The organism is Schaalia odontolytica (assembly GCF_002847525.1).
GTDB lineage: Bacteria > Actinomycetota > Actinomycetes > Actinomycetales > Actinomycetaceae > Pauljensenia > Pauljensenia odontolytica_B.
Genome location: NZ_PKKM01000004.1, coordinates 114,708 through 171,236 on the forward strand (window position 1 = coordinate 114,708; position 56,529 = coordinate 171,236).

The window sequence follows — 56,529 nt, forward strand, 5'->3', positions numbered from 1 at the left end:
CGACCGAGCCGTTCTTCAGGGAGGTCGCGGCGCCCTTGCTATCCACGAAAGAGGCGCCTACGAGGGCGAAGCGCACCTTCGAGTTGTGACGTGCAGCTTCGGAAACCGAGGCGGCCATGGTTGAGTCCGTGCCCACGATGAGCGTGCAGCCGGAGGTCACGAGCGAGGCCGGGGCCTCCTGCCCGCTGGCCGCCTCGAAGGCGACCGATGCGTCGTTTGCCGCACCCGCGAGAGCAACTGCGACAGGATCCGTGGCGGCGTCGCCATGGGCTCCGGAGATAGCGGCGCACACCTTCGCGGAGGCTGCGGGGGTGGCGGCGGGCGTGGTCGAGCAAGCTCCAAGGGCCAAGGAGGCCGCGGTCGCAGTGGTTGCGAGGGCGGCGATGGTCCGCTTGTTCACGTGTGATGCCTTTCGTCGGGGCTTCTTGCTGCCCATCACGCTACCAGCCTCACGCCTGTAGGCGGCGGGCGAGGCGGCGCACCTCACCCACAAGCGAACAGGGCTTGGCAAGGCCGAGGCCCCCACCTGGGAGGTACTTCAAAGCGCTCGGTGGCGGCACGTCAGAGCAGGTCGGAGCGTCCCTGCTCGGCGAGCTGGTCGACGACGGCCTTCACTGACTGCGCGCGGTCGCGGCGCGTCACAAGAATCGCGTCGGGGGTCAGAGCAACGGCCACGTCGGGCACGCCGACGAGCGCGACGAGGGGCCCCTCGCCATCCTGCGTGAGGGAACCGAAGACTGCCGCACCGTCTGATTCGACACGCAGCGCTTCGCCCAGGTTGCCCGCGTCCGCGACGATGCCGGTGAGGGCCTCAAAGTCGCCAAGGTCCGTCCATCCCAGGTCCGCGTCGGCGGGAACGACGGCCACTCCCCCGTCGGCTGCGACGGGCTCTGCAATCGCGTGGTCGATCGCGATCTTCGTCAGGTGCGGCCAGTTGTCCGCCAGCACCTCGTCGAACTCGTGGGTGCCCCACGCGCGCGCGATGGTCTCCAGGCGCGCGTGCATGTCGGGCAGCAGACGGGCCAGGTGGGCGGCGAGCACCCCCGCCGACACGATGAACATGCCTGCGTTCCACAGGTAGCCGGCCGCCACGTAGCGGGCGGCAGTGTCAGCGTCCGGCTTCTCTACGAACTCGGCGACCCGGCGTGCGCCGCGCTCAGCGTCTGCTTCCCCGGCCTCGTCAGCGAGGGCCGGACCGGGCGCGATGTACCCGTAGGCGGTCGAGGCCTCGGTGGGCGTCAAGCCGATCGTCACGACGTAGCCCTCGCGGGCGGCACCAATCGCGGTTTCGACGGTGGCGCGCAGCAGCTCGGGGCGGGCGATGAGATGGTCGGCGGCGAAGGAACCAACGATTGCGTCGTCCCCGAAGCGCTCGCGCACGACGTAGGCGGCCAGGCCGATCGCGGCCATCGAATCGCGGCCCGACGGCTCGATGAGGAGCGTGCGTTTATCCGACGAGGCGAACTCGGGCAGCTGGGCGAGCACGCCGTCGCGGTGCGCCTGGCCGGTCACGATGGTCACCGACGAGGCCGACTCCTCCAGGCGGTCCACCGTGCCCTGCAGGAGGGTGCGGCCCGTGCCCGCCAGGTCGAGGAGGAACTTAGGGCGGCGGCGGCGCGACAGCGGCCACAAGCGGGTGCCGGCGCCACCGGCAGGGATGATCACGTGGAGGTCACTCATGCCCCAAGTATCGCAGATACGACGAGGGGGCGAGGCCTCAGCCTCGCCCCCTCGTGGAAAGCGTGTACTACGCGAGTGTCACTCGGCGTCGCCCTCGGCGGCGGCCTCGGCCTCACCCTCGGCGGCTTCCTCAGCCTCTTCAGCGGCGGGTTCCAGAACGGACACAATGACCGTCTCGGGGTCGAGCTCGACCTCAACGCCGGCGGGCAGCTGCAGGTCGGAGACGTGCACGGCGGAGCCGGCCTCGAGGCCCTCGATGGAAACCTCGAGGCTCTCGGGGATGGAGGTGGCGGCGGCCTTCACCAGGATGGTGAACTCCTCGAGCGAGTGAACGGTGCCGGGGGCAGCCTCGCCGACAACGACGACGGGGACCTCAACGTCGACCTTCTCGCCGGCCTTGACGGCCAGGAAGTCGGCGTGCAGGATGTCGCGGCGCACGGGGTGAACCTGAACGTCCTTGACGAGGGCCAGCTGGGTCTTGCCCTCGATCTTCAGCTCAACGAGCGCGTTCTTGGTGCCGCGAACGATGAGGAAGAGGTCGTGGCCGGGAACGTCCAGGTGACGGGGCTCGGCGCCGTGGCCGTAGAGGACCGTGGGGACCTTGCCGGCGCGGCGGGCGCGGCGTGCAGCACCCTTACCGAACTCGGAACGCTCTTCGGCAAGCAGGACGGGGTTGTCGCTCATGTGTCTTTCCTTCGTTTCTCAGGTCCGGCGTCGGTGTCGGCAGAGTGAAGGAAACGCGCAGCATTTCGTTTCAGGCCCTGTCGATAACGGCGGATACGGATCCGCCCTCGCCGGAGCAACCCCAATAGGTTACCTCACGGCGAGGGCGGATGTGAAGCGGGAGCCGCTCAGTTAAAGAGCGATGTGACCGAACCGTCTTCGAAGACCTCGCGGATCGCGCGGGCCAGGAGCGGCGCGATGGAGAGGATGGTGAGCTGCTCGAAGCGCTTCTCAGCGGGGATCGGCAGCGTGTCGGTGACGACAACCTCGGCGGCGCCGGACTCGGAGAGACGCTTCGCGGCGGGGTCGGAGAGGATGCCGTGCGTGGCAACGACGATGACCTTCTTAGCACCGGCATTGTTGAGGACGTTGATCGCCTCGGTGATCGTGCCGGCGGTGTCGATCATGTCGTCCACCAGGACGCATTCCTTGCCGGCGACCTCGCCGACGACGCGGTTCGCGACGGCGACGTTCGGGCGGGTGGTGTCGCGGGTCTTGTGGACGAAGGCCAAGGGCGCGCCGCCCAGCTTCTTGGACCACTTTTCGGCGACGCGGATGCGGCCCGCGTCGGGAGAGACGATCGCGGTGTTGGTCAGGTCGACGCGGCCGCGCACGTAGTCCACGAGGACCGGCATGGCGAAGAGGTGGTCGACCGGGCCGTCGAAGAAGCCCTGCTCCTGCGAGGCGTGCAGGTCGACGCTCATGATGCGGTCGGCACCGGCGGCGCGGTACAGGTCAGCCATGAGGCGAGCGGAGATAGGCTCGCGGCCCTGGTGCTTCTTGTCCTGACGCGAGTAGGGGTAGAAGGGAGCGACCACGGTGATGCGCTTGGCGGAGGCGCGCTTGGCAGCATCAATCATGATGAGCTGCTCCATGATCCACTTGTTGATGTCGCCCTCGATGGACTGCAGGACGAACACGTCAGCGCCGCGAACGGACTCGTTGAAGCGCACGTAAATCTCGCCGGAGGCGAAGTCGTAGGCCGTCACCGGCGAGACCCCACATCCGATTTCCTCGCCCACGGCGTGAGCCAGGTCCATGTGAGCTCGTCCAGAAACGAGGACGAGGTTCTTCTCTCCGGTGGTCACCAGTCCGCTCATGCGGTTGTCTCTCCTTGTGTTGGATCAGGCGCGAGGCGCCGCGATCAGTGTGCCGATGGTGCTGTATGGCGTAACCATCGTATCGGCTGCGACGCAGCCCTGACCGATCCATGCGGTGGGAACCACACTGCGGTCCCCGATTTCCGCATCAATCAGCGTGGCGCTAGGACCGATTTCACAGCCGGTCCCAACGGCGCTTGTCCCCCGCAGGCAGGTGCCGGGGTAGATGGTGGTGTCGGCGCCGATGCTCACGTCGACGTCGATCCAGGTGGAGGCCGGGTCGACGATCGTCACGCCGGCGCGCATGTGGGCCTCGCAGATCCGGCGGTTCATCTCGGCGCCGAGTTCGGCCAGCTGGACGCGGTCGTTCGCGCCCGCGCTCTGCCAGTGGTCGGTGAGCTCGAGGGCGCCCGCGGTACGCCCGGCGGGGGCAGCAGCCGCGAGGACGTCGGTCAGGTAGACCTCGCCCTGATCATTGTCGGTACCCAGGGAGGCCAGGGAGGTGCGCAGGAAGTCCGCGTCAAAGGCGTAGATGCCCGCGTTGATCTCGTTGATCGCGGCCTGCTCGGGCGTGGCGTCGCGCTGCTCGACGATCGCCGTGACCGTGCCGGAGGCGTCGCGGATGATGCGGCCGTAGCCGGTCGGATCTTCGACGCGCGAGGTCAGGACGGTGACCGCGTGGCCCGCGCCCTCGTGGGTGGCAACCAGCTCGGCCAGAGTGTCCGTGGACAGGAGGGGAACGTCGCCGTAGGTGACGACGATGGTGCCGGAGACCGGCTCGACGGCCTGATCGAGAGCCTCGAGGCCACACTGGACGGCGCGGCCGGTGCCGGGGATTTCGTCCTGATCGGCGATGATGGCGCTGGGCAGCACGCGCTCGATTTCGGCGGCCACAACATCGCGCTGGTGGCGCACGACGGCGACCAGATGCTGGGGGTCGAGGCCATGGGCGGCGCGCAGGGCGTGTCCGATCATGGACAGGCCAGACAGGGGGTGAACAACCTTGGGGAGGGCGGATTTCATGCGCGTTCCCTGGCCTGCGGCCAGGACGATGACGGCGGCGGGGCGAGACATGTTCCTCCTCGGGGTCTGCGGTCCCATCGGGACCGGTCGCTCCGCCCCTAGGATTCGAACCTAGACTAAAGGCACCAAAAACCTCTGTGCTGCCGTTACACCAAGGCGGAATGCGTCCACTGTGATGATACCTGCACCCCTCGCACGCTTTCAAACGCGACCCCGCGCCCACTGCTTGGTCGAAGCATAGGCCACCCCATGCCTCGTGTGATACTGGGGGCATGGCTGAGAAGAGGACACGAATGAGCGGCTTCGCGCGCCGCGAGCAGCTGGTGGCCGTGGGACGTTCCCTGTTCGCAGAGAAGGGCTTCGGCGCGACCAGCGTCGAGGAGATCGCCGCCCGGGCGAAGGTCTCCAAGCCCGTGGTCTACGAGCACTTCGGGGGCAAGGAAGGCCTGTACGCGGTCGTCGTCGACCGCGAGGTGCAGGCGCTCATCTCTTCCCTGCAATCCTCCCTGGAGTCCTCGGAACGCCCGCGCCTGATCCTGGAGAACGCGACCCTGGGCCTGCTCGACTACATCGAGCGCAACACGGACGGCTTCCGCGTGCTCGTGCGCGACGCCCCCTCGGACCGCACGGCGGGTTCTTTCTCCTCGGTCATGGGCGACGTGGCAACCAGCGTCGAACACATCATCGCCGAGCAGTTCAAGCGCTCGGACTTTGACACCACCTGGTCTCCCCTGTACGCGCAGATGCTCGTCGGCCTCATCGCACAGGTCGGCCAGTGGTGGCTGGACGACCGCCGCATGAAGAAGGACGAGGTCGCCGCCCACGTCGTCAACCTCATCTGGAACGGCCAGCGCGGCCTGCGCCCCCACCCCACGCTGCGGGTACGCTCGGGAGAGGGACGCTGAGTTCATCTTTGGCAGATACGACGAGGCCGTGGCGGGTATTCCCAGCCACGGCCTCGTTTATGAGTGAGACTCAGCGCGCCTCGTAGGAGAGGCAGTCCGCGGTGCCCGCGCCGACCGAGATGGAGGCGGCGGTGCACTCGAGGGCGTTGTTGTGGGCGCAGTCGGCCTTCTGGCAGGCGCCGACGAAGGTCTCGACCTTGCCAAGGCCGCCCTTGACGGTCAGCGGGATGAAGGTCGTGCAGGAGGTCGAGTAGCCGACGGTGATAGCGGCGGCTCCGCAGCTCTTCTCCTTGTTGTAGGAGCAGTCGGTGACGGAGCAGTCGAGGATGCGGGGCATATCTGCCATTGGAGTGTCCTTTTCAACGTGGCCCCGTGGGGCCTCAATGTAGCCGGTCGCGACCGGGATGGCCGCGCTGTTGACTCCAGTGATACGCCTTTTCGCAACATATCCAAAACGTGGCGAGTTTTCGTTGAAATTCCAAGGGTGCACGCGCGCTGTTCGAGGGTTAATTTCGCATTCACACCATCACTAATTACGCAAATAAATGCGGTATTTGTTTTGCGTAATTGGGGTAGGTGAGCCTGCGCTGCGCGGGTGTGGCAAACCTACCCTGATCGGCTCTCACGCGCGGAATCGCCCGCGCCACCGTGGGGCAGCGCGGGCGATTGCGGACCGGAGCAGTCAGTCAGGAAACGATCATTTCGCGGACCAGAAACGGACCACGATCGTCGTGCCGTCATCTGCCGGCTGCGAGCGCTCCAGATCAGCGACGTAGTCGTAGGAGCCGGAGAAGTCAGTCGACGTCGGCAGGTACTGGGGCAGGTCAGCGAGCGTCACGTTGTAGACCCGCTTGCCACCCTCGACGGAGTACTCCATGTCGGGCGTGATCGCCACGCCGTCCGCCTTGGAAACCCAGTAGCGGTTGATCGTGCCGTGAGCGCCACGCTCGTCGCGCTGGTACCAGTAGAGGCTGTAGTTCTCAGTCTCGGGGACGGTGCGCACGACCTGATCCCCCACCAGCACGTGGTTGACGATCTGGGCCTGCTCGGTGGCCACGGCCTCGTCGTCACGCTTGTTGTCGCGCAGCGTGATGCCCTGCTTCCTCAGAGCCTCAGAATCGAGATCGAAGTTCGCGCTGATCTCTTCGGCGTAGGGGCGCACGATGAGGTTATCCGTCACGGAGACGTTGAGAACCTGCCCCACTTCCAGGTTTTCCTCAAAGTCGATCGCGCCCCGCTTCTTGCCATAGAAGTCATCGGTCGTACCCGTGCGGACGAGCTTGTTATGGGTGATCGTCATGCCCGCGTGGTTGTACGTGAAATTACGGCCTTCGAAGACGGTGCTAATACGAATGCCTGCGCCGGAGAAGTTATTGACAATGAGGTTGTCCTTGACGACGTGCCCCTCACCGCCGAACAGTCCGATACCGCCTGCTCGCCATCCCAGCTCGATGGTGTTGCCGATGAACGAGTTGAACTTCGAAGCATCAGCATCGCTCTGGGAGCGCAGATCATTGCTCGCCCAGGACGCGAGGCTATCGTCGCCGTTGCCACGCACGGAGGAGTTTCGGACCGTGGAGTTCTTGGTGCCCTGCACGAAGTTGACGCCGTCGGCGAAGTTGTTACGAATGCGGGAGTTCTCGATCACCATGCCGTCGGTGTAGGTCATATGCTCATGATCACGGTAGGCACCCATCCAGAAGCCACACTCAAAGTGCTCGACCCACACGTTGGCGACGCGAGTGTTCACACCGGCCGCGCCGGCAAAGCCCTTGTACTGAGCTCCTTCACCGAAGCGAGACTTCAGGTTCGAGGACATGTAGAAGTCGGTCAGCGTCTCATTGCTCGCACCTGGATTAAAGACGATGCCCCCGCCCTCTCTCTGATCGGAGGTGAAGAAGATGTTGGTGTACCACAGGCCCGCACCCTGGAACGTCAGGCCAGGGTAATCGATGCCGATCTTGCGGGAGAATTCCCATGTTCCTGCGGGAATGTAGACCACCTTGGAGGAGGTGTTCGCCGCCGCATCCATCGCCGAGATAAGGGCGTCATCGTCGGCTACGCCATCGCCGGGTTTCGCATTGTTGTAGTCGGCGATGCTCACGGCGCCTTCGGGGCGCTCGATGGCCGGTGCGGCCTGCTCGAGCTCGATGAAGTCGATGCCGTACTCGGTATCGTTCTGATCAACCTTGACGATGCGCACATGGTCGCCCTTTTGGATCTGACCGTTGAGCAGCGTGTGCACCTCATCAAAGCGAAAACGCTTGTGTGCGGTACCAGGGGCCAGGGTCGGCTCGTCGTAGACACTCTCCTTGTAGACGTACTGCCAGGCAGTCTCGGAGGACAGGGTGAGGGTCGCAGCAAGATCGTTATTAATGTAGACCTGCACCTGACCCGACTTGTGATCGGGCAGGGTGAAGCGCAGGTCGAGGGCGTTGGCTGCGGACGTCGCAGTGAAATCCAGGGAGGAATCCTGGTCCTTCAGGGCCACGTAGGACTGGCCCGAGGCCTCGATGGCCGTCGACTCGATGTCGTCGGAGCGCTCGAGCGTCGTCCCGTCAGAGCGGCTCGCCTCCTCGGCCTCGTATCGCGCGTAGGGGACGGTCGCGCCGTACTGTTCGTCGGCTGCGACCGCACTGGGGACCAGTGCAGGCACCAGCGCGATGACGCCGAGCAGGCCCGCTCCGGCGATAAATGGTCCGCGTTTCATGTAACCCTCAAGCCTCTTTTCATGCCCTGAAGCGCGCTCGAAGCGCCGCTTCACTCCTAGGTCCCACTTGTTGGAAGGAACCCGGGCACATAGTAGCGGAATCTGACCACTATCAAAGAGTTGCTCGGAAATTTTCCCAGTCAAGAACCGCGGAATACTGCGGATTAGACCGACAGTCAATATTTGCACTGTAATTATAAATATGAGATTCCGATAGCGTGGCAGAGATTGAGGACGAGTCGACGAGGCCTCGGCTGCTGCTGTGCTTGTGGCGATTACTACCAGCGCGAGGCGTCAACTGAGGAAGTCCACAACCACCACAGAAACCCCATCAGCTTTCAAACCGAAGAGCGGACTTCCGCCACTCCGCCCAATACCGGTTAGCACCCCTACGCTCCTCATGGGTTACCCAACGACGAAGCACGCCACCATCTTCACTAGCATAGGCTTCGAGTAGCTGCGGCGGGGTCAGGTCATGGACCCACGAGAGCCGACTAGCGTAGCCATCAACATCCTGAAAGATCACGCCTTCATGGCGGCCATAGCTCCGCGCGAAAGGCCAGCCCTTCCCCCTCGATGGAAGCTCAATTGCCGCGTAGCGCAAGGCATATCTCACCAGAGGCGCCTTACGCAGCACCAGCACCTTAAAGGCAAGCTCAATACTCGTGGTCGAAAAGAAGCAACAAAAGTCCCCCCGCTCAAATCCTCCGAAATGGTATACCCCATCTAGAACTTGAAGCTTGTATGCTGGCAACCCTTGCCATTTGCTGTAAAAAAGACACTGCTCCCTTGCCGCATCAACCACAACCTCATCATCGACAAGCAGCTCACAGAACGCTTTGAGCTCATCAAGAAAAGCTTCAGCACCACTGCCGTCTCTGAAGAAACCACTACTAAAATCTACTCCCACTCGCCCAACACTATCACCCTCATTTCGCCCCTAAACTACCAGCTGCCTTACTATCAGCCGAGCCAACACCGACGACGTCAGGAAAGCCACTGACGCAGAAACGAGCCCCCTGATGGATCCATTTATCCAGTAAGGAGTTCATCGAATTCGATTTGCATCACCTGCGAGAGTTGATTGAGTTCCGGACGCACCGGGAAGATTGTATGCATCTCCATCGGGATATATGCGCCATCCAGGGTTAGGCGACCGGTGATAGGGGTCAACTGCTCGAAGCCCAACTGGGGCGACACATTCTCCAGCCCCGCAGGAACATCGATTCGCGGCCACCCGCGGCGCCACCGCGCTTTTTCACCAATGCGATGATCGCCCATTTCAACATGATCTCGCCATAGTCACTGAACTCATCATCGAATATACGGACGCCCAAGCCACTGACGAAGCAGAGGCCCGCCGTCGGGAAGCATGTACGCGTGCAACAGTTCAGACGGAGACACATCGTAGAGCCAGGCGAGGGACACGCAGTAACGCTCGCTCATAGAGTAGAACTCCAAATGCTCACCATTCGGTCCATCAAGGGCAGCGTATCGCCACGTCGGCCTCTCTTCAAGCACCCAACCGACAGGCAACTCATCGCCCCTGATCGGCACACCCAACGTCTGCAGGCCCAGAGAGTGGCGCAGGATTGAAGCCGTGTAGTTGACCATCACCTTTTGAGTGAGCTCCATCGACGCCGAATTGAAAAAACCCTGCGTTCTCACCTGACCGCGTTCCTCTTCATCGAAGCAGTATTGCCCGTCCTCCAACCACAGGAGCATTCCCGATCCGAACCCCGCATCGATCGACAGGCCGGTGCCACCTCGTTTGAAGCCGTTGTACACCTTCAGTCCAGTGTGCCGGTTCATGACCGCCACATACTCGTCCAGGAAGGCCATCGGGTCATTTTTCTTCCCCGAGCCCATCCTGCCAAAAAAGCAACTGAAAGCATTCAGCATTGCATTCTCCCTCTCCCCAGGAGCCCGCCAGCTAACAACGATGGCCCCTGAAGCAACCGTCCTCACCGCAGATACGGGCGCCCGAGCCAGCGACGAAGCAACGGCCCGCCGTCGGGAATCATGTACGCATTGAGCAGCTCGGAGGGAGTCACATCGTAGAGCCAGGCGAGGGACACGCAGTAACGCTCGCTCATAGAGTAGAACTCCAAATGCTCACCATTCGGTCCGTCAAGGGCAACGTATCGCCACGTCGGCCTCTCTTCAAGCACCCAACCGACAGGCAACTCATCGCCCCTGATCGGCACACCCAACGTCTGCAGGCCCAGAGAGTGGCGCAGGATTGAAGCCGTGTAGTTGACCATCACCTTTTGAGTGAGCTCCATCGACGCCGAATTGAAAAAACCCTGCGTTCTCACCTGACCGCGTTCCTCTTCATCGAAACAGTAGTGACCATCCTCCAACCACAACACAGCACTCTCACTAAACGCATTGTCAATCGAAAGGCCCGTACGCCCCCATTTGAAACCATTACGCACCTTAACCCGAGCGTGCCGGTTCATGACCGCCGCATACTCGTCCAGGAAGGCCATCGGGTCATCCCCTTCCCCGGATGCACCTCTCTTAAAGAATCGTCCCAATGCGTGCAGCACTGTCTTCCTCCCGATTGCCAGTCACATTCGATAGCTGACGAGCACAGCGAGTACCGCCCACACGACTCGTTTGAGTAAACGGCACAGCTACTCACGCCTTCACTCACTCGAGCAAATCCGCCGCCTCGAGCCAGGCCTCCTCCAGCTCGTCCATCTCGGCCAGGACGTCCTGGTGGGCCGCTGAGACCTTCGTCAGCTCGGACACCGCCGAAGGATCCGTCGCCACCTGGATCGACAGTTTCTCCAGCTTCGCCTCCAGGTTCGAGGCCTCCGCCCGCAGGCGCTCCAGCTTGCGTTCGATGCGGGCCACTTCCTTCTTGGCCGCGCGCCGCGCCGCAGCGTCACTCACGCCACCGCGAGCGCTCCCCTGCCCCGCACTGTCCTCGCCCGAGGAGGCGTCCGCGGAGGGAGCGGCAGAGCGGGAGGCGGAGCCGGCCTCGTCGGCGCGAGAGGACGAACCAAACGCCCCGAGGTCGCCGGAGGCGCGCATCTGCAGGTACTGTTCGACGCCGCCGGGCAGGGCGCGGACCTGGCCGTCGCCGAGGAGGGCGACCTGGTGGTCGGTGACCCGCTCGAGGAGGTAGCGGTCGTGGGAGACGACGACGAGGGTGCCCGGGAACGTGTCGAGTAGGTCCTCCATGGACGCCAGGGTGTCGGTGTCGAGGTCGTTCGTGGGCTCGTCGAGGAGCAGCACGTTCGGCTGGCTCATGAGCAGGCGCATGAGCTGGAGGCGGCGGCGCTCGCCGCCCGAGATCTCGCTGATGCGCGTGTAGGCGCGGGCGCGCGTGAAGCCCATGCGCTCCGTCATCTGCGAGGCGCTGACCTCCTTGCCGTCCACGACGACGGTCTGGGCGACGTCGGCGACGGCCTCGACGACGCGCATGTCGGCCAGTGCGTCGAGCTCATGCGTGTCCTGAGAGAGGGTCGCAACCTGGACGGTCTTTCCGCGCTTGACGCGCCCCGAGGTGGGCTCGAGGTCGCCGCGCAGCAGGTTCAGAATCGTCGTCTTGCCGGCGCCATTGACGCCGACGATGCCGACGCGCTCGGCGGGGGCCAGGCGCCACGTGACGCCCTTGAGGATGTCCAGGCGCGAGCCGTCGGGGCGCGTGAAGGACACGGAGACGTCCTCGAGGTCGATGACGTCCTTGCCCAGGCGCGCGGTCGCCATCTTCACCAGCTCGACGGTGTCGCGCGGCGGCGGCACGTCGGCGATGAGGGCCTCGGCGGCGGCGATGTGGAACTTCGGCTTGGAGGTGCGGGCGGGTGCCCCGCGGCGCAGCCAGGCGAGCTCCTTGGTGAGCAGGTTGGCGCGCTTGGCGGCGGCCACGTCCGCCTGGCGCATGCGCTCGGCGCGGGCGAGCGTGTAGGCGGCGTAGGAGCCGTCGTAGATTTCGACGTGCCCGGCGATCTGCGGACGGTCGCCGCCCGGGTCGACGCCGGGGACGACCTCCCAGATGTGCTCACACACAGCGTCGAGGAACCAGCGGTCGTGGGTGACGGCCAAGAGCGCGCCGGACGCGCCGGGGCGGGCGAAGCGGGCGTTCAGGTGCGCGGCCAGCCAGGCCACGCCCTCGACGTCGAGGTGGTTGGTGGGCTCGTCCAGGCACACGATGTCCGCGGTGGCCGCGAGGACGCGGGCGAGCGCGACGCGGCGGCGCTGTCCGCCCGACAGGGTACCGACGAGGGCGGCGGGATTGATGTCGGCGAGGAGTCCGGCGTGGATGTCGCGCACGGCCGGGTCGGAGGCCCACTCGTACTCCTCCATGCCGGGGTGAACGGCCTGGATCACGGTGTCCTCGGGGTCGAGAGTGTCCGCCTGGGTGAGGACGGCGACGCGCACACCGTCGCGTCGGGTCACCACTCCCCCGTCGGGTTCCTGCGTGCCAGCGACGATGCGCAGGAGCGTGGACTTTCCGGCGCCGTTGGGGCCGAGGATGCCGACGCGGCTGCCGTCGTCGAGGCCGACCGTGACCCCTTCGAGGAGCTTGCGCGACCCCGCGAGGGCGCCGACGTTTTGGGTTCCGAGCAGGTGCGCCATCAGATGGCCTCCGTCGATTCGATGCGGGCGCCACGTGCGGGCCCGTGGGTGGGGATCGCGCGAGCGACCGTGGGAGCGTCGCTCAAGGTTGCCGCCAGGGTCTGGGCGTGCTCGGCGTCGCGCGCGAGGGCCGCGACGGTCGGGCCGGACCCAGACAGCGTAACGGCCAGAGCTCCCGCGTCCTTCGCGGCACCGATAGTCTCGGCCAGCTCGGCGCGCAGGCGCAGGGCGGGTGCCTGCAGGTCATTGACGAGGCAGTGGCGCAGTTCCTCGTGTCCCCCGCAGAGGGCGGCGACCTCCTCGGGCGTGGGTTCGGCCAGGGCGGGCGCACCCGCCGCGTCGACACGGTCGAACTCGCGGAACACCTCGGGGGTGGACAGACCCTCGCGGGACAGGAACATGACCCAGTGGTGGCGCCCCTCCTCGTCCCCCTCGCGCAGGACGCTCATGTGGTCCCCGCGCCCGGTTCCCAGCGCAATGCCGCCGGCCAGGCAGGCGGGGACGTCTGCGCCCAGCGAGCGGCCGATCGCCTGCAGCTGCTCGTCGCCCAGGCCCAGCTCCCACAGCTCGTTGCAGGCCACCAGGGCGGCGGCCGCGTCGGCGGACCCGCCCGCCATGCCGCCGGCGACGGGGACGCGCTTGTCGACGCGGATACTCAGGCCCGCGGCGGTGGACGCCCAGGGGCCCGCGGCAGCGAGGCGCTGGAGGACGCGCGCGGCGCGCACGGCCAGGTGGGTGGCCGGGTCCACGTCCGCCATGGCGCGGGTCGTGGCCTCGTCGACGCTGCCGTCGGGCAGGTACGCGATTGTCTCGACGCGCACGCCGGGCGTCTTCGAGGTGCGCACGGTGACGGTTTCACGCAGGTTCAGGGCCTCGAAAACCGTGACGAGGGGGTGGTAGCCGTCGGACGTGGGCGCTCCGACGCGCAGGGTCAGGTTGACTTTTCCGGGCGCACTGGCGCGCACTTCACGCATGGCGTTCCTTCTTCCTGCCGATTGTGTGACCGGCGGCCGTCAGCGGGCTGCGGTCGACGCCGCGAGGGTGCCGTTTGCGCGGGCCTCGATGACGGCACGGCCCAGCTCGACGAACTCGTCGATCGAGAGGGTCTCGCCGCGGCGCGTCGGGTCGATGCCGGCGGCGGACAGGAGGGCCTCGGAGGCCTCGGGGCCGCCCGCCCAGTTCTTGAGGGCCGCACGCAGGGTCTTGCGACGCTGCCCGAAGGCCACGTCGGTGACCTCGAAAGTGGCGCGGCGCAGCTCGTCGTCCCCGCGCGGGGTCTCCAGGCGCGTCAGGCGCACGAGGGCACTATCCACGCCGGGCACGGGCCAAAACACCGAGCGGCCGATCGTCCCCGCGCGCTCCACCGAGCCGTACCAGGAGGCCTTCACGGAAGGCACGCCGTAGGTGCGCGATCCGGGGCCAGCGGCCAGGCGGTCCGCGACCTCGGCCTGGACCATGACGACGACACCCTGGATGGAGGGGAAGGCCTCAAGCATGTTGAGCAGAACCGGCACGGCCACGTTGTACGGCAGGTTCGCGACGAGTTTGGTGGGGGCGGGCCAGTCCACGCCGAAGTCATCGACACCGCTGATTTCCGTCGCATCCATGGTCACGACGTGGAAACGGTCGGCGGCCTCGCTCATGCGGGCGTGCACGGTCTGCGGCAGCGCTGCGGCCAGGGGCGGGTCAATCTCGACGGCCCGCACGCGCGCACCGACTTCCAGGAGCGCGAGCGTCAGGGAGCCGAGACCCGGGCCGACCTCAACGACCTCGTCGCCCTCTTCGACGCCTCCGGCTGCGACGATCTTGCGCACCGTGCCCGCGTCATGCACGAAGTTCTGGCCCAGCACCTTGGTGGGGCGGATGCCGAGCGCCTCGGAGATCGCCTTGACTTCGAGGGGGCCGAGCAGGCCCGTCTCGGAGGGCACGGCTCCCTCGGGCAGGGTCGGGTCGAGGCGGCTGCGCGTGTCGCGCTGGTTTCGGGGGCTGGAGGATCGGCTCACGCTGGCAAGTCTAGTGCACGGGGCCGACGAGGCCGGGGCAAGCGGCGCTGTGAGGCTCAGCCATCTGTGAGGCTCGAAGCGTCACTGAGCGGGTGGAGGCGGCAGAACGACGCGCACCTCGTACTTGCTGGCCTGCTCGCCGAGAACAGCGTTGACTTGCTTCTTCACGATGTCTTCCACACGCCCCTGCGCCTTGTCGAGCAGGCCCTTGGAGATGGCCTCGTCTGCGGCAGCGGTCTCCCGTTCCGCCAGGAAGGTGGTGACTTCTCCGACCTCGATCTGGTTGACAACGGAGAAAGACTGGTCGTAGGTCTCGACCGAGGCGGGGTCGATGGAGGCGGAGAGAACTTCGACGGCAGGCACGGTCACCGTCACAACGTGGGCCGCCTCGTCAACCTCAACCTGAATCTGGCTCACATCGGCCACCCCGGCCTTCACCTCACCCGAATAGGTGATGAGGTAATGGGCACCCGTCCCCGGCACTTCCATGCCGAACACCTTGGTTCCCTCCTCAGAGTATTTCCCCACCTGGGTGAAGTTGTAGGACTCAGTGGCGAGTTCACCAATGTCAGCGAAAGAGTTTTTCACAAGAGTCGTGTCAACGGTGACGACAGGTTCCGCACCCTGATCCTGCGTGGACCCAAAGCCGAGTACGGGGGCAGCCTTCATGCCACCGGCGAATCCTGCTCCTGCAATCGCCAACGATGCAACCACTCGAGCAACGCCGGAAAAACCCATGATGACCTCACTGACACAAACACGATGAATATTAGGTAACCTTCACGGGAATTGTAGGGTAAGTGTCAAGGTGACACAACAGCGGCGCCACGCAGATAGGTCACGCACATCCGGATAGGTTGCACGCTTCCGGATAGGTTAGCCACATCCGGATAGGTTAATAAGCTATCCGGATGTTCATTACCTATCCAGATGCTCGTTACCTATCCGGATGTTCATTACCTATCCACATCTTCACAACCTATCCACATACCAACGGCGCGCCAGACTGTCGCCTTCCCCAAGAATCTCGCACGTAATTTAACTTGTTCAGTTTTTAGCCACGGCCCAAAACCGCATGTTTTCAACGATACGATTTCAAATCCTGAAAGACACGGCAGGAAATTACGTGCGACATTGTGGCGGGAGCACGCATGTGACCACAGGAAAAGGCCGGGCCCGACAACCTTCGTTGTCAGACCCGGCCCTCACAAGCTCTCAGACTTAGTACCAGCCCACGGCGTTGGAGTGCGCCCATGCGGAGCAGGGCGTGCCGTAGCGGCCCTTGATGTAGCCGATACCCCAGTTGATCTGGGTGATCGGGTTGGTGCGCCAGTCAGCGCCGGCCGAGGCCATCTTGGAGCCCGGCAGCGACTGTGGGATGCCGTAGGCGCCCGACGAGGCGTTCTCAGCGTAGGGGTTCCACTGCGACTCGCGGTTCCACAGGAGGACCAGGCACTGGTACTCGCTGTCGCCCCAGCCCTGGGCTGCGACGAGGGGCTTGGCCAGCGAACGCGGGTCCTCACCGGAGTAGTTCGTGGGGACGGCACCGGCGGCGGCAGCGGCAGCAGCGGCGGCGGCAGCCGTGGCGGTATCCGCGTTCTTCGAGTCGGCGGCGATCGCGGCGATCTCTTCCTTCGTGGAGATCGTGCCAAGCTTCGCACGGTAGCGCACGGAGGTCGTGCCGTCCGCCTCGGTCTTCTCCTCGAGAGTGGCCTTGGGATCAATACCGGCGGCAACGAGGGCGGCCGGGGTGGCCTCCTTCGTTCCCTCGCTGCGCACCTGTGTCACGGGCTGCGAGGTCGAGTGCTCGGTGATCGGCACGGAGGTCAGGACCTCGTCGCCGTTCTTTTCCTGCCACACAGTCCACGTGGTCACGCCGTTGATGCCGACCGTGGTCACCTGGGACTCGCCCACGAACAGGTCGGAGCTGGTCGCCGTCGTCTCACTGAAGGGGATTTCGACGGTGGTCGTGGCCTCGCCGCGGGTCACGCGGCTGACGTTGATGGTCAGCTCGCCATTGGGGCCGGTCGAGACGGTCACGCGGTCCAGGGGGTGAACGGACACGCCGGCCGCTTCGAGGATGGCGCGCGCGTCCTGACCGGGGCGCGCGGCGACCTCGCGGGTCGAGCCGTCCACCGTGACTGCGACGTTACGAGCGCGCGACACGAGCGGGGTCAACTCGTCACGGGACGAGGAGCGGTCCGCCGCAAGGGAGACAGCCGAGCCCAGCGGAGCGGCGTCGGCGAGGATGCTATCCGCCGAGGAGGCGGTGGTCCACAGGGTGCGAGTCTGGCCGTCGACCTTCACCGTGTAGGCCTTGGAGGTGCGCACGACAATCGTGTCACCGTCACGCACGGCCTCAGCCGGGCCGGGCTGCACGAGGTCGTAGCTGCCGATGCTCACACCGGCAGCCTTGAGGGCGTCACCGACGGTGTTACCCCACGAGGTCACGGGACGAGACACTCCGTTGACCTCGAGCATGACAGAGGTGTGCGAGGAGGCGACGCCGACACCGGCGATGCCGAGGACACCCGCCGAGGTCAGGGCTGCAACACCCAGAACGACGCGCGGAGATGGGGCAAAGGAGCGCAGACGGCCACCGAGGACGTGCAGGGCGCTGGCGGCGGACGCACTCAGGGAGGTGCTCAGATGATGGCTCACAATTCTCCAGTTACTCGCTATCGGTACTGCTGGTCAGCTTAGCGTGGGCGCTCGCTGGCACGCCAGAGTCCTGGCATGCCAGCGGGCAATGTCACGTCAGACGAGGCCGAGCTTGTAGGCGCAGCCCCACTGGCCCCAACCGGAACGCTGCTGAAGCATGCGCGCACGCATGGTCTGCTCCTCGACGGAGGCGTCGGAAGGCAGGCCGGAGCCGCCGACGGAACGCCAGGTCGGCAGCGAGAACTGGTACATGCCGTAGTAGCCGTTGCCCGTGTTGATCGACGGGTTACCCCCGGACTCACACTGGGCAATGGCCGCCCAGATCGCAGCGTCGTCGCCGGAGACCGCGGCAGGCGCGGAAGCGGACGAACCGGACGAGGAGGAGCCGGAGGAAGCAGCACCGGAGGACGACGAGGCCGAGGTATCCTCAGCCTTCTTGGCCTTCGTACCCTTGGAAACGATGCGCTTGGTGGGCTCGGTGCGGGTCGTGGACAGGACGGCGGAGACGGTGACGTTACCGTCGATGGTCTCCTGGTAGGCCTCGGTCACCTCGGAGCCGGCCACGCCTTCCTGCACGGTCTTCTCGGTACCCTCTTCGGCCTCGGCGTCCTCACGCTCTTCGGTCTCGTAGGGAATCTCGGTCGTGGTGGACACGGTGCCGCGCACGACGCGAGCCACGCGCAGGGTGGTCTCGCCGTCCTTGTTTTCCAGGGTGACGCGGTCGATCGGACCGGCGCTCACGCCAGCCTTTTCGAGTATCGCGGTCGTGCCCTCGGAGGACGAGGCGACGACGTCGGTCGTGGTGCCGTCGGCGATGACGTGGATGGTGTCGCCGGTCTCGGCGACGGGCATTTCGGCGCGGGTGTAGGAGCGGTCGGCCGCCATGGACGCGGCGGACGCCGGCAGGGCCGCGAGCACGCCGGAGATAGACGGAGCGGTGGACCACGCGGTGGTCTGGTTTCCGTCGACCGTCACATCGTATTCGGTGGCGGTGCGCACGACGACGGTGTCGCCGCTCGCAACGCGCTGGTCGGAGGCGGGGGCGACGAGGTCGTGAGCGCCGACGGAGACGCCGGCCGTGCTCAGGGCATCGCCCGCGGTTGTGAAGAAGCCGGACACGTCGTGGGTGACGCCGTCAACCTCGACGGTCACGTGACGATAGGAAGTCCCGACGGCAGCGGCAGCGGTTCCGGCCACCAGAAGGGCCGTCGCGGCTGCGACGGAAATGACGGTTGTACGGGAGGGCTGAACGCTCACGTGTCTCCAGAGTTCGTAGGTTCCGTTTCGAGGGCCTCGTCGACGTGTGTCCCGCGGCGCGCGGAGAGTTCAGACGAGTAGCCCGAATCGGACTGACACACCCACCGTAACCAATTTGTTACCGTTGCGCGACCACTTTGACGCAATTCACCAGTCAGAGAACGCCGTCACAACACCACGCAGACACCAACGCTCCCCCTATCGGGAGGAACGAAAACCTCACCAGGTACCGTAGACCGCCTCGGTGTTCGCCCGCAGTTGGTCGCACGCCGCCGCCTCGCTAACGCCCCACTGGTCGGCGATGAAACGCACCGTGTGAGCCATGACGTAGGAGGCGTTGGGGCAGCCGCGCCACGGGACAGGCGTCAGGTAGGGGGCGTCGGTCTCCACGAGGACAAGCTCGCGCGGCAGGAGCGCAAGAGCTGCGCGCAGGTCGGAGTTCGCGGGGTAGGTGATGGGGCCGGCGAAGGATGCGTACCATCCGCGCTCGGCGAGGTGCTGCGCCATCACCGCGTCCCCCGAGTAGCAGTGGAAGACGATGCGCTGGTCCGCGCTCGCGCGCTCGTCGAGAATCGCCAGGGTGTCCTCGTGGGCGTCGCGGTCGTGGATCTGCAGGGGGAGGTCGGCGCGCTGCGCCATGTCGATGTGCACGCGGAAGGATTCCTTCTGCGCCTCGCGGCCCGGGTCGGCGGTGCGGAAATAATCCAGGCCGCTCTCCCCCACCGCGACGACCATCGGATCGCCCAGGCGAGCCTCGACGGCGGCCAGGGCCTCGTCGAGAGGCACGTGGTAGTCGTGCACCTTCGGGACCAGACCGTCGGGCGAGGGGTCCGCGCAGCCGGCGTGCAGGGCCGCGTCGTTGGGGTGGATCGCGATCGCGACGCGCACGCCCTCGTGAGCGCGCGCCAGCTCGATCATCGGATCGAAGTCGGGCAGCTCGCAGGCGCTCGAGATCATCCGAGTGACGCCCACCTCGCGGGCACGCTCCAGCTGTTCCTCGATGCTGAGCGCCACGCCCTCGCGCCGGGGGATCTCGCCGACGTGGGTGGGCAGGTGGGTGTGGTTGTCCACCACGGGCGCCGCCAGGGGCGCGGGCGCGTCGGGCCAGGGACGAGGCTTACGCGGGCTCATGCGAGGGTCGCGACCTTTCGGGAGAGATAAGGAACGAGGCGGGTGCTCATCAGCGGGCGAGCACGACGCCGCGGGCGACCTCGTCGACGACCTCGTCGCCGAGGAGGTAGCGCACGATCTCGAGACCGAGCTCCAGGGAGGTGCCGGCGCCGCGGCTGGTGATGATCTGCTCGTCGACGACGACCGGGTTCTCGTGGACGACCGCACCGCCCTCGGCGATGGCCTTGACGAAGGCGGGGTTCGCGGTCGCGTGGCGGCCGTCGAGCACGCCCAGTTCGGACAGGATCGAGGGGGCCGCGCAAATCGCGGCGATGGGCTGGGCGGCGTCGGAGCGGCGCAGCACCTCGGCCTGGATCGCGGGCGTGGCCTTCAGGTTCAGGGTGCCGGGCATGCCGCCGGGCAGGAAGAGGACGGTGTAGGTGGACAGGTCCACGTCCTCGAGCATGAGGTCGGCGACGACGCGGATGCCGTGCGAGCTGGTCACGTGGCGCGCGTCGGTCACGGAGATCAGGTCCGAGCGCACACCGGCGCGGTACAGGACGTCAGCGACGGCCAGGGCCTCGACCTCTTCGAAGCCGTCGGCCAGCATGATGGCGACGGTGGCGTCGGTGGCAAGCTTCTCGGGAGTGGGCATGATTCCTCTTTCCTCGCGGCTACTCAAACGAGCGTTACGTCCAGGTTAGCGCAGCCGCGCGTGCCCCGTGACGCGCCACGACCTCGCCCCGTCAGGGACGAGGCCGCGTGCATCACTCGGAGCGCAGGGCTTCGACCGGATCCTGACGCGAGGCGCGCGAGGCCGGGATAACGCCCGCGATGACGGTTAGGCCGACGGACACTGCGATGAGTGTGAGGGCCGTCAGAGGCGAAAGCTGGGCAATATTCTCGACATTGAACGATGAATAGGCGATGCTATTCGCAATCGCGCACAGCCCGTAGGTGACGCCCACGCCCATCAGGCCAGCCAAGAGGCCCTCAATGACTGTCTCCGCGTTGAACACGCGCGAGACGTCGCCCTTCGAGGCGCCAATCGAGCGCAGGATACCGATCTCCTTGCGGCGCTCAAGGACCGAGATGTAGGTGATGATCGCGATCATGATCGAGGAGACCACGAGAGAGATCGACACGAAGGCGATGAGCAGCCAGGAGATGATGTCGACGATCTTGGTCACCGAGCTCATGAGCGCGCCCATGACGTCGGAGTAGGTGATGACCTTCTCGGGCGCGCCCGCCGCCTTGTTGTCGGCGTTGTAAGCATCCAGGGCGGCCTTCACCTTGTCCTTGTCCGCGAAGGACTTGGGGTAGATCGAGATGTTCGACGGGGAGGCGATATCCGCCCATCCCAGGTTCCTCAGATTCGTCTCGAGAGTCGGCACGTTCGTGGAGAACATGGTCGCCATCAGCGCGGCGAGGGACTTCTCGTCCACGTTGGACTGGAAGGCCTCGGCGAAGGCCTGCGGGTCCATGGAGAAGGCGCTCGACATGTTGGTGGCGAACTGCTCCATGGTGGAACCGATCTGCTCACCGATCGCGGTCGACAGCTGCGTCATCATCGAGGTCATCGCGTTCGTCATGGCTTCCTGCATGACCTGGCCGATGACAGCGCTCACGCCCTGCGTGAGGGTGGAGCCCAGCTGGGCGGCGATCTGCGTGGAGATCGCGTTCATGACCTGAGTGGAGATGTCGGTGCCGATCTGGGCGAGGGCCGGGTCGTCCCCGAGGGCCTTCGTCAGGTTCGCGGCGAGCTTGTCGGAGTCGACGACCTGGTCGGAGGAGACGGCAGCTCGCAGCTGCTCGAGTACCTCGGGCTGAGAGAAGTACGCCGAGGCCAGGGTCGCGAAGTCCGTCGTGCCGCCTGCCTCGATCTGCTCGCGGGCGTAGTCCTGGAAGCCCTGGGCGATCTGGGAAGCTTGTGCGCTCAGGTAGTCGGCCGCGCCGTCCTTGACGGCTCCGTCGGCCAGAGCCGAGCGGATGATCGTCTGGAAGTCGACGTTGGCCAGCTGCGGCAGGTCCTTGCTCAGCTCTCCAAAGTCGAGGCCGGACAGGTCGAAGGCCATGCCGGACTGGGCGCCGGACTGCGCGGCGAGGGCTGACAGGTCAATATTCGACAGGTCCATGCCCGACATATCGAGGTTGGAGAAATCCAGGCCGGACAGGTCCATGCCGGAAAAGTCCAGGCCCGACAGGTCCATCTGCATCTTGTCGGGGTCGATCTGGAACGCGGCGGAGAGCTTGGACTCGTCCACCGTGAACAGGGAGGACATATCGAAGCCGCCGGACTGGCTCTTCTGGTTGTCCGCCAGTTCCTTGAAGGTCTTGCCGGTGAAGACATCGACGTCGGGCTTGGCGCGCTGGGCCTTGACGATCGGGCTGGCCGCCGCCTCCTCGATGATCTGGTAGGTCAGAGCGGGCGTGTAGGCGATGCCCTGACGCAGGGCGCCGCCCTTGTCGGAGTTGGGCTTGACGATGCCGGAGATCGTCAGCTGCTGGCCGCCGTCCACGAGCTTCTTCATGTAGTCCGCGTCGGAGGAGCGGTCGGTCCAGACCTTGTAGGTGTCGTCCCACGTGTACTTGTCGAAGGCGTTGACGCGACGGAAGGTCGTGCCCAGGATCGCGGAGTAGTCGTAGGTCGCGGCACTGGCCCCGGACTGCGCGCCCGACTGTGCCCCGGACTGGCTCTTACCCCCCAGGGCACCCTGGTAGTACTGGCGCATCAGGTCATCGAACTCCTTGTGGTCCTTGAGACCCAGGGTGTATTCGAAGAGGTTGGGGATGTTGCCGTCCTCATCCAGGACCAGGACGACCTGGTTCGCACCGCTCGGCCAGGAGCCGGCAACCACGTCGTACGCGGAGGTGTACAGCGAGGAGGTCGCGGGCATCTGGTAGAAGGCATTCGTCTCCATCATCGACCCGAAGGCCCCGGAACCGAAACCGGCTTCCATCTGCTTCATCGACTGGTCGGGGCTGACCTGCACGGTCGCCTTGGACGTGTCGGACTGGTAGATCTGCGGGACGATGTCGTAGTCGTACTCGATCGCGTTGACCATCGTGTTGATGTCGCCGCCGTTGTTGTCCAGGTAGGTCTTGAGGGAGGCCAGGTCGTTGGTCTTCGCGTCGCGGATCGTGTCGGCGAAGGTGCGCAGCTTAGAGACGCCGACCTTGCCGTCGGGCGCGGGCTGGGAGTCCTTCGAGTCCGAGGCCGACACGGACAGCGCGGCCGTCATGTCGATGCCCGTTTTCTGGATCGTCAGCGGATACGCGCCCAGCGTTTCCTCTTCGGTTTTGGCGATATAGGCATTGGTTCCGTTGGCCAGCGCGAGGATCGCGGCGATACCGATGATGCCGATGGACCCCGCGAAGGAGGTCATGAGGGTGCGGCCCTTCTTCGTCATCAGGTTGTTGGCCGACAGGGACAGGGCCGTTAGGAAGCCCATCGAGGTGCGGCGCGCGGGCTTAGCCTCGCGGCGGTCTTCGGCGGTCGGCACGAAAGGATCGGAGTCGGCGACGATGCAGCCGTCAGCCAGCTCAACGATGCGGGTCGCGTACTGGTGGGCCAGCTCGGGGTTGTGCGTCACCATGATGACGAGGCGGTCGCGGGCCACGTCGCGCAGCAGGTCCATGACCTGCACGCTCGTCTTGGAGTCGAGGGCGCCGGTGGGCTCGTCGGCCAGCAGGATTTCGGGGTCGTTGATGAGGGCGCGCGCGATGGCGACGCGCTGCATCTGGCCACCCGACATCTGCGACGGCTTCTTGTGGACGTGTTCCTTCAGGCCGACGCGCTCGAGGGCGTCGAGGGCGCGCTTGCGGCGCTCGGAGCGCGAGACGCCCGACAGGGTCAGAGCCAGCTCGACGTTCGCCAGGACGCTCTGGTGCGGGATCAGGTTGTAGGCCTGGAAGACGAAGCCGATGCGGTTGTTGCGGTAGGCGTCCCAGTCGCGGGCCTTGTAGTCCTTCGTCGAAATGCCGTCGATGACCAGGTCGCCGCTCTGGAAGCGGTCGAGGCCGCCGATGACGTTGAGCATCGTCGTCTTGCCGGAGCCGGACTGGCCCAGCACTGCCACGAACTCGTTATCACGAAACGCCACGGAGACCTTATTCAGCGCCACCTGCACGAGGTTGGCGGTCTGATAGGCCTTGACGATCTCCTTGAGCTCTAGCACGCTTTATCCTCACATCTGCTGTTGATTCCGCATACAAGTCTAGGCGAGCGATCACCACACAAGACCGCACCTGTTCACTGACTGACCCCTGATCGTCCCCTGACAAGCCCCTGAAGTCGTATCTGCCACGTCACATCGCGGTCCCCAAAACCCAGCCCGGGCCTCGTTCATCGAACGGCCTGCAGGGGCGCGCGAGACCGAGCGGCTAGACTGATCCCATGACCGACCTCACCCAGATTCCCGTGCCCAACGAAGGGCCAATCACTGACAAAGTCAAGGAAATCTACGAGCGCTCCTTCCCGCCCGAGGAGCAGATCCCGATGCCCGAGCTGCGACGCAGCGCCGAGCGCGACGATGTCGATTTCCTCGCGTGGATCGATCCATCCCTGCCCGCGGGCGAGGACGGGGCCGGCAACGTGGTCGCCCTGACCTTCTCCTTCGTCTTCCCCGACCTGTTCTACCTGGGTTTCCTCGCGGTGGACGGGCGCACGCGCAGTGCGGGCTACGGCTCACGCATCCTCACCCACTTCCGCGAGCGCTACGGCGACGTGCCACAGCTGCTCGAGATCGAGCCGGTCGTGCGCGAGGCCGGGAACTACCAGCAGCGCGTGCGACGCCTGAAGTTCTACGAGCGCAACGGTTTCACGGTGACGAACATGCTCACGCACGAGGCCGACCAGACCTACCGGGTCCTGGCGCGCGACGGGATCGTGAGCCCGCAGCGCCTGGAGGAGGCGCTCAATTCGGTCACGAACGACCCGGCGTACGCGTCGAGGGTGACGACGGACTGATGCGCTGACCTCGCTCGGCTGATGCCAGAGCGGCGATCAGTTGTCGACGCCGCGGCTGGAGACCAGCAGGATTTCCTCGTTGTCGAGTCGGGCGAGCGCGCCTTCCAGGGCCGCCGAGGAGAAGATGCCCTCGTCGCGGGCCTGCAGGAGGGCGTCGCGCTGGGCGTGAATGGCCTCCAGTGCGAGTTCACGGATCTGGTCTCGCGTGAAGGAGCGCTCAACCTCCTCCTCGCTCATGTCGACGGTGCCGTGACCGTCGTCGTCCGTCTCGCTCGCGGAAGCAGCGTCCGGGGGCGTGGTGTCTTGGAGAATGTCGGTGAGGACGCGGTCGGCTGTGCGGGCGATGCGAGCACCCACGGCCTCGTCGTCGGCGGCGACCGCGTGCCCGATGCGTGAGAGGGTGCGCGAGACGCCGGCAGACAGCAGGGTCTGGCCGTCGACCTCGTGGATCGCCTGGGCGAGCGCCGTGTCGACCAGCGCGGAGCCCATCACCTTCAGGAGCTTGGCGCGCTCTTCTTCAGAGATATCGCCCGTGGCCATCTTGGGCTTGACGATGCGAATGAGTCCGGGCAGGGTCAGGCCCTGGATGACGAGGACGCCAGCAGCGATGAACAGGGCGATAGTGAGCAGCAGCGCGCGCATCGGCGCATGCGTCGAGATGGTTTGCGCAGCGGCCAGGGTGATCGCGCCGCGCATGCCCGCCCAGACGATGACACTGCCCTCGCGCGGGCCCAGCGGTTCGCTCTCGAAGTAGTCCAGGTCGGATCCGCGCATCGCGTTGCGGCGCGCGCGCCGCTTGAGGCGGCGGCGATAGAGGTTGAGTGCCTCATCCCAGTGTTCGGGGCTCAGGTCGCGGGCCTCGAGCATGTCGGCGTCGACCTCGCTTGCCTCGTGCATGCGCTTCTCAAAGCGCTCGATGCGCGCTGCCTCGGCCTCGTAGCGCCGCTGACGGCGCTTGTGCCGATGGTCCAGCCAGGTGAACATCAACGCGATGAAGACGGCTCGAATGACCATGATGAGCGCGCCGAGGATGACGGCGAGGAAGGCGGCGAAGGCCAGGCCGCCGGAGAACGCGGCGGTCTCCTCGACGATCCCGAAAGCCTGGAGGCCCATCGTCAGGAAGATCCCGCTCTCCAGGACGAGCGTCATGGTCTGCCAGTTCTGCTGGGAGAATCGCCTGTTCATCGCGGAGATCGTGGCGGCGCGGCGACGCGAGACGACCAGGCCGGCGACGACGGCCGCGACGAGGCCAGAGCCTCCCAGGTGCTCGGCTGGGATCGACGCGATGAAGGGCATCGCGAAGGAGAAGACCGTGTCGGCCGAGGGCTCCTTGATGAGGGCACGCAGACGCACGCCGACCTCGCCGACGACCCAGCCAATACCCGCGGCGATACCGAGGGCGATGGCGACCTTGCCGATGAGCAGGCCCGGATTCAGGGCGTGTTCGTCGGCGGCCAGGCCGGCGCTCATCGCGGCGGAGAGCAGGACCAGCGAGGTCGCGTCGTTAAAGAGCCCCTCGCCTTCGAGGACCGTGATGATGCGGTGGGAGACACCCGAGCGTTTCGCGATCGAGATGGCGACCGCGTCGGTCGGCGACAGGACCGCGCCCAGCGCGACACCCCAGGGCAGGGAGATCGCGGGGACCAGCCAGTTGATGACGAAGCCGACCGCGAAGGCGGAGAGGAACACGAGGGGAATCGCGAGCATCGCGACGGCGTGCATCTCGCGGCGGAAGTCCATGGTCGGCATACGCACGGCCGCCGAGAACAGCAGGGGCGGCAGCACCATCTCGAGGATGATGTGCGGCTCGATCTCGATGGCCCCCACCTGCGGCAGGAACCCGATCGCCAGGCCGACGACCAGCAGGATCAGGGGGGCTGCCACGCGCACCTTGGGCGCGACGAATTGGCATGCCACGATGATGAGCATTCCGGCCACGGCGATAAGAAGGGGTTCCACAGATCAATTGTATTGCGAGCAACCCCCCACAGCGTCGTTGCCATCTCACCGCATCAACTACGCGCGCCGCGAACTCGCGCGGCGTACCACGCCCCGCCCGCATGGCCTCGACACCATCCCCGAATGTCAAACAGACCCACACGATCAGAGCACGTTGTACAATCGACGCATCGTTTCAAGGAGGTTCTCATGACCGCTTACAACCACTCGTCGGGGTACACCTACGGCACCGATGCCGTCCCCACATCCCCGCTCACACTCGAGGATCTACGCCAGATCGAGGCCGCCGCACACGTCCAGCCCGGTGACGCAGAGCTGCTCTCACGAGCAGAACCCATCCTGGCGCCACACGCTATGGAAATGGTCGACACGTGGCGCGGAATTCTGGCTCAAAAGACGTATCTGGCAGCACATTCCGCGCACCCGGACGGGCAGCCAAACCCCGAGTACGCGCAGGCCTCGAAGCCGCGCTTCGCCCAGTGGATCATCGACATGTGCACGCGCGAGCGGGACCAGGCGTGGTTGGACTACCAGTACCTGATCGGCGCACGGCACATGTCAGCAGCGAAGAACGCGGCGGATGGGGCGGACTCGACGCCATTCGTGCCCCTGCGCTACGTGCTCGCCTTCATCGCGCCGACTGTGGAGGTCGGGCACCGTCTCCTCGCGGAGGGCTTCGAGGGCGACGAACTGAGCGCCGTCCGCGACGCCTGGACTCGCGCTGTCACTGTCGCCGTGACAGTGTGGGCGTATGCCTACCGAGATCACCCCGAGCAGTTCTGATCCGGCGCTCGCCACCTACGACTCCCCCATCGGCTGCCTCACGCTGGCCGCGCGGGGTGGTGCGCTCGTCGGCTTGTGGGTGGCCGGGCAGCGTTTCTTCGGCTCCCCCTACGGCATCAACGAGGCCGTGGCGCGCTCCGCGCTCGACCTGACCTCGCCCGTTTCCCGGGACAGCATCCTCGCCGAGGCCGGGTGGGACGACGCCGACGCGCGGACTCTCGGCATGGCGGCGGCCTGGCTCGACGGATACTTCGCGGGCGAGGCCCCCTCCCCCGCGCCCATCCCCCTCGCGCCTGCGGGCACGGACTTCCAAAAGCACGTGTGGGAGGCAATGGCCACTATCTCCTACGGCGCGACGCGTACATACGGGCATCTCGCGGCCACGCTGCGAGGCGCGGGCATCCCCGCGTCAGCCCAGGCGATCGGTGGAGCGGTGGGGCGTAATCCCCTGCTTCTGATCCGCCCCTGCCACAGGGTCGTGGCGGCTACCAGCCCCGGCGGCTACGCGGCGGGAGGGGACGCGAAAGCCTGGCTGCTTGCGCACGAGGAGGCCACGGCCTCGTCGGCCAACTAACTCAGCCGTTCGCCCGGTCGGCCTCGATCGCCTGCTCGACCAAGGCCTCGTCGACGGGCAGAGCCTCGCGCGCGTACGCGGCGGCGTCATCCTGTGTGTCGGCGATCTGCTCGGCGATCGAGTCGGCCTCGCGGCGCAGCTCGGCACCGTCGACGACCGAAGCCTGGGCGAGGGTGCGGGCCTGGGCGCGGTGCTCGTCCGTGTACTCCAGGTCGTCGGCGTGCTTGCGCACGAGGACGCGGATGAGCTTGCGACGCAGGTTCTCCTCGCGCAGGACGGAGGAGCGCTCGCGCAGCCAGCCGACCGCGAGGACGACGAGGAGGGCGACACCCAGCCACCCGATGATCGGGTACATGCCGCCGATCAGCTTCTTGAAGCCCATGAGGGAGGCCGCGTAGCCCACGGCGACGACGCCGACGAGGACGATGCGCATGCGTCGGGTCTCCCCGCCCGAGAAGCGGCGCGCCGTCGAGTAGAACAGTGAAAAGACAGTGTTGTAGATGAGCGCGAAAATGATGAGCGTGTAGACGAAGGCGAAGGCCGGGTGGATCGAGCGCGCAATCTCGAGGGCGGGAACGTTCACGTCCCAGACGCGATCCATGTTCAGATACAGGCACAGGGCGTCCGCGCCGATGACGAGGGCGATGATGGTGCCGCCGATGCGCCCGGCGCGGCGGGCCTCGCCGATGCGCAGCACCGAACCGCCGAGCATGAAGGCCATCGCGATGCCGTTGACGACGCACAGCGCGAAGTAGTTAATCGTGGAGAGCCACAGGTTGGGCAGCGCCGGGGTGACCTGGGTGGCGGCGGTGTTGAGCTCGGCGACGCCCGGGTGCGGGGTGGCCAGCGAGTAGATGGTGAGGATCGTGATGGCGACGATGATCATGGGCGTAAACACGCCGATGACCTTCATGATCCGCTCAAAGTCAAGGAAGGCCGTCAGAACAACAAGCACCGCGCACAGGGCACTGCCCGCCCACGCGGGTAGGCCGAACTGCTGCTCGAGATTCGCGCCAGCGCCCGCGAGCATCACGAATCCCATCGCGAAACCCGAGAAGACGAGCACGACGTCGATGACGCGGCGCAGCGCCGGGTGGGTGATGCGTTCGAAGACCTCGTCGTGGTGGCCGGAACGGTAGTAGGAGCCCAGCTGGAGCGCGACGACGCCGAAGACGACGTTGAGGACGCCCAGGACCGCGATGCCGATCAGGCCCTTCGCGCCAAAGGAGAGGAAGTACTGGAGCAGATCCTGGCCACTCGCCAGGCCCGCGCCGATAATGACTCCCACGTAGGCGAAGGCGACAGAGAGGTACTTCTTGGACATAGGGTCCTTCCGATTGCGAACGTTTCACGAGGCTGTGGCCTCGTTCCACGGTAGACGCTCGCCTGGGCGTCAGGTATGTCCGTAGGAAATTGTTCACGCTCACGATGAGCAACAAAGGCACAGATGTGTACACAATGTACTAAAATGACACTATGAACACACTCGCTACGACGCTGTCTACTCGAGAGCTCCGCGCAAACCTCTCCGACGTCCTCGGGCGAGCCTCCTACGGCGGCGAGCGTATCGGAGTGACAAAGAACGGCCGCCTCACTGCGATCGTGATCGGCGTCGAGGATCTGTTGGCCCTGGAAGAGCTCGAGGACGCGCGCGATCTCGCGGCCTTCCGGGAGGCAAAGCGCGACGATGACGGACAGCGGGTCAGCCTGGACGACCTGCGCGCTGAGCTCAACGACTAGCGATGCCCTCGTCGTAACGGTCGTGCGTGTCGCACACCGCCGAGAGGTGTACCGCTCGTAGCGTTACTTTCCTTCGAGGAGCTGGATCGGCGGGCGCGGCGCCTGCATCGAGTTGATCGGAGCCTCAGGATCCGCGTAACCGAGGGCAAAACCGGTGATGAACCGGTAGCCCTCGGGGATCTCAAACTCGGCCTCAACGGGCTCGCGCCAGGTGGCGAGGATGCCGACCGGGCAGGAGTCAATGCCGCGCGACTTGGCAGACAGGAGCAGGGTCTGGAGCATGAGGCCGGCGTCCATGGCGCTCCACGGGAGCATGTCCTCGTGGACGAAGACGAAGCCCATGACGGGAGCGTCGAAGGCCGTGACGTTGCGGCGGTTCACGCGATTGCGTCCCTCGATGTCGGCGCGCTCGACGCCGTGGATGCCGTAGAGGAGCTTCGCGACCTCGATCTGGGCGGGGCGAACCTCGTCCGGGTAGCGCTTACGCACGGGGAAGTCGCCGTCGGGAACGGGAATCTCGACATCCGGGTCCTCAGCCTTGCGTGCGTGGGCGGCAATCTCCTCATCGAAGAGACGGCCGTAGTGTTCGCGCAGGCGCTGGGCGCGCTCACCCGTGGCCAGGGCGACGCGGAAAGCGCGCGTGTTGGACCAGGACGGAGCGGTCGTCGCGTCGGCAAGAATCGCGTCGAGGACCTCGGCGGGGATCTCCCGGTCTGTAAAGGCGCGCGTGGAGCGGCGCGAGGCGGTCAGGGCCGAAAAGTCGTTCGTCTCAACGTTGAGTGTCATGCGCCCAGGCTAACCCGGCCCGACGCTCCCGATCCACCCGGCCCGCCCACTGGACGGCTCCGGCCGAACTACCGGGCCAGGGCCTGCTCGAAGGCTACAACGTCCTCCTCGGGGGTCGCCCACGAGGTTCCGATGCGCGCGAGGTAGCGGCCGTCAGGGAGGGTCTCCCAGATGCTGTAGCACACCTTGTCGGACAGGCGCTCATGCCCGGCCTGATCGAGGGCCACGAAGGTCAGGTTGGTCGGTGAGTCCATGGTGACGACGTAGCCTGCGCGCTTGAGCGCCTCGCGGATGCGTGCGGTCGCCTTGACGGCGGGCTCTCCGATCGTCAGGTAGAGGCCGTCCTCGAAGAGCGCCTCGAACTGCACGCCCAGGAGGCGCCCCTTCGCCAGGAGCGCGCCGTGCTGCTTCATCTGGGTGACGAACTGGCGGATCGATCCGCGCTCGGGGATCACCACGGCCTCGCCGAAGAGGGAGCCACACTTGGTGCCGCCGATGTAGAAGACATCGGTCAAGCGCGCGAGGTCGGCCAGCGTCACGTCGTTCGCGGGCGAGGCCAGCGCGTATGCGAGGCGCGCGCCGTCGACGAAGAGCTTGAGGTCGCGCTGGCGGCATACGGCGGAGAGTTCCTCGAGCTCCTGCAGGGAGTAGAGGGTGCCGTACTCGGTGGGCTGCGAAATATAGACGAGGGCGGGGGCGATCATGTGGTCACGCGCGCCGTCGCCCTCCCACGCCGAGCAGATGCGTTCGACGTCGGCGGCATTGATCTTGCCTTCGACGGCGGGGGTGTCGAGGATCTTGTGGCCGCCGCGCTCGACGATGCCGGCCTCGTGCATGTTGATGTGGCCGGTGTTGGGGGCGATGACGCCCTGCCAGGGCAGGAGGATCGCGTCGATGACGGTCGCGTTCGTCTGCGTGCCGCCGACCAGGAAGTACACGTCGGCGTCGGAGGCCTGGCAGGCCTCGCGAATCAGGTCGCGGGCACGCTCGCAGTGCTCATCGGTGCCGTAGCCGCTCGTCTGTTCCATGTTGGTGGCGACGAGGGCGTCGAGCACCCGGGCGTGCGCGCCTTCCTGGTAGTCACTGGAGAAGTTCGGCAGCGTGGCAGAAAAAGTCATTGGGCCATTATTCCACGCGCTTGGCCAGATAATTCCCGTTTCCTCACGAAGATCTTTTCTCGCTGAATCCGAAGGACTATCCTGACTTTCGCCGGGCGATGCTGCCAGGCTTCCCGATACGAAAGTGAGGGCATCGCATGATGCCAACCACGCACGGAGAACAGGCGAGCACAATCAACCGCGACTCGCAGGCCTATTGGAACAAGCGGGCCGCGACGTTCACGAGAGACACGACCGTCGAGTACGAGCGCTGGCTCCTGGATCTACTCGCGCTCAAGGCGGGCGAGGAGATCCTCGACATGGGGTGCGCGACGGGCACGCTCGCCGTCCCCCTCGCCCGAGCCGGGCACCGCGTCCACGGCTGCGACTTCGCCGAGGCCATGCTCGCGATCCTCGACGAGCGCACGGCAGCCGAGAACCTACCGATCACCTCCCACCTGCTCGCGTGGGAGGACGACTGGGATGAGTTGGGCCTGGGTGAGAACAGCGTGGATGTCGCCTTCGCGTCACGCTCCCTCATGAGTGGGAACGTTTTCTCCGCAGTACACAAGCTCGACGCGGCTGCCCGCTCGCGGGCGGCGGTCGTCGTGCCCGACAGCCTGCTCCCGTCCCGCGACCCGCGCCTGCTCACCTACCTGGGACGCTCGGCGAGGCACCCGCGCGTCGTCCGCGAGGTAACCCGCGCGCTCACATCCCTGGGACGCGTCCCGGTTTTCGCGACCACACGAACCTTCCGCCCGATGAGGTTTTCTTCCTTCGACGAGGCCCGCTCGGACCTTCGTCGTCTGGCCGGCCCCGAGCCGTTCACCGCGCGCGAGCAGCGGCTTTTCGACGCCTACGCAGAGCAGCACTTCGTGCGTGAGGACGCCGCTACCAGCTCGGAAAAGGCAAGGGAACGATGGCTCCTGGACTACCCTCTGCCCGTCACCTGGGTATTTATCGGCTGGAGCACCGACGGGCGCGCGTGGGCGTAGGCGGCCCCGGCCTCGTTCTCCTTAGTCCGCGTCGGGGCGACGCCTGCGCGCCTTGACTTCGCCGCGCCTCTTCTTATCGGCGAGGCGGCGCAGCTTCGACGCGCGCGTTGGCTTCGTGGCCCGCCTAGGAACGGGAGGGACGAGGGCCGAACGCAGAACTTCGGCGAGGCGCTCGCGCGCGGCGGCGCGGTTGCGGCGCTGGGAGCGATGCTCGGCGGCGGTGACCGCGAGGACCGTTCCGCTCAGGCGGTCCCCGAGAACAGACAGGGCACGCTCGCGCTGCTTGTCATTCAGAGCGGTCGTCATCGCCAGATCCAGGCTGAGCTGGACGCGCGAGTCCGCCGTGTTGACGCCCTGGCCGCCGGGACCCGAGGCGTGGGAGAAGCGTTCGACCAACTCCCCCGCGGGCACGACGAGGCCGCGCGGGCAGCCGGGCCCAGCGGGAATGCGCAGATCGTCCATGCATTCCAGTGTGCACCACGCGCCGCGCCCCGGCCTCGTCAGGCGAGCAGAGAGGCGACCCGCGCTTTCAGGTCCGGCAGCACGTCGGTGGCGAACCAGGGGTTCTTCTTCATCCACATCTGATTGCGCGGCGAGGGGTGAACCAGCGGAAAGTAGGCGGGCAGGTAGCGCTTGTAGTCGCGCACGACCTCGGTCAGCGAGGCCGACGAGGGCAGGTTGAGGTAGCGCCTGGTGGCGTACGCACCGACGAGGATCGTCATCTCCAGCTTCGGCATGAGCTCGAGCAGGCGCGGGTGCCACGTGTCGGCGAAGTCCTTGCGCGGAGGCAGGTCGCCGCTCTTTCCCGTGCCCGGGAAGTAGAAGTCCATGGGGACGATCGCGAGCTTCCCGGACTCATAGAAGGTGTCCCTATCGACGCCCATCCAGTCGCGCAGGCGGTCGCCGCTGCGGTCGTTCCACACGATGCCGGTCTCTTCGGCGACGCGCCCGGGCGCCTGGCCAACGATCATGATGCGGCAGTCAGGTCCTGCAAAGAACAACGGGTCAATCCCACGCTTCGTGAACGAGGCGTTGGCTGGGTCTGCGGCGATCTCCTCAGCAATTGCGCGGACGGCCGGGTCGATGATCTCAGGTGTCATAAACCCAGGGTATGCCCACCCCGCGAGCGCGCAACCCCCGGCGACTGGCAGGTCACACGCCACACAGACGCTATAGTTCCCCCCAAATTCCGCATGCAATTCCCCAACCGGCCATTTCAACACTCTCCCAGAAACCGCGGAATTTCAACGATCACAATTCAAATCCTGAAAGATCTGCGGGGGAATTGCATGCGGAATTGGAGGGAGAACGCAGTACAGAACCGGCCATGCCGACGAGTAGCAGCAGAGACACCACTTAGTAGCAGCAGACACACCACTTAGTAGCAGCAGACACACCGATTAGTAGCGGCGGCCCGACCGGGCATACAGTGGAAGACATGAGGACAATCAGGTCGAGGCGAGGGCAGTGACAACACGATTCGTGCGCCGCTCCAACAAGATGGGCGTTATCACCGCGTCGGTTGCGATCACGCTCTCCCTGTTTGGCCTCGCAGGCCTGACGTCGAGCGCCCTCAATCGAACGGGTCACGGCCAGAAGGATCCCGCCCCCGTCTCCTACGAGGAGGACGGCACGTCCTCCGTACTCGCTGCCTCCACACTGGAGGGGACGATCCAAGAGATCAGCTACAAGCAGGCCTATGAGGGCACTACCTACGAGAAGGAGGCCCTCGTCTACGTTCCACCGACCTACACGCCGGGGGTTCCCGCAAACATTGTCTACCTGACGCACGGGTGGTGGGGCTCCGCCGACGGCCTGGCCGAGGGCGCGGCCCCCATCGTCGATCAGCTGACCTCCGAGGGGGCCATCGCTCCCACGCTCGTCGTGTTCGCGACCTACTATCCGGATCGGTCGTTCGCGACCGACGATTACGAGGACGACTACGCACTCAATCGCTTCTTCGCGACAACCGAGATCGACACGCTGATCGCAGCGGTCGAGTCCCGCTACACGACGTACGCACGAGGAGACACGTCGGACGAGTCGTTGCGTGCCTCGCGCAGGCACCGCGCGTTTGGCGGTTTCTCGATGGGCGCGACGACCACGTGGGACGTGTTTGCCCTGCGCCCGCAGTACTTCTACGGCTACATGCCGATGGCGGGCGAATCCTGGATCGGGCGCGACGAGGACGCCGACTCCGCGCAGATCGCGCAGCTGGTGACCGCCGGGGCCGAGCGAGCGCACTACGGGCCACGCGACTTCCTCATTCTCGCGTCGGTCGGTTCGGAGGACCCTGCCCTGTGGGATATGACCCCGCAGATTGACGAGCTCCGCGAAGACTATCCCGACCTTATGACCGAGGACAGCCTGCAGCTGTGGATCGACGAGGGAGAAAGCCACTCCATGGCCTCGGTCGGCAACCAAGTCGCCCACGACCTGCCGCTGCTGTTTCCGCCCGCGTAGGGGATTCTCCCCGTTCACCGACAGAGTCAGCCCCGACCTCGTTCCTTATCTGAGGGACGAGGCCGGGGCTGGCTGACAGATAAGCGCGGCCCTTATGCGCGGGGCTGGCGCTCCGCCCACTCGCCGAGGCTCACGCGCGGACCCGTGAAGAACGGGGTGTCCTCGCGCACGTAGAGGCGCGCCTCGGTGTAGCGCTGGGCGTGCATGACGCCCTCGAGGCGGTCCAGGCTGTCGGCTTCGAACGCGAGCACCCACTCGTAGTCGGAGAAGCCGAAGGCGGACAGGGTCGAGCCCTTGACGTCCGGGTACTGTGCGAAGCCGTTGCGGCCATGTTCGGCCATGATGCGGGAACGCTCTTCGGGGGCCTTGAGGTACCAGTCGTAGGAGCGCACGAAGGGGTAGACCATCGCCCAGTCGCGGGGCGCGACGCCGCCGAAGCAGGCGGGAATGTGGCGCTTGTTGAACTCGGCGGGGGTGTGCAAGCCCATGCAGGACCACACCGGATCCAGGAACTTGCCCAGCGCCGACGCGCGCAGGCGGTGATAGGCATCCTGCAGGACCTGCGGGTCGTCGTCGAGCCACCACACCATCAGGTCGGCCTCAGCGCGGAAGCCGGACACGTCGTAGAAGCCGCGGATTTCCGCACCCGCGCCCTTCACGTAGTCCAGGGACTCGGCGACGATGCGGCCGCGCTCGCCGTCGTCGGCGGGCAGGGACTCACCGAGTGCGAACACGGAGTAGAGGGCGTAGTGCTGCTTGTTGTTGACCTCGTCAAAGTCGATGTCCGTCGCGTCGCGCGGGTCGGTGACACGGGCGTGAGCGGCGTGCGAGTGAGGCGTCGCCTCGGTACCCGCGTGGCGGGCGTGGTGGCGCGCGGCGTGCTCACCGACGCGGTCCGGCACTCCCGCGGGATGTCCCGGGTTTTCCGGGTTCTGCTCGGGCGGCACGACGGCGTGGGGATGCGGGGTAGACATGGAGTCCTCCTGGGTTGTGGCTGGTTGACCGGCGGCTCGGGCGGGCGCGCCGGAAGAATGAGGGGCGGTGCCAGGGTGAGTGCTGGCACCAGCGGACGAGGCATGGCCTGGGCGCGCCGGGGAGAGGCAGCAGTCGCTCGGGCAGACGGTGTGGAAGGGGCCGGTGCCCGTCACGGTGACGGGCGAGGGATTCTCACCTCGCGCCTGGGCAGCGCGCTCTTCGAGCACGTCGACCAGGGAGGACACGAAGGCCGGATCCGTCGCGACGGTGTCTGCACGCTCGTAGGGGATCCCCAGGCGCGCGGCGGTCTCCTTCGCCTCGGTATCGAGGTCGTAGACGACCTCCATGTGGTCGCAGATGAAGCCGATGGGGACGACGACGGCACCGGTCAGCGGGTTCGCGTCGACCGCGATCTCCTCGAGGAAATCGTTGATATCGGGTTCTAGCCAGCGGGCCTGCGGGGGCCCCGACCGCGAGCAATAGACGAGGTCATAGCCCAGATCCGCTCGTCCCAGGACGCGCTGCAGCTCCGGCAGGATCGCCTCAATGAGGGCGTGATGCTGGGCGACGTAGCTGATTTCGGTTGTGGGGGTTCCCGCGGGCGACGACACCGTCCTCCTCCGCTGCTCGACGCGTGCGCCTGAGGCCGCCGCGGCCTCGTCAGTTGAGGGACGGAAGGGGAAGGGCGAGGACCCTGCTTCCATGCTCACGGGGATGGAGTGGGTGACGAAGATCAGGCGAATCCCGGAGGTATCGACACCGCGCGCCGCGAGGGCCTCCCACGCGCGCCGGACGGACGCGATCTGCGCTCTCGCCATGCCGGGGGTCGAGTAGTAGGGGCGGACCTTGTCCAGGATGATGTCGGCGTCGGGGTTGTCGACGCTGTCCTCAGCGCCCAGTTCGATCGTCCCCCACTTTTCGCGCAGGGCCTCCGCGGCCTCGGCGAGGTCTTCGCGGTACTGGCGACACCCCGAGTACGAGGCGTAGGCGGAGGTGGGCAGGACGAGGATGCGCCGGGCGCCCGCCTGGGCGAGCTCGTCGAGGCCTTCGGCGACGAATGGGTGCCAGTTGCGGTTTCCCCACCCGACGGGAATGTCATGCCCACGCCTGGCGAGCTCCGCGGACAGGTCGGCGATCAGGCGCTGGTTGCAGGCGTTAATGGGCGAGACGCCGCCGAAGCGCTTGTAGTGGGCGGCGACCTGAAGCAGGCGCTCGTCGGGGATTCCGCGACCGCGCGTCGCGTTGCGCATGAACGGCAGGACGTCGTCCGGGCCGTCCGGGCCACCGTAGGACAGCAGCATGATTGCGTCGTAGGTATCCATACCTGGCACTTCAGTCCTCCTTCAGGCCTAGCGTGGACAGTCTAGGGCCGCCACCTTCCCCAGCGCAGCGACAGATTGTCAGAAAAACACGGTAAATCAGCAGCTTTCCTACGATTTCAACGCTCAGTTTGAGCGGGGCCTGGAGGCGATCCTGCGCGGCTGGAGCTGAGGCTAACCGACCAGTTTTTCTACCTCGCGCACGATGCGCTTGGTGCCGCCCAGAGAGGACAGCTCCTCGCGCACCCCTCGGATCCCCGAGGTCAGGGCCGGTTCATCGACGAGGCGGCGGGCTGCACGGGCGATGAGCGTCGGCTTGGGCGCATGCACGGTCAGGCCGCAGCGCGCGCTTTCCATGGCCTCGGCGTTGAATTGCCGCTCGAAGACGCGCCCCGGGACGATCACCTGGGGGACGGCGTAGGACAGGGCATCCATCATCGAGTTTTGCCCGCCATGGTGCACGAAGACGCGGGCGCGCGGCAGGAAATCGACGAAGTTGAATCGGGGCGCACAGCGCACGGTGTGACCACCTGAGACCTGGCTGGCCTCGGGCGTTCCCGCGAGGAAGACGTCGCATCCGAGGGCCTCGGCGAGCTCTCGTCCGGCGCGCACGGCGACGCCCGCGGGGACGCTGCCCGCGCCGAGGTAGACGACCACGCAATCGCGAGGCATCGCTGTCAGGGCGGGCGGCTCGTCCAGGAACCCGCAGTAGACGGCCCGCTCCCCCGCGCGCGGTTCCAGGGTCGGGCAGCTCGGGATGAAGCGGCGCCGCATCCCCTCGAGGATGGTCAGGGACGAGGCCGGGGCGGGCATGCCCATCTCGCGCAGCAGGCGTCGAATTCCTGCGGATTTACGAGGGTTGGAGGCGTAGGCGGCGGTCGTCGGCTGCGAGGCGCTGCCGACGCATGGGATGCCCTCGGCACGGGCAGCGATGACGGCGGCGAGGCTGAATTCGGAGTAGACGACGTCGGGGCGCGCGGCTCGCATGTGGGCGCGGAGGATATCGACGGCCGCGCGCGTGTAGCGCTCGTCGAGGGCTCCGGTGAGCCAGAGGACCTCCTCGAAGCTGTGCACGGGCTTGCGGCCCATGAGGCCGAGGCGCGAGGCCAGGGGGAAGGTATGGCGCGCAATGGCCTCGGGCAAACCGAGGGGCGAGGGCACCGGAATCTCGAGCGTCGGAGCGATGGGATCGGCGCAGTTGCCGTCATCTCCCCACGCGAGCATCACCTCGTGGCCGGCGTCCTGGAAGGCGCGGGCGACGCGTTGCGCGCGCGACCACGGCCCGCCCATCCGCGAGCGGGCAACCATGGGAACGACGAGAACCTTCACGTGTCAAGGGTACGCGGATCAAAGGCTCCTCAAAACACGGACGGGTAAACTGAGCATGGTCGACGCCGAAACCCACGCGAGGAGGCATTCATGGACAAGCGAGATCGCATCCGAGGGGCAATGATCGGCTGCGCCGCAGGAGACGCGCTGGGATACCCGGTGAAAGTGCTGTCAGAGGCCACGATCGTCGAACGCTACGGGCTGCGCGGGATCACCGACTACGACCTGGACGAGAACGGAACCGCGCGCATCACTGCAGACACACAACTCATGCTGCTCAGCGCAAATGGGATCCTCTTCGCTCACACACGAGGCGCGCTCCGCGGGATCATGGCCCCTGTGTACCAGTATTTCGATGCTTTCTACATGAACTGGTACCGGTTGCAGACAACCGAACGCGCATCCCGAAGTCGGGTGGGATGGATTAACGCCTACCCTGCCCTGTCCGCGAAGCGCGCCCCTTCTCCCACCGTCATGGAAGTTGCCGCAACCAAGAAGTTCGGATCGATGGACGAGCCCGTCAACGATTCCAAAGGATCCGCATGCCTGCTGCGGGCAGTCCCCATCGGCCTCTCTTACTCCCGCGACCCCAACCGCATTGTCGAGCTGGGGGCAAACACGGCGACACTCACGCACGGCAACGAAGTCGCCTGGATAGCATCAGGGGCGTTTGCGCTCCTCGTCTCTCACATCGTCCACGAGGAGCTGTCCATCGCCGAGGCCGTCAACAAAACACTGAAGGCTCTGGACAAGTCCTTCCCCGATTCCAGCACGGTCGTGTACGAGTTGTCGCGGACCATCCGCTCGGCAGTGTCGCTCGCTTCCTCAGCCTCGAGCGACCTGGATGCCATCCACGCCCTCGGCAAGGGGTGGGTCGCCGACGAAGCCCTGGCAATTGGTATCCTCTGCGCGCTACGCCACGAGAACGACATCGCGGGAGCGATGACATTCGCCGCCAACCACGGCGGAGACTCCAACAACACGGCGGCAATCGCGGGAACGCTGGTCGGAGCACGAATCGGATTTAACGCGATCCCAGACAGGTTCGTTGACAGGCTCGAGCTCGTCGACGTCATCCTCGAGCTGGCCGACGACGTCACCACGGACTGCCCAATGTACGATTGGGGCCCGCGCAATCCCGTGTGGGAACACAAGTACATCTACAGTGACTACGCCTATTGGCGCAGGCGCACCCCGGAGGCCAAAGAGGCCAAGGAAAACGTGGAAAACGAGGACAAGCAGACTGACTAGGCTTGTCCCCCACATGCCACAACGTTTTGAGAAGGGCTCCCATGCATCCACCTGATGAGGCTTTTTCCGAGCGGGAAGAGGAACTGCTGGATCTGGCCACCCTGCGCGCTGCGATGGCCGCAGACGACGGCACGCGCTACATGCACGCCCAGGTCTGCGAGGAACTAGGGTCCTAGACTCCTGAATCGACAGGGATCACCGCCAGATTTATACCGCCACTGGCGGTAATCGCGTGGCACCCAAGGAGAGCTGACCAATAAACGGCAGGAGGCCTCGTCAATCGACGAGGCCTGGGCTGGGATCAAGCGAGCGCTCAGTTGGTCCCATGGAACGCCCAGGCGCGGCCGCGCACACCGCGCGCGATGTAGCTAGCACCCGCGAGGCTCAGGGCGAGACCGAGGCCCGTGTAGAAGAAAGCGATGAACCAGTCGGGGAATACGCCCGCGGCGCGCATTCCGATGCCGAACGTCATCATGATTGCCATCATCATGTAGCTCTTGCGATCGAAGAAACGCACCACGTGATGACGCTCCCCCTCCAGGTCGACGATGCGTCGGACGTTCTTCTGGACGAGCTTGCTGAACATGGGGTGGAACGCGCAGAAGATGGCGATGGCGCCGCCCGCGAGCACCAGGAAAATAATCGCTGCGACTCCGCGCATGTCGATGGCCGCGCGCACGCCGAGGATCGCAACATTCAGGCCGGCGAGCAGCCAGACGATGCCAGCGACGGCAATCAGGGACTGCTTCTTGATGCGGAATCGACTCATTTCTTAGCGTCCTTTTCTTCTACGGTGTCGTCATACAAGGCAGCGTCGAGGAGGGCGAACAGCGTCTCACATTCGCTACCCTCCATGAGGGAGGCGAAGACGGCGCGCAGCACGTAGCGACACAGGGCCTCGGCACTCATGGGGCCGACGAGCCGGGAGCGGTCTACGGCCTCGTCCGTGTCGAGGACACGCGCGAGCCCGCGCTCCATGTGGGCGAGCATGGGAGCGCGTACGGCTTCGAGGGCCTCCTGTTCGGTGCTGGGTAGGCGGCGCATCTCGGCGAACCAGTCGACGCTCATGTCGGAGCGCGCTGCGCATAGGGCCTCGCGGAATCGCCGCACGTAGGAGGTGAAGCGCTCGCCGGGGCGCACGACGCACAGCTCGTCGGAGAGGTTCTCCTCAAAGAAGCGGGTGAGCACGGCGGCCGTCAGGTCCGCCTTGGTCGGGAAGTAGCCGTAGACCGAGCCGACCGCGATGCCGCACGCGGCGGCGACCTTGCGCACGGAGAGCGCGGAGATGCCGTCGCGCGAGGCGATGGCGTAGGCCTGGCTGACCACTTTCTCCGGGTCGATCACTTGTTTGGGCACGATGTCCTGCCGTCTTACTACCTGCAACAATCTATAATGAACAGTGTTCAGTATAGGCTCGCACACCCCTGCGGCACCAGAGGAAACTAGGGATCACACCACTACCACCAGCAAGTCATCTCACGCTGACGAGGCCTACCTTGCTTGGCGGGGTAGGCCTCGTTCCGCGACAGTAATGTTATACTCGCCACAAGTCAACGAAGTCTGATGGAGAAAACCCATGTCTCGAGTCGCATCCCTCGTCACCTCGTTCTGCTTTGTCGTTACGGCCTATGCGGGCGGGCCTTTCACCATGGTGTTCCCCTCTCCCTTCCCGACGCTCCGAATCGACGTCTGGTTCCCCACGATGCTTGTGTTCGCCGTGGCGACTGTCGTCTTCACCAATATCTCTCGCAACAGGCGCAATCCCCGCGAACTGGCTTTCTGGGGCCTCGCCATCAAGCTCTGCTTCCTCCCCTTCTTCCTGACCACGTCCTTGATAATCCTTTACCTCGGACCGTATGTGCTTGCCCCAGGCGGCCCCGCCCCTCACGTGCTCTTCCTCCCTCCCCTACTCCTGGGGAGCTACATCATCATGATCGTCACCTCGTCCCACGGGTTTGCGGCGATCGTCCGTGCACGCGACGAACAACTGATCTCCCACGAAACGGCGAAACAGTACAAGCGAGGGCACGCCCTCCCCATCGCCGACCTGGTTTCCTCGATCAGGCTCTACCTGCTCCTACGTCGACTGGACAGCGCCGCTCCGACCAACGCTTAGGACGCCTAACCCGCCATCACCGCCAAGGCCAGCATCCCCTCATCTCGCACACCATCCAAGCCGCCGAAGCGAGCAATGGCAGCCGAATGGATGGCACACACATCGTCCCGAGAAAACGCGAAAGCGTTCACTTCACGAGCTCTTCAAACACGTCCGCGTAGGCATCCATGAAGTCAACAGCGACATCGACAGCACTTTCAGACTGCTGCGCCGGTTGAATGACCACCCACGGCCTGTTGTTCTTGAGGATCGTGACAGGCCTCCCCGTCCTATTCACCTCTGCCGTCACACGCGAAAAGTTGTTCTTCGCCTCAGCGAGACCCATAGTCAGTGTCGACATACCACTCCTTTCAACCGTAGCCATAATTATGGCCAAAATCTAGCCCCAGTCATTGACGAACTAGGGGCACCCTTGAGCAGTCAACGTCTCTCACTCACAATGTACCCAGACTCTGCCCATTATGGGACTGAAATAGACCCTATCAGGGATATGATGAGAATGAATGAAAGGAGCAATGATGCCGACAATCACCCGCAACGCAGAGGTCAAGACTCGCACGACCGCACAGATCAAGGCCGATGCCGCAGCCGTCTATGCGCGCTGGGGAATTAGCCTCTCGGACGCAATCAACATCTTCCTCGCCAAGTCGATTGAGGTTGGTGGCCTCCCCTTCGACATGCGCCCTGAAATCCCCACGTTTGATGGACTCGAGCGCTACGCCTATCGCCCCACCATGGACCCAAACGGCGTCGCACAGCTCCCGGGAGACTGGGATGACGGCGAGTGAGGCAGCGCCCGCTCCATGGGAGATCTGGCACGCGCGCTTTAACTTCGACGACCGCGGCTATAAGTTTCGCCCCGTCCTCGTCCTCGCCTGTTCACAGGACGGACTACTGGCGGCGATGATCACCAGCGCCTCGAACAAGCTCTCGCTTCCACTCGACACTCCCCTCGAGGACTGGCGTGCAGCGGGGCTGACGAAAGCTTCCCTCGTGCGGGTGGGCCGAATTGCCCTCTTGCCACCAACCTACCTCGATACTGCGGGCAGGATCGGCAGGCTATCTCCGCACGATGCACACCGAGTCAGCCAGACACTCGCGGCGCTCCCCCGATAAACAAATCCCGGCCTCGTCCCACGAATGAACTGCGCCCCGAAACTTGGACGCGTTTAATGGTAGCCGTTATGCGGCTTCCCGTAGGGCCTGATCCCGGTATTCTGCCGGGGTCAGGCCCTTGAGCTTTACTTGGCGTCTTACTGTGTTCCAGTGCGTGATGTAGGCGTCGAGGTCGGCTTTGAAGCTCTCGAAGGTCTGCCAGTCTTGGCCGCGAAAAAACTCGTCCTTGATGTGACCGAAGACCTGCTCAGTGGCGCCCCATACCGCCGCGTTATAATGCTGCAAACGCATTTGTATTGCATTTCGAGCGATGGGAGCGCAGATGCCCGACAGCTACAAGGAGCTCATCAAGAGCAATCCCGACGAGACCGAGATCAGAAGCTTCCTGGTGGACGGCAACCAGGTCTCCGTGACCCTGCGTATCCCCGACACCCTGCGCGATGCGGCGAAAGAGGAGGCTGCCCTCCGGGGCATGAGCTTCTCCGCCTTCGTGCGCACCTGCATGATCGAAGAGCTCGCGAAGAAAGGGGCATAAACCCATGCAACCCGACTTCTTCGACAACAGAGCGCGCATCGTCAAGGACGACCTTGTCGCCAACATAACCGACGGCGATCGTGTGGCGATAGCCGCGTCGGTGTTCTCCATGTACGCCTACCAGGAACTCGCCGAGCAGCTTGAGGGCATCGACGAGCTGCGCTTCGTCTTCACGTCGCAGGCGTTCACCAAGCAGCGCCCAACGCGCGAGAAGCGCGAGTTCTACATCCCACGCCTTTCCCGTGAGCAGGGCCTTTGCGGCACCGACTTTGAGATCAAGCTGCGCAACGAGCTCACGCAGAAGGCCGTCGCGACCGAGTGCGCCGACTGGATCCGCCGCAAGGCGCGCTTCCGCTCCTTCGAGGGCGAGGGACGCATGAGCGGCTTCATGGATATCGACAAGACGGACGACAACGCAGCCTACATGCCCTTCGATGGCTTCACCACCCGCACGCTAGGCTGCGACAACTCCACGGACACCCCCGACGTGACCATGCGCTTGGACGCCTCCCAGTCGCGCGCCCTGCTGCAGCAGTTCGACGCCGCCTGGGACTCGGGCGAGCTCCACGACGTCACCGACGCCGTCATCGACGGCATCACGGCCATGTACCAGGAAAACGCGCCAGAGCTCATCTACTACATGGCGCTCTACCGCATATTCAGCGAGTTCTTGGACGACGTCTCCGAGGACGTACTGCCCAACGAGGGTCTGGGCTTCCGCGACAGCCTCATCTGGAACAAGCTCTACGACTTCCAGAAGGACGCGGCGCTCGCCATCATCAACAAGCTCGAGACCTACAACGGCTGCATCCTGGCAGACTCCGTGGGCCTTGGCAAGACGTTCACCGCGCTCGCCGTGATCAAGTACTACGAGAGCCGCAACAAGGACGTGCTCGTACTGTGCCCCAAGAAGCTGCGCGACAACTGGATCACCTACAACTCGAACGTCGTGAACAACCCCATCGCGGGCGATCGACTGCAGTACGACGTGCTCTACCACACCGATCTCTCGCGCACGCGAGGCACGTCGGAGACTGGGCTGCCGCTCGACCGCCTGAACTGGGGCGCTTACGGCCTGGTTGTCATCGACGAGAGCCACAACTTCCGAAACGGCGGCGACTCGGCGTCGGAAGACAAGATGAACCGCTACCAGCTGCTCATGGAGAAGGTCATCAAGCAGGGCGTGAAGACAAAGGTGCTGATGCTGTCGGCCACGCCCGTGAATAACCGCTTCCGCGACCTGCGCAACCAGCTCGCCCTGGCATACTGGGGCGACCCCACGGGCTGGTCTGAGAAGCTGCGTCTGGAGAACGACATCGAGACGGTTTTCCGCAATGCGCAGACCGTCTATTCCCAGTGGTCGAAGCTGCCCGCCGAGCAGAGGACGACCCACGCCCTCACCGACATGCTCGACTACGATTTCTTCGAGGTGCTCGACCAGGTGACCGTGGCGCGCAGCCGCAAGCACATCCAACGCTACTACGACATGAGCGCCATCGGGCCCTTCCCGAAACGCCTGCCGCCGATATCGAGGCGCCCCAAGCTCTCGACGCTGGCGAACGCGATCAACTACCGCGAGATATACGAGGAGCTTGACTCACTCGCCCTTGCCGTGTACATGCCGAGCTCGTACGTGCACCCCAGCAAGATGGAGAAGTACGCGAAGATGGGCGGAGGCGGCAACCTCACGCTCGGGGGGCGCGAGACGGGCGTGCGCCGCCTCATGACGACGAACCTGCTCAAGCGCCTGGAGAGCTCGGTATGCTCATTCCGCCTGACGCTCGAGCGAGTACTGGCGGCCATGAACGCCGCCCTCGAGACTATAGACGACTACCGCAGGGGCCTGGCGTCGGGCGCCAGCGTCGCCGACGGCGACCTGCCGGGCGGGTTCGACTTCGACCCCGACGACGAGAACGGCTTCGAGGTGGGCGGCGCCACGAAGATCCTCGTCGAGGACATGGACTGGATGAGCTGGGAGCGCGACATCGAGGCGGACGTCGCCGTCATCGAGGTCCTGATCTCGATGGTGCGCGACATCGACCCTGCCCACGATTCCAAGCTCATAGAGCTGTGCGAGCAGATCCGCGAGAAGTCGCAAGGCCCCATCAACCCGGGCAACCGCAAGGTGCTCGTGTTCACCGCGTTCTCCGACACGGCGGACTACCTCTACGAGAACGTCTCGGCATTCGCGAAACGAGAGCTCGGCCTCGAGTGCGCCAAGGTCACGGGCGACGGCTGCGCCTGCACGATAAAGGCCGTGCCCCCGCATATGCAGGAGGTGCTCGCCTGTTTCTCGCCCGCGTCGAAGGAGCGCGATGTGGTGGCACCGCAGCTTGCGGGCTGCGACGTGGACATCGTGATCGCCACCGACTGCATCTCGGAGGGCCAGAACCTCCAGGACTGCGACTACCTGATTAACTACGACATCCACTGGAACCCCGTGCGCATCGTGCAGCGCTTCGGCCGCGTGGACCGCATCGGTTCGAAGAACGCCCGCATCCAGCTGGTGAACTACTGGCCCGACGTGGAGCTTGACGAGTACATCAAGCTCAAGGCGCGCGTCGAGGAGCGCATGCGCATCACCGTGATGACGTCCACCGGCGACGACGACTACATCAACGCCGACGAGACGGGAGACCTGGAGTACCGCCGCCAGCAGCTCGAGCAGATGCGCGACGAGGTCGTGGACCTTGAGGACGTCTCGGGCGGCGTGTCCATCACCGACCTGGGCCTCAACGAGTTCCGCATGGACCTGGTGGGCTACTACCGCGACAATCCCGACATCGACAGGCTCCCGAGCGGCATCAACGCCGTGGTGGAGGGCGACGAGCCCGGTGTCATCTTCGTGCTGCGCAACGTCAACAGCAAGATCGACCGCGACGGCGCGAACCACCTGCACCCGTTCTACGTGGTTCGCATGGGATCCGACGGATCCGTGGCTCACGGGCACCTGGAGCCCAAGGCGGTGCTCGATGGCATGCGCCTTTTGTGCCGCGGCAAGTCCGAGCCCGACATGGCGCTCTGCCGCGCCTACAACCGCGAGACCAAGAACGGCCGCGACATGCGCCGCGAGGCGGGGCTTCTCCGCGACGCGGTCGCCTCGATCGTCGACTCCAAGGAGGAGTCCGACGTCGACAGCTTCTTCGCCGGCGGCACGACGGGCTTCTTGGAGAACGACATCGAGGGGCTCGACGACTTCGAGCTCGTGTGCTTCTTGGTGGTGAGGCCCAGATGCTAGGGCTTCCGAGCACGACCGAGGTGGGCCGACGCATACCCAAGGAGGCCTTCTACGGCCGCCTGAAGGTGAGCGCCGCGCTGCGCCAGTCCTTCATCGACGACGTCAAGCGCTTCGTGATCGCGAACTCGATAAAGACCTCCACGACCGGCATACCCGACGGGGAAAGCGTGCACGAGGTGCTCGTGGTGGAAGTGGCGCTCAAAGCCCGCCGCGTCCCCGAAGAGGTGCTGGCGCTTGTGGCCCAGGCGAACCCCCATAAGCTGCTGTTTGCGTGCACTTTCAACGACGAGGTTCGCCTCGCGGTGATGCTCAAGAGAATCGCTGTGGGAGAATGGCAAAGCGCCGGGGATACTTCCCTCACCCTGAAAGCGACGAGCATGGACGAGGTTTGGGACTCGATCGCCTCGCAAGTTGCGTATGGCGATACGGGCAGCGAAACCGCAACCGTTGACGAGCGCTTCGCGGCGGACGCCAAGCTCAAGGCACTGCGAGATGAGCTGGCACGAGTGGAGGCGCGCGGGCGCAAGGAGCGGCAGGTGGCGCGCAAGAACGCGCTTTTCGACAAGGCAAAGCAACTCAAGCGGCAGATCGCCGTCATAGAGGAAGGCAGATAGATGGAAAAGATCGAGATGGGCACGCCCGACGGCGCCGTCGAGAACATCGAGAAGATTGCGGAGCTTTTCCCACAGGTTATGACCGAGGTGGAAAACGCCGACGGTGAACTCGAGCGCGCCGTGGACTTCGACGCGCTGCGCGATCTTCTGGGTGATGTGACCGAAGGCCAGCGTGAGCGCTATCAGTTCACTTGGCCCGGCAAGCGCGAGGCAAAGGCCGAGGCGCGCCGCCCCATCTACAAGACGATGATTCCCGAGCCAGGCAAGTCTAAGGATTGGGACACCACGGAGAACCTCTATATCGAGGGAGACAATCTGGATGCTCTGAAAATCCTGAAGGAGACCTACGCCGGCAAGGTGAAGCTCATCTACATCGACCCCCCATACAATACGGGCCATGACTTCGTCTATGACGACGATTTCGCCCAGACGCGTGGCGAATACGACTCTGAGAGCGGCGAATACGACGAGAAGGGTGGCCGCCTGGTCGCCAACACCGAGAGCAACGGCCGGTTCCATTCGGACTGGTGCTCCATGATTTACCCTCGGTTGCTTCTTGCACGCGACCTTCTGACTCCTGACGGATTGGTGTTTATTAGTATTAATGCTTGCGAAGAAGTAAACCTTGTAAAGATATGTGACGAGATTTTTGGCCCAGATAATCGCGTGATGGACTTTGTCTGGAAGAACAAATATGGTCTTGGCGCACTTACAAAGGGGGCTGCAAGCCTTCATGAATACGTGCTCTGCTATGCAAAAAAATATCCCGATAATCTAGAAGCAGAGCTGTCGGGCTCTGAAATAGAAAAATACAACAAATTTGATTCAAAGCAGGCTATTCGGGGCGGCTATATTACTCAACCTCTTGCAACAAAAAGCAAAGATGATAGGCCGAACCTCGTTTATCCACTTGTCCACAATGGGATTGAAATATGGCCTGATAAACAGTGGATTTGGTCAAAGGAGCGGCTATTAAAAGCTTATGATAACGACGAGATCGTTATCAACGAAAAGAATGGGAAGTATAGCGTTCGGTTCAAGCAATACTTACGTGATGAGAATGGGGTAATGCGTAAAGGTAAACCCCTTTCGCTAATCACGAGTTGTTTCAACCAAGATGGCACAAAAGAGATCGACGGGCTATTTGGAAAGCGTGTTTTCGATTTCCCAAAGCCATCCCGCTTAATTCGAGATTTCGTTCTTTATCGTATTAACGATATCGATGATTCTGACTTTATTGTGATGGACTTCTTTTCAGGATCCGCTGCAACTGCTGATGCGGTTATGCAGGCAAATTCGATAGATGGAGGGAATCGTAAGTTTATATTGGTTCAGATTCCCGAGCAATGCGATGAAAAGACCGTCGCTGCGAAAGAAGGCTATCGGACTATTTGTGAGATTGGCGAGGCGCGTATCCGTCGTGCAGGTGAGAAGATCCGTGCCGAAATCGATGACTCGAATCGTCAGCTTGAGCTAGGTGCCGAACCCAAACCTTATCCCGATTTTGGCTTCCGCGTGCTGCGCATCGACTCCTCGAACTTCAAGGACTTCTACCTCACGCCTGACGAGACCGCCCAGGAGAGCCTTTTCGATTTCGCTGACAACGTAAAGGAGGGGCGCTCCGACCTTGATTTGCTCTTCGAGGTGCTGCCCAAGCTCGGCATCCCGTACTCCGCGAAGATCGAGGAGCGCGTGCTCGCCGGCAAGAAGGTGTTCTTTGTTGATGGCGACAAATTGGCGGCCTGCTTCGATGCGAACGTCGGCTCCGACACCATCGAGGAGATGGCGAAGGCAAAGCCCTGGTACGCCGTCATCCGCGACTCATCCATGGCCGACGACGCCACGCACGCCAACTACGAGGAGTTGTTCCGCACCTACAGCCCCGACACCGTTCCCCAAGTGATTTAAGGCGTCAACATGAAGTTCAAGTTCAAAGTACAGCAGTACCAAACCGACGCCGCAGACGCGGTGGCCTCGGTCTTCGAGGGGCAGCCCAACCAGGGCGCCTCCGTCTACCTGCGCGACCTGGGCCGCAAACCCAGGCGCGCGCAGGGCGAGATCGACTTCGGCGACGAGGGCACCGAGGGCTATGCCAATGCACCCGTCGCGCTTTCGGGCGCCGACATATTGGCAAACGTGCACGCGGTGCAGCGACGCAACCAGATCCCCGAGTCGGAGGAGCTTTTCTGCGGCATGGGAGCCTGCCAGCTGGACGTCGAGATGGAGACGGGCACCGGCAAGACTTACGTCTACACCAAGACGATGCTCGAGCTCAATCGTCTGTACGGCTGGTGCAAGTTCATCGTGGTGGTGCCATCGGTCGCCATCCGCGAGGGCGTCGCCAAGAGCCTGGAGAACACCCAGGAGCACTTCTTCTCCCAATACCACAAGAAGATCAGGTTCTTCATATACGACTCGGACAACCTGACCGAGCTGGATGCGTATTCCCAATCGAGCGACGTCAACTGCATGGTCATCAACATGCAGGCGTTCAACGCGTCAATGAAGGAGGGCGCCAAGAACAAGGCGGCGCGCATCATCTTCGACGAGCGCGACGAGTTCGGCAGCCGTAGGCCCATCGACGTCATAGCGGCGAACCGCCCCATTGTCATCTGCGATGAGCCCCAGAAGATGGGAAAAAAGGGGGTCGCGACCCAGAAGGGCATCGCCCGCTTCAACCCGCTGTTTGTGCTGAACTATTCGGCAACTCACAAGGAGAAGCACGACCTGGTGTATGCCTTGGACGCCTTGGACGCCTACAACCAGAAACTCGTCAAGCACATCGAGGTGAAGGGCTTCGCCCTCAAGAACATGCGAGGAACCGACGGCTACCTGTACCTGCGCGACATCGTGGTATCCAAGAACCGTGCTCCCGAGGCCGTTATCGAGTTCAAGTGCATGGGCGCGGGCGGCAAGGTGCGCAAGAGAACCGCGCGCTTTGGTGAGGGCGACAGCATCTACGACGCCAGCGGTTCGACGAAGCTCGAAGCGTACCGCGGCTACACCATCGCGAGTGGCAACGACGGCGTGGTCCCGCCTCAGGACGGACGCGCAGGCTACGTGCGCTTCCTGGACGGCTCTATCGGGGACGACGGGCGCATCTACATCGGCGAGGTCTACGGCGACTCCGCCGCCGATGACATGCAGCGCCTACAGATACGCGAGACGATCTTGAGCCACCTGCAGAAGGAGGAGGCGCTTTTCCGCCGCGGCATCAAGTGCCTGAGCCTTTTCTTCATCGACCAGGTGGCGAAGTACCGTGACCTCTCCGGCAACGGCGAGACCGTGGGCTACGGCAAGATCTTCGAGGAGGAGTACGAGGCCATCGTCTCCGACAGATTGAAGCACCCCACGCAGGACGACATCCTCAGCCCCTCCTACGCGCAGTACCTCGGGCGATTCGAGGCACGCTCGGTGCACTCCGGCTACTTCTCTGTGGACAAGAAGGGCAATGCCGTTGAGTCGAAGGCCGAGAAGAAGTCCGAGCGCGAGGACGGCATCGGCATCAACGACGACGACGCGAAGCGTGCCTACGACCTGATCCTGCGCGATAAGGAGCGCCTGCTTTCGTTCGATGAGCCGGTGCGCTTCATTTTCAGCCACTCTGCGCTGCGCGAAGGCTGGGACAACCCGAACATCTTTCAGATATGCACGCTCAAGGAGTCGGGTTCTGAGACGAGCAAGCGCCAGGAGGTCGGCCGTGGCATGCGCCTGGCGGTTGACCAGGAAGGCAACCGCCAGGACGCCGCTCTGCTGGGACCCGACGAGGTGCACCGCGTGAACTTGCTCACCGTGATCGCGTCGGAGAGCTACGAGACGTTCGTGAGGGATTTGCAGACCGATATAAGCAAGAGCCTGCGCGAGCGCCCGAAGAAGGTGGAGATGAACCTGTTCAGCGGGTGCGACGTCGTGCTCGACGGCGAGACGGTCTCCTTCACCGAGGAGGAGTCGAAGCGCATCTACAAGGCTCTTTACAAGTGCGACCTCATCGACGACGACGACAAGCCGACCGCCGAGTTCCGCAAGGCTGTCGAGGGCGGCACCTTCGTGGAGTACTTCGTCGTGAAGCTGCCCGAGGGCATCGCCGACACCGCCCACGCCAAGGCGGTCGAGGCGCTGGTGAGAAGCGTCTACGACGCGCACGCACTCGACGGCATGATTGGGCGCGCCCAGGAGAAGATCACCGAGAACACGATGACCGACAACTTCGCCAAGCGCGAGTTCAAGGAGCTGTGGGCGCGCATCAACCGCAAGCACGCCTACACGGTGAGCTTCTCGGACGACGAGCTGAGGAGCAAGTCGATAGAGCGCATCAACGGCGATTTGCGCGTGAGCAGGCTGCAGTACACCCTGACGGTCGGCGGGCAGAAGTCACAGGCCACGCGCGACGAGGTGCAGGGCGGCTCGTCGTTCGACCGCACGCAGACCGAGACTCGCGACGTCGACGCCGGAACCACGTCCGTGGGCGTGACCTACGACCTCGTGGGCGAGGTGGCGCAGGCCGCTGCCATCACGCGCAGGAGCGCCGCGGCGATCCTCGCCGGCATCGACGCCAACGCGTTCGAGCTCTACCGAGTGAACCCCGAGGAGTTCATCAAGAAGGCCGCTGCGCTCATCGTGTCGGAGAAGGCGACGATGGTCGTTGAGCACATCAGCTACCACGAGATCGACGACGTCTACGACGAGGCTATTTTCACCGAGCGCATGCCCGACAACGCGAGCAAGGCGTACGAGGCTAAGAAGAACATCCAGCGCTTCGTGTTCCCTGACTCCGACGGCGAGCGCAGGTTCGCCGAAGACATGGACGCCGCCGCCGAGGTAGCGGTCTACGCCAAATTGCCTCGAACGTTCCAGATTCCCACACCGGTGGGCAACTACGCCCCCGACTGGGCTATCGCCTTCAAGGAGGGCAGCGTGCGCCACGTGTTCTTCGTCGCCGAGACAAAGGGCACCATGGACACGATGGAGCTCTCCGGCGTGGAAAACGCCAAGATCGCTTGCGCGAAGAAGCTCTTCAATGAGATGAGCACCAGCGACGTGCGCTACCACAACGTGGCAACGTACGAGGACCTGCTCGAGGTAATGGGCAGGATGAGCTAGGCAACGTTTATGGAAAGTAAGGATAATCAGAAGGATACAGTTCTTTCGATTTGTGCGAGCCCTTTGGCGTTCGCGAAATCGGCTCACTGGGAATTATTCGTCGGATAGATAGGCCTTTAAGGATGGATGCTGGAAAAGCAACGATAAGTGGCGTGCTCAACGGATCGCGCCTGCTCGAAATACCCTTTTACCAAAGGGCGTACGTCTGGGGAGAAGAGCAATGGGAGCGCTTCCTCGGCGACATGGAGTTCGTCACGGCCTCGAAGCGACCCTATTTCCTGGGCTCCATCATTCTGAAGCAGGCCTCCTCTGGCAACACCTGGTCTGAGGTGTCCGAGGTTCGTACCGTCATCGACGGCCAGCAGCGTCTCACAACCATGGTCATCTTCTTCAAGGCGCTTTGCGCGATAACCGACGCCGACTGGCTGTTCAAGCGAGATTTCGTTCTGGAGACCGGCGAAGTTGCCCTAAGGCACGGCAAGTACGACCGCCAGGACTTTGAGAGGGTCATCAGCGCCACGGGCTCTGAGTCCGTCGGGGGCTCCTCGGCCATAATCCTTGCCTACAATTACTTCCTCAAGAACATCGACCCCGAAAAGGTCGACAGGAACACGATAAAGTCGAACGTCCAGTTCGTCTGCATCGACCTCACCGAGGGCGAGGACGAGCAGCAGATATTCGACACCATCAACTCGCTCGGGGTGCGCCTGACAACGGCGGAGCTCCTTAAGAACTACTTCTTCAACCGCGAGAACGAGCAGGCGTTCAAAGAGTGCTGGGAAGACATCTTCGAGCCCACGGCGGAGAAGAGGGAGTATTGGGAGCAGGAGGTCGTTACCGGGCGCATCAAGCGCACGCTCATCGACCTCTTCTTCGACGCGTTCCTCCAGATTCTGGTCCAGGACAAGGAGCGTGGCGTCACGACTGAGGACAAACTCTTCTATTCGCGCACCTCCAACCTCTTCCAATCCTACAAGGATTTCATCGGCAAGTACTGCAACGGGGACAAGGACGAGATTCTCGACAGCATGAAGGCGTATGCTGGGGTGTTCGAGTCCACGTTCGACCCAAGCTGCTGCGACGCGGACGTCCCCTCCGCTCCCGGCGTCGAGCGCCTGAACGTGCTGATATTCGGCCTCAAGAACTCTACGCTCATCCCATATGTGCTATACGTTCGCAAGAACGCGGAGTCTTCGGGCGATGAATCCGAGGTCTTTGCCTTGCTCGAGAGCTACATCATCCGCCGAATGCTGGTCCGGGCGACCACGAAGAACTACAACAGGCTGTTCACCTCGCTGATCCTGAACGAAGTGAAGGACGCCGAGGCCCTGAGGAAGGCGCTCGAGGCCAATGAGGAGGCGACGACGTACATGCCCGGCGATGCCGAGGTTCGGACGGCGTTCGAGGAATCGTGCCTCTACAACCTTCAGTCCAAGGGCGTCCTCTATCTGCTGGAAAGCGCCATTCGCCCTGGCATGAGCAGCACGGCCCTGCTCGGGTTCAACCAGTACTCCCTCGAGCACATGATGCCCAAGAAGTGGCGCAACAAATGGGGAGCCCTCGATGACGAGGCTGCCACCCGAAGGGACCGGAAGCTCCTCACGCTCGGCAACCTCGCCATCATCACGCATTCTCTCAACGCCTCCATCCGCGACGCAGATTGGACCACCAAGAAGCAGGGAAACGGATACAACGACGGCTTGGCCCTCTGCGCCGCCGGCCTAGCGACAATGGCCGACGTTTTGGAGAAAGAGTCTTGGGATGAGGACGACATCGCCGATCGTGCCGAATGGCTTGCGAACAAGGCGTTGGAGGTCTGGCGCTAGGCCTATCTTCGTCCCATTTCAAAGATGCTTGCGGTGTCGGAGCCTACGTCCACGACACCTGTCGTCGGCTCTTCCAAAGACGCGGTTCGTGGCAACGCCTCAACCGCTGGCGTGTCATCAGGCTCGCCAAGCGCCAGGAAGAATCCCATCACAAGCTCGACTCACGGCTGCAAGGACTCGCTCAGCTCGCCATAGGATGCCACCAGGCTCACTTCCTTGGCCAACTCCGCCATCGAGTCCTTCAACGCCTTTTGAACGCTCACAGAGGGCCTCACCTCAACTTGGGTATCGGTGAGCTTGGCAATGATGTAGTCCTGCCGGTTCATGCCGTTCCAGGCAGCCAACTCGCATATGAGGTTGTGCTCCTCGGGCGTGCAACAAAACACCATCGTCTTGTTGCGCTTGCGGGCGCTGTTCTCGCACGGCATCCTTCTTACCCCCTCGCCCCCGTCGAGCGCGGCGGCCATCTAGTCCCGCTTCATGGGGAACAGGTGCGCATAGCGGTAGGTGATGCCCGCCGTCTCGTGCCCCATATGATCGGCGATTGCGAGCGCCGTGAAACCCATGTTGATGAGCAGGCTAACGTGGCTGTGGCGCAAGTCGTGGATTCTGATGCGCTTCACGCCCGTCTTTCTGCAGCCGCTCGTGCTGGGCTTCGACGAGAGGGCCGAGCACAGCCCTATGCTGGCTCAGGCGATCAAGGCGTGGAAGCGTGTGATTGATTCGGAAAAAGCCGGCGAGATGACCCCCGAAGAGGTGGCCGATTGGAAGGCGAGTTTCGGGGCAAAATAAAGCCACCGAGGGCAATGATTCGAATCAAAATCGCAGCTCAAAGCGCAATAAAGACCCCCGAAACCGCTTGATTTCGGAGGTCTTTCCAATCTGTCATTCCCGTTTGTTGCAGGTGGCTTGGTGGCGTCTGACCACTCATGACGCGCCGTGGCGCTCTGGGAATGATTTCAGGTGGCTTGCAAGAATCGGGGTTAGGTCACTCCCACTCGATGGTGGCCGGGGGCTTGGAGGTCACGTCGAGGACGACACGGTTGACCTCGGGCACCGAGTTGGTGATGCGCGTGGAGATGCGGGCCAGGACGTCGTAGGGCAGGCGCGTCCAGTCGGCCGTCATCGCGTCCTCGGAGGACACGGGGCGCAGCACGATCGGGTGACCGTAGGTGCGGCCGTCACCCTGGACGCCCACGGAACGCACGTCGGCGAGCAGGACGACCGGGCACTGCCAGATCTCCTGATCCAGGCCGGCCGCCGTGAGCTCCTCGCGGGCGATCAGGTCGGCGGCGCGCAGGATGTCCAGGCGCTCGCGCGTGACCTCGCCGATGATGCGGATGCCGAGGCCGGGGCCCGGGAAGGGCTGGCGGTTCACCAGGTAGTCGGGCAGGCCCAGCTCGCGACCGACCGCGCGCACCTCGTCCTTGAAGAGGGTACGCAGGGGCTCGACCAGCTCGAAGGTCATATCCTCGGGCAGGCCGCCCACGTTGTGGTGGCTCTTGATGTTGGCCGCCCCCTCGCCGCCGCCGGACTCGACGACGTCGGGGTACAGGGTGCCCTGGACGAGGAACTTCACCTCGCCGCCGGCGGCGCCGATCTCTTCGATGACCTGCTTCTGGGCGGCCTCGAAGGAGCGGATGAACTCGCGGCCAATGATCTTACGCTTCGCCTCGGGCTCGGTGACGCCGGCCAGGGCGGACAGGAAGCGCTCGGACTCGTCGCACGTGATGACGCGAATACCCATGCCGCGCGCGTAGTCGTTCTCGACCTGCTCACGCTCGCCCGCACGCAGCAGGCCGTGGTCGATAAAGAAGCAGGTCAGCTGATCGCCGACAGCCTTGTGCACGAGGGCCGCAGCCACGGAGGAGTCCACGCCGCCGGACAGGGCGCAGATGACCTGCGCGTCGCCGACCTGCTCGCGGATCTTCTCAACCTGCTCATCCACGATGGAACCGGCGGTCCACGTGGGTTCCAGGCCC

General features: G+C 64.4%; 54 protein-coding genes and 1 tRNA gene (2 of these 55 running past the window's edge). 19 read left to right on the top strand and 36 right to left on the bottom strand.

All coding sequences use genetic code 11. The annotated features are described in order from the left end of the window. The 6 genes from CYJ22_RS03655 to CYJ22_RS03680 all read right to left on the bottom strand — a co-directional run. A protein-coding gene (locus CYJ22_RS03655) for a BMP family ABC transporter substrate-binding protein (RefSeq protein WP_007589632.1) crosses the window boundary here: on the bottom strand, positions 1-400 show its 5' portion. Its footprint begins 782 nt before the window's first position; 400 of the gene's 1,182 nt are visible here — the first part of the coding sequence; it begins with the start codon at positions 398-400; its stop codon lies off the left edge, out of view. A 161-nt stretch (positions 401-561) separates the two neighbouring features. Next, positions 562-1,680, bottom strand: coding sequence for a mannose-1-phosphate guanylyltransferase (locus tag CYJ22_RS03660; protein ID WP_101601174.1), 1,119 nt, complete (start codon positions 1,678-1,680; stop codon positions 562-564). Positions 1,681-1,758: 78 nt separating this feature from the next. After that, entirely contained in the window at positions 1,759-2,364 is a 606-nt protein-coding gene (locus CYJ22_RS03665) for a 50S ribosomal protein L25/general stress protein Ctc (RefSeq protein WP_101601177.1), read from the bottom strand. Positions 2,365-2,531: 167 nt separating this feature from the next. Next, on the bottom strand, positions 2,532-3,503 hold the full coding sequence (locus CYJ22_RS03670; protein ID WP_007589607.1) for a ribose-phosphate diphosphokinase: 972 nt from the start codon (positions 3,501-3,503) through the stop codon (positions 2,532-2,534). A gap of 24 nt (positions 3,504-3,527) precedes the next feature. Further along, positions 3,528-4,577 carry a bifunctional UDP-N-acetylglucosamine diphosphorylase/glucosamine-1-phosphate N-acetyltransferase GlmU gene (locus CYJ22_RS03675; RefSeq protein WP_007589596.1) on the bottom strand — a complete coding sequence of 350 codons (1,050 nt, stop codon included), beginning with the start codon at positions 4,575-4,577 and terminating at the stop codon, positions 3,528-3,530. A 39-nt stretch (positions 4,578-4,616) separates the two neighbouring features. Continuing rightward, a tRNA-Gln gene (locus CYJ22_RS03680) sits at positions 4,617-4,687 on the bottom strand. A gap of 111 nt (positions 4,688-4,798) precedes the next feature. Between CYJ22_RS03680 and CYJ22_RS03685 the strand changes: the two genes are divergently transcribed. Continuing rightward, on the top strand, positions 4,799-5,431 hold the full coding sequence (locus CYJ22_RS03685; RefSeq protein WP_034496902.1) for a TetR/AcrR family transcriptional regulator: 633 nt from the start codon (positions 4,799-4,801) through the stop codon (positions 5,429-5,431). 70 nt (positions 5,432-5,501) lie between these two features. Here CYJ22_RS03685 and CYJ22_RS03690 read toward each other — a convergent pair whose 3' ends face one another. The 15 genes from CYJ22_RS03690 to CYJ22_RS03760 all read right to left on the bottom strand — a co-directional run bounded on the left by CYJ22_RS03690 (position 5,502) and on the right by CYJ22_RS03760 (position 23,940). Next, a complete protein-coding gene (locus tag CYJ22_RS03690) occupies positions 5,502-5,777 on the bottom strand; it encodes a DUF1540 domain-containing protein (protein ID WP_101601179.1) in 276 nt (91 codons plus the stop codon). A 351-nt stretch (positions 5,778-6,128) separates the two neighbouring features. Next, positions 6,129-8,141: a glycosyl hydrolase family 28-related protein gene (locus CYJ22_RS03695; RefSeq protein WP_101601181.1), complete on the bottom strand. Its 2,013-nt coding sequence runs from the start codon at positions 8,139-8,141 to the stop codon at positions 6,129-6,131. Between the two features lie 331 nt (positions 8,142-8,472). Beyond that, positions 8,473-9,051 (bottom strand): hypothetical protein, encoded by a 579-nt coding sequence (locus CYJ22_RS03700; protein ID WP_101601183.1) that lies wholly within the window; start codon positions 9,049-9,051, stop codon positions 8,473-8,475. Between the two features lie 122 nt (positions 9,052-9,173). After that, a complete protein-coding gene (locus tag CYJ22_RS03705) occupies positions 9,174-9,422 on the bottom strand; it encodes a hypothetical protein (RefSeq protein WP_243390447.1) in 249 nt (82 codons plus the stop codon). 33 nt (positions 9,423-9,455) lie between these two features. Then, a complete protein-coding gene (locus CYJ22_RS03710) occupies positions 9,456-10,043 on the bottom strand; it encodes a TNT antitoxin family protein (protein WP_243390448.1) in 588 nt (195 codons plus the stop codon). Between the two features lie 62 nt (positions 10,044-10,105). Then, a complete protein-coding gene (locus tag CYJ22_RS03715) occupies positions 10,106-10,633 on the bottom strand; it encodes a glycogen debranching protein (protein WP_101601317.1) in 528 nt (175 codons plus the stop codon). A gap of 163 nt (positions 10,634-10,796) precedes the next feature. Beyond that, positions 10,797-12,731: an ABC-F family ATP-binding cassette domain-containing protein gene (locus CYJ22_RS03720; protein ID WP_101601185.1), complete on the bottom strand. Its 1,935-nt coding sequence runs from the start codon at positions 12,729-12,731 to the stop codon at positions 10,797-10,799. Continuing rightward, a complete protein-coding gene (locus tag CYJ22_RS03725) occupies positions 12,731-13,705 on the bottom strand; it encodes a 4-(cytidine 5'-diphospho)-2-C-methyl-D-erythritol kinase (RefSeq protein ID WP_101601188.1) in 975 nt (324 codons plus the stop codon). Before CYJ22_RS03725 ends, CYJ22_RS03720 begins: the two co-directional genes overlap by 1 nt. 39 nt (positions 13,706-13,744) lie before the next feature. Then, positions 13,745-14,734 (bottom strand): 16S rRNA (adenine(1518)-N(6)/adenine(1519)-N(6))-dimethyltransferase RsmA, encoded by a 990-nt coding sequence (gene rsmA, locus CYJ22_RS03730; RefSeq protein ID WP_101601191.1) that lies wholly within the window; start codon positions 14,732-14,734, stop codon positions 13,745-13,747. 81 nt (positions 14,735-14,815) lie between these two features. Then, positions 14,816-15,472 carry a DUF4230 domain-containing protein gene (locus CYJ22_RS03735; RefSeq protein WP_081493519.1) on the bottom strand — a complete coding sequence of 219 codons (657 nt, stop codon included), beginning with the start codon at positions 15,470-15,472 and terminating at the stop codon, positions 14,816-14,818. A gap of 483 nt (positions 15,473-15,955) precedes the next feature. Next, positions 15,956-17,395: a ubiquitin-like domain-containing protein gene (locus CYJ22_RS03740; protein ID WP_101601194.1), complete on the bottom strand. Its 1,440-nt coding sequence runs from the start codon at positions 17,393-17,395 to the stop codon at positions 15,956-15,958. A 96-nt stretch (positions 17,396-17,491) separates the two neighbouring features. After that, a complete protein-coding gene (locus CYJ22_RS03745; protein ID WP_101601196.1) occupies positions 17,492-18,652 on the bottom strand; it encodes a resuscitation-promoting factor in 1,161 nt (386 codons plus the stop codon). Between the two features lie 219 nt (positions 18,653-18,871). After that, entirely contained in the window at positions 18,872-19,783 is a 912-nt protein-coding gene (locus CYJ22_RS03750) for a TatD family hydrolase (protein ID WP_101601199.1), read from the bottom strand. A gap of 49 nt (positions 19,784-19,832) precedes the next feature. Continuing rightward, positions 19,833-20,417 (bottom strand): DJ-1 family glyoxalase III, encoded by a 585-nt coding sequence (locus CYJ22_RS03755; RefSeq protein ID WP_101601201.1) that lies wholly within the window; start codon positions 20,415-20,417, stop codon positions 19,833-19,835. A gap of 112 nt (positions 20,418-20,529) precedes the next feature. Beyond that, entirely contained in the window at positions 20,530-23,940 is a 3,411-nt protein-coding gene (locus CYJ22_RS03760) for an ATP-binding cassette domain-containing protein (RefSeq protein WP_101601203.1), read from the bottom strand. Between the two features lie 218 nt (positions 23,941-24,158). Between CYJ22_RS03760 and CYJ22_RS03765 the strand changes: the two genes are divergently transcribed. After that, positions 24,159-24,731: an N-acetyltransferase gene (locus CYJ22_RS03765; RefSeq protein ID WP_007589976.1), complete on the top strand. Its 573-nt coding sequence runs from the start codon at positions 24,159-24,161 to the stop codon at positions 24,729-24,731. A gap of 36 nt (positions 24,732-24,767) precedes the next feature. On the opposite strand, the gene CYJ22_RS03770 is transcribed toward CYJ22_RS03765, so the two are convergent. Beyond that, entirely contained in the window at positions 24,768-26,660 is a 1,893-nt protein-coding gene (locus CYJ22_RS03770) for a cation:proton antiporter (RefSeq protein ID WP_101601206.1), read from the bottom strand. A 219-nt stretch (positions 26,661-26,879) separates the two neighbouring features. On the opposite strand from CYJ22_RS03770, the gene CYJ22_RS03775 reads away from it, so the two are divergent. Both CYJ22_RS03775 and CYJ22_RS03780 read left to right on the top strand, forming a co-directional pair. After that, positions 26,880-27,473, top strand: coding sequence for a protoglobin domain-containing protein (locus CYJ22_RS03775; protein ID WP_007589924.1), 594 nt, complete (start codon positions 26,880-26,882; stop codon positions 27,471-27,473). After that, complete coding sequence (locus tag CYJ22_RS03780) at positions 27,442-28,047, top strand: methylated-DNA--[protein]-cysteine S-methyltransferase (protein WP_101601208.1); 606 nt, start codon at positions 27,442-27,444, stop codon at positions 28,045-28,047. The genes CYJ22_RS03775 and CYJ22_RS03780 overlap by 32 nt, the downstream gene beginning before the upstream one ends. Position 28,048: 1 nt before the next feature. Here the strand turns inward: CYJ22_RS03780 and CYJ22_RS03785 are convergent, their stop codons facing one another. Beyond that, positions 28,049-29,371 carry a hypothetical protein gene (locus CYJ22_RS03785; RefSeq protein ID WP_101601210.1) on the bottom strand — a complete coding sequence of 441 codons (1,323 nt, stop codon included), beginning with the start codon at positions 29,369-29,371 and terminating at the stop codon, positions 28,049-28,051. A 152-nt stretch (positions 29,372-29,523) separates the two neighbouring features. Between CYJ22_RS03785 and CYJ22_RS03790 the strand changes: the two genes are divergently transcribed. Further along, positions 29,524-29,787 carry a type II toxin-antitoxin system Phd/YefM family antitoxin gene (locus tag CYJ22_RS03790; protein ID WP_007589926.1) on the top strand — a complete coding sequence of 88 codons (264 nt, stop codon included), beginning with the start codon at positions 29,524-29,526 and terminating at the stop codon, positions 29,785-29,787. A 63-nt stretch (positions 29,788-29,850) separates the two neighbouring features. Here CYJ22_RS03790 and CYJ22_RS03795 read toward each other — a convergent pair whose 3' ends face one another. Continuing rightward, entirely contained in the window at positions 29,851-30,573 is a 723-nt protein-coding gene (locus CYJ22_RS03795) for a nitroreductase (protein ID WP_101601212.1), read from the bottom strand. A 68-nt stretch (positions 30,574-30,641) separates the two neighbouring features. Further along, complete coding sequence (locus CYJ22_RS03800; RefSeq protein ID WP_101601215.1) at positions 30,642-31,691, bottom strand: threonine aldolase family protein; 1,050 nt, start codon at positions 31,689-31,691, stop codon at positions 30,642-30,644. Between the two features lie 140 nt (positions 31,692-31,831). Here CYJ22_RS03800 and CYJ22_RS03805 point away from each other — a divergent pair, with 140 nt between their 5' ends. After that, positions 31,832-32,665: a class I SAM-dependent methyltransferase gene (locus CYJ22_RS03805; protein ID WP_034497089.1), complete on the top strand. Its 834-nt coding sequence runs from the start codon at positions 31,832-31,834 to the stop codon at positions 32,663-32,665. 21 nt (positions 32,666-32,686) lie between these two features. Here CYJ22_RS03805 and arfB read toward each other — a convergent pair whose 3' ends face one another. Both arfB and CYJ22_RS03815 read right to left on the bottom strand, forming a co-directional pair. Next, positions 32,687-33,127 (bottom strand): alternative ribosome rescue aminoacyl-tRNA hydrolase ArfB, encoded by a 441-nt coding sequence (arfB, locus tag CYJ22_RS03810; RefSeq protein WP_007589968.1) that lies wholly within the window; start codon positions 33,125-33,127, stop codon positions 32,687-32,689. A gap of 38 nt (positions 33,128-33,165) precedes the next feature. Beyond that, positions 33,166-33,765, bottom strand: a complete 600-nt coding sequence (locus CYJ22_RS03815) for a uracil-DNA glycosylase family protein (RefSeq protein ID WP_101601217.1) — start codon at positions 33,763-33,765, stop codon at positions 33,166-33,168. 400 nt (positions 33,766-34,165) lie between these two features. On the opposite strand from CYJ22_RS03815, the gene CYJ22_RS03820 reads away from it, so the two are divergent. Continuing rightward, positions 34,166-35,128 carry an alpha/beta hydrolase gene (locus tag CYJ22_RS03820; protein WP_101601321.1) on the top strand — a complete coding sequence of 321 codons (963 nt, stop codon included), beginning with the start codon at positions 34,166-34,168 and terminating at the stop codon, positions 35,126-35,128. 92 nt (positions 35,129-35,220) lie between these two features. Here CYJ22_RS03820 and hemQ read toward each other — a convergent pair whose 3' ends face one another. Together hemQ and CYJ22_RS03830 are read right to left on the bottom strand one after the other, a co-directional pair. Then, positions 35,221-37,425, bottom strand: coding sequence for a hydrogen peroxide-dependent heme synthase (gene hemQ / locus CYJ22_RS03825; protein ID WP_101601219.1), 2,205 nt, complete (start codon positions 37,423-37,425; stop codon positions 35,221-35,223). A gap of 171 nt (positions 37,426-37,596) precedes the next feature. Continuing rightward, positions 37,597-38,730, bottom strand: a complete 1,134-nt coding sequence (locus CYJ22_RS03830) for a glycosyltransferase (RefSeq protein WP_101601324.1) — start codon at positions 38,728-38,730, stop codon at positions 37,597-37,599. A 111-nt stretch (positions 38,731-38,841) separates the two neighbouring features. Between CYJ22_RS03830 and CYJ22_RS03835 the strand changes: the two genes are divergently transcribed. Next, positions 38,842-40,002: an ADP-ribosylglycohydrolase family protein gene (locus tag CYJ22_RS03835; RefSeq protein WP_101601222.1), complete on the top strand. Its 1,161-nt coding sequence runs from the start codon at positions 38,842-38,844 to the stop codon at positions 40,000-40,002. 41 nt (positions 40,003-40,043) lie between these two features. Then, positions 40,044-40,178 carry a hypothetical protein gene (locus tag CYJ22_RS10375; protein ID WP_279354640.1) on the top strand — a complete coding sequence of 45 codons (135 nt, stop codon included), beginning with the start codon at positions 40,044-40,046 and terminating at the stop codon, positions 40,176-40,178. A gap of 137 nt (positions 40,179-40,315) precedes the next feature. On the opposite strand, the gene CYJ22_RS03840 is transcribed toward CYJ22_RS10375, so the two are convergent. Further along, a complete protein-coding gene (locus tag CYJ22_RS03840) occupies positions 40,316-40,771 on the bottom strand; it encodes a hypothetical protein (RefSeq protein WP_101601224.1) in 456 nt (151 codons plus the stop codon). Beyond that, positions 40,768-41,358 (bottom strand): TetR/AcrR family transcriptional regulator, encoded by a 591-nt coding sequence (locus tag CYJ22_RS03845; protein ID WP_101601226.1) that lies wholly within the window; start codon positions 41,356-41,358, stop codon positions 40,768-40,770. Before CYJ22_RS03845 ends, CYJ22_RS03840 begins: the two co-directional genes overlap by 4 nt. 220 nt (positions 41,359-41,578) lie before the next feature. Between CYJ22_RS03845 and CYJ22_RS03850 the strand changes: the two genes are divergently transcribed. Next, the gene (locus tag CYJ22_RS03850) at positions 41,579-42,118 is read left to right on the top strand and encodes a hypothetical protein (protein WP_101601228.1); all 540 of its coding nucleotides are present in this window, start codon (positions 41,579-41,581) and stop codon (positions 42,116-42,118) included. 127 nt (positions 42,119-42,245) lie between these two features. On the opposite strand, the gene CYJ22_RS03855 is transcribed toward CYJ22_RS03850, so the two are convergent. Next, positions 42,246-42,458 (bottom strand): type II toxin-antitoxin system Phd/YefM family antitoxin, encoded by a 213-nt coding sequence (locus tag CYJ22_RS03855; RefSeq protein WP_101601231.1) that lies wholly within the window; start codon positions 42,456-42,458, stop codon positions 42,246-42,248. A gap of 178 nt (positions 42,459-42,636) precedes the next feature. Here CYJ22_RS03855 and CYJ22_RS03860 point away from each other — a divergent pair, with 178 nt between their 5' ends. Continuing rightward, positions 42,637-42,906, top strand: a complete 270-nt coding sequence (locus CYJ22_RS03860) for a type II toxin-antitoxin system RelB/DinJ family antitoxin (RefSeq protein ID WP_101601326.1) — start codon at positions 42,637-42,639, stop codon at positions 42,904-42,906. Further along, positions 42,893-43,234 carry a type II toxin-antitoxin system PemK/MazF family toxin gene (locus CYJ22_RS03865; protein ID WP_101601233.1) on the top strand — a complete coding sequence of 114 codons (342 nt, stop codon included), beginning with the start codon at positions 42,893-42,895 and terminating at the stop codon, positions 43,232-43,234. The genes CYJ22_RS03860 and CYJ22_RS03865 overlap by 14 nt, the downstream gene beginning before the upstream one ends. A gap of 66 nt (positions 43,235-43,300) precedes the next feature. On the opposite strand, the gene CYJ22_RS03870 is transcribed toward CYJ22_RS03865, so the two are convergent. After that, entirely contained in the window at positions 43,301-43,525 is a 225-nt protein-coding gene (locus CYJ22_RS03870; protein WP_243390449.1) for an IS3 family transposase, read from the bottom strand. A 31-nt stretch (positions 43,526-43,556) separates the two neighbouring features. Between CYJ22_RS03870 and CYJ22_RS03875 the strand changes: the two genes are divergently transcribed. The 6 genes from CYJ22_RS03875 to CYJ22_RS03900 all read left to right on the top strand — a co-directional run bounded on the left by CYJ22_RS03875 (position 43,557) and on the right by CYJ22_RS03900 (position 54,547). Continuing rightward, a complete protein-coding gene (locus tag CYJ22_RS03875) occupies positions 43,557-43,769 on the top strand; it encodes a YlcI/YnfO family protein (RefSeq protein WP_243390450.1) in 213 nt (70 codons plus the stop codon). Between the two features lie 4 nt (positions 43,770-43,773). Next, positions 43,774-47,007: a helicase-related protein gene (locus tag CYJ22_RS03880; RefSeq protein ID WP_101601237.1), complete on the top strand. Its 3,234-nt coding sequence runs from the start codon at positions 43,774-43,776 to the stop codon at positions 47,005-47,007. Next, positions 47,001-47,621, top strand: a complete 621-nt coding sequence (locus CYJ22_RS03885) for a DUF4391 domain-containing protein (RefSeq protein ID WP_101601239.1) — start codon at positions 47,001-47,003, stop codon at positions 47,619-47,621. Before CYJ22_RS03880 ends, CYJ22_RS03885 begins: the two co-directional genes overlap by 7 nt. Beyond that, a complete protein-coding gene (locus CYJ22_RS03890) occupies positions 47,622-49,529 on the top strand; it encodes a site-specific DNA-methyltransferase (RefSeq protein WP_101601242.1) in 1,908 nt (635 codons plus the stop codon). Positions 49,530-49,538: 9 nt separating this feature from the next. Continuing rightward, positions 49,539-52,721: a type III restriction-modification system endonuclease gene (locus CYJ22_RS03895; RefSeq protein WP_101601245.1), complete on the top strand. Its 3,183-nt coding sequence runs from the start codon at positions 49,539-49,541 to the stop codon at positions 52,719-52,721. A gap of 152 nt (positions 52,722-52,873) precedes the next feature. Next, positions 52,874-54,547 (top strand): DUF262 domain-containing protein, encoded by a 1,674-nt coding sequence (locus tag CYJ22_RS03900; RefSeq protein ID WP_207760502.1) that lies wholly within the window; start codon positions 52,874-52,876, stop codon positions 54,545-54,547. A 161-nt stretch (positions 54,548-54,708) separates the two neighbouring features. Here the strand turns inward: CYJ22_RS03900 and CYJ22_RS10230 are convergent, their stop codons facing one another. Together CYJ22_RS10230 and CYJ22_RS03910 are read right to left on the bottom strand one after the other, a co-directional pair. Further along, positions 54,709-55,014, bottom strand: coding sequence for a plasmid mobilization protein (locus CYJ22_RS10230; protein WP_207760503.1), 306 nt, complete (start codon positions 55,012-55,014; stop codon positions 54,709-54,711). After that, complete coding sequence (locus CYJ22_RS03910) at positions 55,015-55,170, bottom strand: tyrosine-type recombinase/integrase (RefSeq protein ID WP_431768513.1); 156 nt, start codon at positions 55,168-55,170, stop codon at positions 55,015-55,017. It abuts the gene before it with no gap. Between CYJ22_RS03910 and CYJ22_RS10090 the strand changes: the two genes are divergently transcribed. Beyond that, positions 55,160-55,339, top strand: coding sequence for a hypothetical protein (locus CYJ22_RS10090; protein ID WP_133124155.1), 180 nt, complete (start codon positions 55,160-55,162; stop codon positions 55,337-55,339). The genes CYJ22_RS03910 and CYJ22_RS10090 overlap by 11 nt on opposite strands. 196 nt (positions 55,340-55,535) lie before the next feature. Here the strand turns inward: CYJ22_RS10090 and guaA are convergent, their stop codons facing one another. Continuing rightward, a protein-coding gene (gene guaA, locus CYJ22_RS03915) for a glutamine-hydrolyzing GMP synthase (protein WP_101601250.1) crosses the window boundary here: on the bottom strand, positions 55,536-56,529 show its 3' portion. The gene runs 563 nt beyond the window's last position; 994 of the gene's 1,557 nt are visible here — the last part of the coding sequence; its start codon lies beyond the right edge, outside the window — the gene reads right to left on this strand; it ends in the stop codon at positions 55,536-55,538.

Bases quoted from the DNA above. Each gene is read 5' to 3' on its own strand.
- CYJ22_RS03675 (WP_007589596.1), bottom strand. From the start codon at position 4,577: ATGTCTCGCCCCGCCGCCGTCATCGTCCTGGCCGCAGGCCAGGGAACG.
- CYJ22_RS03660 (WP_101601174.1), bottom strand. From the start codon at position 1,680: ATGAGTGACCTCCACGTGATCATCCCTGCCGGTGGCGCCGGCACCCGC.
- CYJ22_RS03880 (WP_101601237.1), top strand. From the start codon at position 43,774: ATGCAACCCGACTTCTTCGACAACAGAGCGCGCATCGTCAAGGACGAC.
- CYJ22_RS03765 (WP_007589976.1), top strand. From the start codon at position 24,159: ATGACCGACCTCACCCAGATTCCCGTGCCCAACGAAGGGCCAATCACT.
- CYJ22_RS03785 (WP_101601210.1), bottom strand. From the start codon at position 29,371: ATGTCCAAGAAGTACCTCTCTGTCGCCTTCGCCTACGTGGGAGTCATT.
- CYJ22_RS10375 (WP_279354640.1), top strand. From the start codon at position 40,044: ATGCATCCACCTGATGAGGCTTTTTCCGAGCGGGAAGAGGAACTGCTG.
- CYJ22_RS03710 (WP_243390448.1), bottom strand. From the start codon at position 10,043: ATGCTGAATGCTTTCAGTTGCTTTTTTGGCAGGATGGGCTCGGGGAAG.
- CYJ22_RS03690 (WP_101601179.1), bottom strand. From the start codon at position 5,777: ATGGCAGATATGCCCCGCATCCTCGACTGCTCCGTCACCGACTGCTCC.
- CYJ22_RS03830 (WP_101601324.1), bottom strand. From the start codon at position 38,730: ATGGTTGCCCGCTCGCGGATGGGCGGGCCGTGGTCGCGCGCGCAACGC.
- CYJ22_RS03805 (WP_034497089.1), top strand. From the start codon at position 31,832: ATGCCAACCACGCACGGAGAACAGGCGAGCACAATCAACCGCGACTCG.
- CYJ22_RS03895 (WP_101601245.1), top strand. From the start codon at position 49,539: ATGAAGTTCAAGTTCAAAGTACAGCAGTACCAAACCGACGCCGCAGAC.
- CYJ22_RS03860 (WP_101601326.1), top strand. From the start codon at position 42,637: ATGCCGACAATCACCCGCAACGCAGAGGTCAAGACTCGCACGACCGCA.
- CYJ22_RS03720 (WP_101601185.1), bottom strand. From the start codon at position 12,731: ATGGCGCACCTGCTCGGAACCCAAAACGTCGGCGCCCTCGCGGGGTCG.
- CYJ22_RS03705 (WP_243390447.1), bottom strand. From the start codon at position 9,422: ATGGGCGATCATCGCATTGGTGAAAAAGCGCGGTGGCGCCGCGGGTGG.
- CYJ22_RS03815 (WP_101601217.1), bottom strand. From the start codon at position 33,765: ATGACACCTGAGATCATCGACCCGGCCGTCCGCGCAATTGCTGAGGAG.
- CYJ22_RS03725 (WP_101601188.1), bottom strand. From the start codon at position 13,705: ATGCGTGAAGTGCGCGCCAGTGCGCCCGGAAAAGTCAACCTGACCCTG.
- CYJ22_RS03780 (WP_101601208.1), top strand. From the start codon at position 27,442: ATGCCTACCGAGATCACCCCGAGCAGTTCTGATCCGGCGCTCGCCACC.
- CYJ22_RS03835 (WP_101601222.1), top strand. From the start codon at position 38,842: ATGGACAAGCGAGATCGCATCCGAGGGGCAATGATCGGCTGCGCCGCA.
- CYJ22_RS03770 (WP_101601206.1), bottom strand. From the start codon at position 26,660: ATGCTCATCATCGTGGCATGCCAATTCGTCGCGCCCAAGGTGCGCGTG.
- CYJ22_RS03870 (WP_243390449.1), bottom strand. From the start codon at position 43,525: ATGCGTTTGCAGCATTATAACGCGGCGGTATGGGGCGCCACTGAGCAG.
- CYJ22_RS03755 (WP_101601201.1), bottom strand. From the start codon at position 20,417: ATGCCCACTCCCGAGAAGCTTGCCACCGACGCCACCGTCGCCATCATG.
- CYJ22_RS03665 (WP_101601177.1), bottom strand. From the start codon at position 2,364: ATGAGCGACAACCCCGTCCTGCTTGCCGAAGAGCGTTCCGAGTTCGGT.
- CYJ22_RS03885 (WP_101601239.1), top strand. From the start codon at position 47,001: ATGCTAGGGCTTCCGAGCACGACCGAGGTGGGCCGACGCATACCCAAG.
- CYJ22_RS03735 (WP_081493519.1), bottom strand. From the start codon at position 15,472: ATGGGTTTTTCCGGCGTTGCTCGAGTGGTTGCATCGTTGGCGATTGCA.
- CYJ22_RS03775 (WP_007589924.1), top strand. From the start codon at position 26,880: ATGACCGCTTACAACCACTCGTCGGGGTACACCTACGGCACCGATGCC.
- CYJ22_RS03670 (WP_007589607.1), bottom strand. From the start codon at position 3,503: ATGAGCGGACTGGTGACCACCGGAGAGAAGAACCTCGTCCTCGTTTCT.
- CYJ22_RS03875 (WP_243390450.1), top strand. From the start codon at position 43,557: ATGCCCGACAGCTACAAGGAGCTCATCAAGAGCAATCCCGACGAGACC.
- CYJ22_RS03840 (WP_101601224.1), bottom strand. From the start codon at position 40,771: ATGAGTCGATTCCGCATCAAGAAGCAGTCCCTGATTGCCGTCGCTGGC.
- CYJ22_RS03820 (WP_101601321.1), top strand. From the start codon at position 34,166: ATGGGCGTTATCACCGCGTCGGTTGCGATCACGCTCTCCCTGTTTGGC.
- CYJ22_RS03850 (WP_101601228.1), top strand. From the start codon at position 41,579: ATGTCTCGAGTCGCATCCCTCGTCACCTCGTTCTGCTTTGTCGTTACG.
- CYJ22_RS03695 (WP_101601181.1), bottom strand. From the start codon at position 8,141: ATGAAACGCGGACCATTTATCGCCGGAGCGGGCCTGCTCGGCGTCATC.
- CYJ22_RS10090 (WP_133124155.1), top strand. From the start codon at position 55,160: ATGCGCTTCACGCCCGTCTTTCTGCAGCCGCTCGTGCTGGGCTTCGAC.
- CYJ22_RS03890 (WP_101601242.1), top strand. From the start codon at position 47,622: ATGGAAAAGATCGAGATGGGCACGCCCGACGGCGCCGTCGAGAACATC.
- CYJ22_RS03715 (WP_101601317.1), bottom strand. From the start codon at position 10,633: ATGGCCTTCCTGGACGAGTATGCGGCGGTCATGAACCGGCACGCTCGG.
- CYJ22_RS03795 (WP_101601212.1), bottom strand. From the start codon at position 30,573: ATGACACTCAACGTTGAGACGAACGACTTTTCGGCCCTGACCGCCTCG.
- hemQ (WP_101601219.1), bottom strand. From the start codon at position 37,425: ATGGATACCTACGACGCAATCATGCTGCTGTCCTACGGTGGCCCGGAC.
- CYJ22_RS03855 (WP_101601231.1), bottom strand. From the start codon at position 42,458: ATGTCGACACTGACTATGGGTCTCGCTGAGGCGAAGAACAACTTTTCG.
- CYJ22_RS03685 (WP_034496902.1), top strand. From the start codon at position 4,799: ATGGCTGAGAAGAGGACACGAATGAGCGGCTTCGCGCGCCGCGAGCAG.
- CYJ22_RS03800 (WP_101601215.1), bottom strand. From the start codon at position 31,691: ATGACTTTTTCTGCCACGCTGCCGAACTTCTCCAGTGACTACCAGGAA.
- CYJ22_RS03865 (WP_101601233.1), top strand. From the start codon at position 42,893: ATGACGGCGAGTGAGGCAGCGCCCGCTCCATGGGAGATCTGGCACGCG.
- CYJ22_RS10230 (WP_207760503.1), bottom strand. From the start codon at position 55,014: ATGGCCGCCGCGCTCGACGGGGGCGAGGGGGTAAGAAGGATGCCGTGC.
- CYJ22_RS03750 (WP_101601199.1), bottom strand. From the start codon at position 19,783: ATGAGCCCGCGTAAGCCTCGTCCCTGGCCCGACGCGCCCGCGCCCCTG.
- CYJ22_RS03790 (WP_007589926.1), top strand. From the start codon at position 29,524: ATGAACACACTCGCTACGACGCTGTCTACTCGAGAGCTCCGCGCAAAC.
- arfB (WP_007589968.1), bottom strand. From the start codon at position 33,127: ATGGACGATCTGCGCATTCCCGCTGGGCCCGGCTGCCCGCGCGGCCTC.